The 57,321-nt window shown below is 50.2% G+C and carries 54 protein-coding genes (2 of these 54 only partly in view); 24 read left to right on the top strand and 30 right to left on the bottom strand.

The window, feature by feature from the left end; translation table 11 throughout:
• The 5 genes from nrdF to WC1_RS06375 form a co-directional block, all read right to left on the bottom strand.
• On the bottom strand, window positions 1–337 hold the 5' end (the start) of the coding sequence (gene nrdF, locus WC1_RS06355; RefSeq protein ID WP_016150870.1) for a class 1b ribonucleoside-diphosphate reductase subunit beta. The gene continues 623 nt to the left of window position 1, outside the view; 337 of the gene's 960 nt are visible here — the first part of the coding sequence; it begins with the start codon at window positions 335–337; its stop codon lies beyond the left edge, outside the window.
• A 10-nt stretch (window positions 338–347) separates the two neighbouring features.
• The gene (gene nrdE, locus WC1_RS06360; protein WP_016150869.1) at window positions 348–2,492 is read right to left on the bottom strand and encodes a class 1b ribonucleoside-diphosphate reductase subunit alpha; all 2,145 of its coding nucleotides are present in this window, start codon (window positions 2,490–2,492) and stop codon (window positions 348–350) included.
• Entirely contained in the window at window positions 2,465–2,872 is a 408-nt protein-coding gene (gene nrdI / locus WC1_RS06365) for a class Ib ribonucleoside-diphosphate reductase assembly flavoprotein NrdI (protein ID WP_016150868.1), read from the bottom strand. The genes nrdE and nrdI overlap by 28 nt, the downstream gene beginning before the upstream one ends.
• Window positions 2,869–3,114: a glutaredoxin-like protein NrdH gene (gene nrdH / locus WC1_RS06370; RefSeq protein WP_003846033.1), complete on the bottom strand. Its 246-nt coding sequence runs from the start codon at window positions 3,112–3,114 to the stop codon at window positions 2,869–2,871. Before nrdH ends, nrdI begins: the two co-directional genes overlap by 4 nt.
• A 279-nt stretch (window positions 3,115–3,393) precedes the next feature.
• Entirely contained in the window at window positions 3,394–3,825 is a 432-nt protein-coding gene (locus tag WC1_RS06375; RefSeq protein ID WP_003037267.1) for a carboxymuconolactone decarboxylase family protein, read from the bottom strand.
• A 90-nt stretch (window positions 3,826–3,915) separates the two neighbouring features.
• Between WC1_RS06375 and WC1_RS06380 the strand changes: the two genes are divergently transcribed.
• Together WC1_RS06380 and WC1_RS06385 are read left to right on the top strand one after the other, a co-directional pair.
• On the top strand, window positions 3,916–5,250 hold the full coding sequence (locus WC1_RS06380) for a MocR-like pyridoxine biosynthesis transcription factor PdxR (RefSeq protein ID WP_003846028.1): 1,335 nt from the start codon (window positions 3,916–3,918) through the stop codon (window positions 5,248–5,250).
• Window positions 5,251–5,498: 248 nt separating this feature from the next.
• On the top strand, window positions 5,499–5,849 hold the full coding sequence (locus WC1_RS06385; RefSeq protein WP_003037262.1) for a DUF2002 family protein: 351 nt from the start codon (window positions 5,499–5,501) through the stop codon (window positions 5,847–5,849).
• Window positions 5,850–5,885: 36 nt separating this feature from the next.
• Here WC1_RS06385 and alaE read toward each other — a convergent pair whose 3' ends face one another.
• Complete coding sequence (gene alaE, locus WC1_RS06390; protein WP_003037259.1) at window positions 5,886–6,335, bottom strand: L-alanine exporter AlaE; 450 nt, start codon at window positions 6,333–6,335, stop codon at window positions 5,886–5,888.
• A 557-nt stretch (window positions 6,336–6,892) separates the two neighbouring features.
• Between alaE and stpA the strand changes: the two genes are divergently transcribed.
• Window positions 6,893–7,294, top strand: a complete 402-nt coding sequence (stpA, locus tag WC1_RS06395) for a DNA-binding protein StpA (protein WP_003839690.1) — start codon at window positions 6,893–6,895, stop codon at window positions 7,292–7,294.
• Between the two features lie 36 nt (window positions 7,295–7,330).
• Here the strand turns inward: stpA and WC1_RS06400 are convergent, their stop codons facing one another.
• From WC1_RS06400 to WC1_RS06410, 3 genes are all read right to left on the bottom strand, one after another.
• Window positions 7,331–7,510, bottom strand: a complete 180-nt coding sequence (locus tag WC1_RS06400; protein ID WP_003037253.1) for a hypothetical protein — start codon at window positions 7,508–7,510, stop codon at window positions 7,331–7,333.
• 90 nt (window positions 7,511–7,600) lie between these two features.
• The gene (locus WC1_RS06405) at window positions 7,601–8,128 is read right to left on the bottom strand and encodes a rhodanese family protein (protein WP_016150867.1); all 528 of its coding nucleotides are present in this window, start codon (window positions 8,126–8,128) and stop codon (window positions 7,601–7,603) included.
• A gap of 9 nt (window positions 8,129–8,137) precedes the next feature.
• Complete coding sequence (locus tag WC1_RS06410; protein WP_003037247.1) at window positions 8,138–8,437, bottom strand: ArsR/SmtB family transcription factor; 300 nt, start codon at window positions 8,435–8,437, stop codon at window positions 8,138–8,140.
• 184 nt (window positions 8,438–8,621) lie between these two features.
• Between WC1_RS06410 and WC1_RS23995 the strand changes: the two genes are divergently transcribed.
• On the top strand, window positions 8,622–8,780 hold the full coding sequence (locus WC1_RS23995) for a YqaE/Pmp3 family membrane protein (protein ID WP_003037242.1): 159 nt from the start codon (window positions 8,622–8,624) through the stop codon (window positions 8,778–8,780).
• Window positions 8,781–8,875: 95 nt separating this feature from the next.
• On the top strand, window positions 8,876–9,325 hold the full coding sequence (gene lysM, locus WC1_RS06420) for a peptidoglycan-binding protein LysM (protein WP_003037241.1): 450 nt from the start codon (window positions 8,876–8,878) through the stop codon (window positions 9,323–9,325).
• Between the two features lie 12 nt (window positions 9,326–9,337).
• On the opposite strand, the gene csiR is transcribed toward lysM, so the two are convergent.
• The 9 genes from csiR to WC1_RS06465 form a co-directional block, all read right to left on the bottom strand.
• Window positions 9,338–10,024, bottom strand: coding sequence for a DNA-binding transcriptional regulator CsiR (gene csiR / locus WC1_RS06425; RefSeq protein WP_016150866.1), 687 nt, complete (start codon window positions 10,022–10,024; stop codon window positions 9,338–9,340).
• A gap of 45 nt (window positions 10,025–10,069) precedes the next feature.
• Window positions 10,070–11,470, bottom strand: coding sequence for a GABA permease (gene gabP / locus WC1_RS06430; RefSeq protein WP_003839698.1), 1,401 nt, complete (start codon window positions 11,468–11,470; stop codon window positions 10,070–10,072).
• A gap of 142 nt (window positions 11,471–11,612) precedes the next feature.
• Complete coding sequence (gene gabT / locus WC1_RS06435; RefSeq protein ID WP_003839700.1) at window positions 11,613–12,896, bottom strand: 4-aminobutyrate--2-oxoglutarate transaminase; 1,284 nt, start codon at window positions 12,894–12,896, stop codon at window positions 11,613–11,615.
• Window positions 12,897–12,921: 25 nt separating this feature from the next.
• Window positions 12,922–14,370, bottom strand: a complete 1,449-nt coding sequence (gabD, locus tag WC1_RS06440) for an NADP-dependent succinate-semialdehyde dehydrogenase (protein ID WP_016150865.1) — start codon at window positions 14,368–14,370, stop codon at window positions 12,922–12,924.
• A gap of 23 nt (window positions 14,371–14,393) precedes the next feature.
• On the bottom strand, window positions 14,394–15,662 hold the full coding sequence (gene lhgO, locus WC1_RS06445; RefSeq protein ID WP_016150864.1) for an L-2-hydroxyglutarate oxidase: 1,269 nt from the start codon (window positions 15,660–15,662) through the stop codon (window positions 14,394–14,396).
• A gap of 19 nt (window positions 15,663–15,681) precedes the next feature.
• Entirely contained in the window at window positions 15,682–16,659 is a 978-nt protein-coding gene (glaH, locus tag WC1_RS06450; protein WP_016150863.1) for a glutarate dioxygenase GlaH, read from the bottom strand.
• 239 nt (window positions 16,660–16,898) lie between these two features.
• Entirely contained in the window at window positions 16,899–17,612 is a 714-nt protein-coding gene (locus WC1_RS06455) for an MgtC/SapB family protein (protein ID WP_003037218.1), read from the bottom strand.
• Window positions 17,613–17,643: 31 nt separating this feature from the next.
• A complete protein-coding gene (locus WC1_RS06460; protein ID WP_003037215.1) occupies window positions 17,644–18,879 on the bottom strand; it encodes an MFS transporter in 1,236 nt (411 codons plus the stop codon).
• Window positions 18,880–18,890: 11 nt separating this feature from the next.
• Window positions 18,891–19,715 (bottom strand): MBL fold metallo-hydrolase, encoded by an 825-nt coding sequence (locus tag WC1_RS06465; RefSeq protein ID WP_003037212.1) that lies wholly within the window; start codon window positions 19,713–19,715, stop codon window positions 18,891–18,893.
• Window positions 19,716–20,049: 334 nt separating this feature from the next.
• Here WC1_RS06465 and WC1_RS06470 point away from each other — a divergent pair, with 334 nt between their 5' ends.
• Window positions 20,050–22,224: an extracellular solute-binding protein gene (locus tag WC1_RS06470; protein ID WP_032948025.1), complete on the top strand. Its 2,175-nt coding sequence runs from the start codon at window positions 20,050–20,052 to the stop codon at window positions 22,222–22,224.
• 52 nt (window positions 22,225–22,276) lie between these two features.
• Here WC1_RS06470 and WC1_RS06475 read toward each other — a convergent pair whose 3' ends face one another.
• Window positions 22,277–22,882, bottom strand: a complete 606-nt coding sequence (locus WC1_RS06475; RefSeq protein WP_016150861.1) for a short chain dehydrogenase — start codon at window positions 22,880–22,882, stop codon at window positions 22,277–22,279.
• Between the two features lie 98 nt (window positions 22,883–22,980).
• Here WC1_RS06475 and WC1_RS06480 point away from each other — a divergent pair, with 98 nt between their 5' ends.
• Window positions 22,981–23,871 carry a LysR family transcriptional regulator gene (locus WC1_RS06480; protein ID WP_003037204.1) on the top strand — a complete coding sequence of 297 codons (891 nt, stop codon included), beginning with the start codon at window positions 22,981–22,983 and terminating at the stop codon, window positions 23,869–23,871.
• 70 nt (window positions 23,872–23,941) lie between these two features.
• On the opposite strand, the gene WC1_RS06485 is transcribed toward WC1_RS06480, so the two are convergent.
• The 3 genes from WC1_RS06485 to WC1_RS06495 are packed head-to-tail and all read right to left on the bottom strand — an operon-like array spanning window position 23,942 to window position 26,893.
• Window positions 23,942–25,456 carry a tripartite tricarboxylate transporter permease gene (locus WC1_RS06485; RefSeq protein ID WP_003846009.1) on the bottom strand — a complete coding sequence of 505 codons (1,515 nt, stop codon included), beginning with the start codon at window positions 25,454–25,456 and terminating at the stop codon, window positions 23,942–23,944.
• A gap of 10 nt (window positions 25,457–25,466) precedes the next feature.
• Complete coding sequence (locus WC1_RS06490; protein WP_008321484.1) at window positions 25,467–25,901, bottom strand: tripartite tricarboxylate transporter TctB family protein; 435 nt, start codon at window positions 25,899–25,901, stop codon at window positions 25,467–25,469.
• A 14-nt stretch (window positions 25,902–25,915) separates the two neighbouring features.
• Window positions 25,916–26,893, bottom strand: a complete 978-nt coding sequence (locus WC1_RS06495; RefSeq protein WP_016150860.1) for a Bug family tripartite tricarboxylate transporter substrate binding protein — start codon at window positions 26,891–26,893, stop codon at window positions 25,916–25,918.
• 153 nt (window positions 26,894–27,046) lie between these two features.
• On the opposite strand from WC1_RS06495, the gene tctD reads away from it, so the two are divergent.
• Window positions 27,047–27,721 carry a transcriptional regulator TctD gene (gene tctD / locus WC1_RS06500; protein ID WP_016150859.1) on the top strand — a complete coding sequence of 225 codons (675 nt, stop codon included), beginning with the start codon at window positions 27,047–27,049 and terminating at the stop codon, window positions 27,719–27,721.
• A complete protein-coding gene (locus WC1_RS06505; RefSeq protein WP_016150858.1) occupies window positions 27,708–29,159 on the top strand; it encodes a sensor histidine kinase in 1,452 nt (483 codons plus the stop codon). The genes tctD and WC1_RS06505 overlap by 14 nt, the downstream gene beginning before the upstream one ends.
• On the opposite strand, the gene WC1_RS06510 is transcribed toward WC1_RS06505, so the two are convergent.
• The 4 genes from WC1_RS06510 to WC1_RS06525 are packed head-to-tail and all read right to left on the bottom strand — an operon-like array spanning window position 29,152 to window position 34,112.
• On the bottom strand, window positions 29,152–30,225 hold the full coding sequence (locus WC1_RS06510; RefSeq protein WP_016150857.1) for a fimbrial protein: 1,074 nt from the start codon (window positions 30,223–30,225) through the stop codon (window positions 29,152–29,154). The two genes, WC1_RS06505 and WC1_RS06510, sit on opposite strands and share 8 nt — an antisense overlap.
• Before the next feature lie 10 nt (window positions 30,226–30,235).
• Window positions 30,236–32,794: a fimbria/pilus outer membrane usher protein gene (locus WC1_RS06515; protein ID WP_016150856.1), complete on the bottom strand. Its 2,559-nt coding sequence runs from the start codon at window positions 32,792–32,794 to the stop codon at window positions 30,236–30,238.
• 13 nt (window positions 32,795–32,807) lie between these two features.
• Complete coding sequence (locus tag WC1_RS06520; protein WP_016150855.1) at window positions 32,808–33,479, bottom strand: fimbrial biogenesis chaperone; 672 nt, start codon at window positions 33,477–33,479, stop codon at window positions 32,808–32,810.
• Window positions 33,480–33,533: 54 nt separating this feature from the next.
• Window positions 33,534–34,112, bottom strand: a complete 579-nt coding sequence (locus WC1_RS06525; RefSeq protein ID WP_003037185.1) for a fimbrial protein — start codon at window positions 34,110–34,112, stop codon at window positions 33,534–33,536.
• Between the two features lie 1,041 nt (window positions 34,113–35,153).
• Here WC1_RS06525 and WC1_RS06530 point away from each other — a divergent pair.
• From WC1_RS06530 to WC1_RS06580, 11 genes are read left to right on the top strand one after another with little or no spacing between them, the layout of a single operon-like run.
• The gene (locus WC1_RS06530) at window positions 35,154–36,569 is read left to right on the top strand and encodes an undecaprenyl-phosphate glucose phosphotransferase (RefSeq protein ID WP_016150853.1); all 1,416 of its coding nucleotides are present in this window, start codon (window positions 35,154–35,156) and stop codon (window positions 36,567–36,569) included.
• Complete coding sequence (locus WC1_RS06535; RefSeq protein ID WP_016150852.1) at window positions 36,559–37,845, top strand: outer membrane beta-barrel protein; 1,287 nt, start codon at window positions 36,559–36,561, stop codon at window positions 37,843–37,845. Before WC1_RS06530 ends, WC1_RS06535 begins: the two co-directional genes overlap by 11 nt.
• A 1-nt stretch (window position 37,846) precedes the next feature.
• Complete coding sequence (locus WC1_RS06540) at window positions 37,847–38,404, top strand: polysaccharide biosynthesis/export family protein (protein WP_003037180.1); 558 nt, start codon at window positions 37,847–37,849, stop codon at window positions 38,402–38,404.
• 2 nt (window positions 38,405–38,406) lie between these two features.
• Entirely contained in the window at window positions 38,407–40,536 is a 2,130-nt protein-coding gene (locus WC1_RS06545) for a GumC family protein (protein ID WP_016150851.1), read from the top strand.
• Window positions 40,533–41,744 carry a lipopolysaccharide biosynthesis protein gene (locus tag WC1_RS06550; RefSeq protein ID WP_016150850.1) on the top strand — a complete coding sequence of 404 codons (1,212 nt, stop codon included), beginning with the start codon at window positions 40,533–40,535 and terminating at the stop codon, window positions 41,742–41,744. The genes WC1_RS06545 and WC1_RS06550 overlap by 4 nt, the downstream gene beginning before the upstream one ends.
• On the top strand, window positions 41,741–43,111 hold the full coding sequence (locus WC1_RS06555) for a hypothetical protein (protein ID WP_016150849.1): 1,371 nt from the start codon (window positions 41,741–41,743) through the stop codon (window positions 43,109–43,111). Before WC1_RS06550 ends, WC1_RS06555 begins: the two co-directional genes overlap by 4 nt.
• A 4-nt stretch (window positions 43,112–43,115) precedes the next feature.
• Window positions 43,116–44,105 (top strand): glycosyltransferase family 2 protein, encoded by a 990-nt coding sequence (locus WC1_RS06560; RefSeq protein ID WP_016150848.1) that lies wholly within the window; start codon window positions 43,116–43,118, stop codon window positions 44,103–44,105.
• A 14-nt stretch (window positions 44,106–44,119) separates the two neighbouring features.
• Entirely contained in the window at window positions 44,120–45,331 is a 1,212-nt protein-coding gene (locus WC1_RS06565; protein WP_016150847.1) for a glycosyltransferase family 4 protein, read from the top strand.
• Window position 45,332: 1 nt separating this feature from the next.
• The gene (locus WC1_RS06570) at window positions 45,333–46,445 is read left to right on the top strand and encodes a glycosyltransferase family 4 protein (protein ID WP_003037168.1); all 1,113 of its coding nucleotides are present in this window, start codon (window positions 45,333–45,335) and stop codon (window positions 46,443–46,445) included.
• A 2-nt stretch (window positions 46,446–46,447) separates the two neighbouring features.
• Window positions 46,448–46,855, top strand: coding sequence for a hypothetical protein (locus tag WC1_RS06575; protein WP_016150846.1), 408 nt, complete (start codon window positions 46,448–46,450; stop codon window positions 46,853–46,855).
• 31 nt (window positions 46,856–46,886) lie between these two features.
• Window positions 46,887–48,278 (top strand): DUF4832 domain-containing protein, encoded by a 1,392-nt coding sequence (locus WC1_RS06580; RefSeq protein ID WP_016150845.1) that lies wholly within the window; start codon window positions 46,887–46,889, stop codon window positions 48,276–48,278.
• 46 nt (window positions 48,279–48,324) lie between these two features.
• On the opposite strand, the gene galE is transcribed toward WC1_RS06580, so the two are convergent.
• The 3 genes from galE to WC1_RS06595 all read right to left on the bottom strand — a co-directional run bounded on the left by galE (window position 48,325) and on the right by WC1_RS06595 (window position 51,177).
• Window positions 48,325–49,341, bottom strand: coding sequence for a UDP-glucose 4-epimerase GalE (gene galE / locus WC1_RS06585; RefSeq protein ID WP_016150844.1), 1,017 nt, complete (start codon window positions 49,339–49,341; stop codon window positions 48,325–48,327).
• A gap of 52 nt (window positions 49,342–49,393) precedes the next feature.
• Window positions 49,394–50,332, bottom strand: coding sequence for a glucosamine inositolphosphorylceramide transferase family protein (locus WC1_RS06590; RefSeq protein WP_016150843.1), 939 nt, complete (start codon window positions 50,330–50,332; stop codon window positions 49,394–49,396).
• A gap of 209 nt (window positions 50,333–50,541) precedes the next feature.
• The gene (locus WC1_RS06595) at window positions 50,542–51,177 is read right to left on the bottom strand and encodes a carbonic anhydrase (protein WP_003839748.1); all 636 of its coding nucleotides are present in this window, start codon (window positions 51,175–51,177) and stop codon (window positions 50,542–50,544) included.
• Between the two features lie 258 nt (window positions 51,178–51,435).
• Between WC1_RS06595 and WC1_RS06600 the strand changes: the two genes are divergently transcribed.
• On the top strand, window positions 51,436–51,945 hold the full coding sequence (locus WC1_RS06600) for an anti-virulence regulator CigR family protein (protein WP_003839750.1): 510 nt from the start codon (window positions 51,436–51,438) through the stop codon (window positions 51,943–51,945).
• Between the two features lie 78 nt (window positions 51,946–52,023).
• Here the strand turns inward: WC1_RS06600 and WC1_RS06605 are convergent, their stop codons facing one another.
• The gene (locus tag WC1_RS06605; protein WP_016150842.1) at window positions 52,024–53,772 is read right to left on the bottom strand and encodes a sigma-54 interaction domain-containing protein; all 1,749 of its coding nucleotides are present in this window, start codon (window positions 53,770–53,772) and stop codon (window positions 52,024–52,026) included.
• A 381-nt stretch (window positions 53,773–54,153) separates the two neighbouring features.
• On the opposite strand from WC1_RS06605, the gene dpaL reads away from it, so the two are divergent.
• The 3 genes from dpaL to WC1_RS06620 form a co-directional block, all read left to right on the top strand.
• Window positions 54,154–55,368 (top strand): diaminopropionate ammonia-lyase, encoded by a 1,215-nt coding sequence (gene dpaL, locus WC1_RS06610; protein ID WP_008321489.1) that lies wholly within the window; start codon window positions 54,154–54,156, stop codon window positions 55,366–55,368.
• Window positions 55,369–55,400: 32 nt separating this feature from the next.
• The gene (locus WC1_RS06615; protein WP_003839756.1) at window positions 55,401–56,585 is read left to right on the top strand and encodes a YgeY family selenium metabolism-linked hydrolase; all 1,185 of its coding nucleotides are present in this window, start codon (window positions 55,401–55,403) and stop codon (window positions 56,583–56,585) included.
• A 67-nt stretch (window positions 56,586–56,652) separates the two neighbouring features.
• Window positions 56,653–57,321, top strand: partial view of an N-acyl-D-amino-acid deacylase family protein gene (locus WC1_RS06620; RefSeq protein WP_008321492.1) — the 5' portion only. 924 nt of this gene lie beyond the right edge of the window; only the first 669 of its 1,593 coding nucleotides appear in the window; it begins with the start codon at window positions 56,653–56,655; its stop codon lies off the right edge, out of view.

Genomic DNA, 57,321 nt, shown 5'->3' with positions numbered 1-57,321 from the left:
AAAGGGTGGAGAAAATAGAGCTATAGGAACGGGCGTGCACCGCCTCCATAAAGCTGATATTCGACAGCACCGCCTCTTCATGCGGCGTTAACGAATCAGTCATTAACGCTGGTGCTCCGGCAACATTCTGAATGGTGTCGAGCAGCGTCAGCCCGGTAAAAACGCGGATTGTTAGCTGCTGTTCGGCTGCGTTCAACGTTTGCCAGGCCGGAATGTCATTGGAGAGCGGGACCTTTTCCGGGAGCCAGAAGTTACTGGTCAGACGGTTCCATACCTCAAGATCTTTATCATCCTCAATCTTGTTCCAGTTGATGGCGCTCACGCGGGATAATGTCATTTTCTCCTCCTTACAGCGCGCATGACACGCAGCCTTCGATTTCGGTGCCTTCCAGCGCCAGCTGGCGTAGTCGGATGTAGTACAGGGATTTGATGCCCTTACGCCAGGCGTAAATCTGCGCTTTGTTGATATCGCGCGTGGTGGCGGTATCGGGGAAAAAGAGCGTCAGTGAAAGCCCTTGGTCGACATGCCGCGTTGCTTCAGCGTAAGTATCAATGATTTTTTGTGGACCGATCTCGTAGGCATCCTGATACAAGGCCAGATTCTCATTGGTCATAAACGGGGCAGGGTAGTAAACGCGCCCGGTTTTGCCCTCTTTACGAATCTCTACTTTCGACACGATCGGGTGAATGCTTGACGTGGCATGGTTGATGTAGGAGATAGAACCGGTGGGCGGAACCGCCTGTAAATTCTGGTTATAAATACCGTAGCGCATCACATCTTCACGCAGTTGCGCCCACATCTCGCGCGTCGGTAGCGTAATGCCGCTGGCGGCAAACAGTGTGCGGACCTTGTCGGTTTTTGGCTGCCAGTCGCCCTGCAGATACTGGTTAAAATACTCGCCGCTGGCGTAGCGTGACTGTTTGAATCCGGCAAAGGTTTGACCCCGCTCGCGGGCGATCTTCATTGACGTATTCAGCGCATGCCATGTGATGGTGTAGAAATAGAGATTGGTGAAATCCAGCCCTTCCGGCGAGCCGTAGGCGATCCCTTCCCGCGCCAGATACCCGTGCAGATTCATCTGCCCAAGACCAATCGCGTGCGACGCGCTGTTCCCGGCGTCGATCGAAGGCACGCTGCGGATGTGGCTCATGTCCGAAACGGCGGTTAAGCCGCGAACCGCCGTTTCCACGGTACGACCAAAATCGGGTGAATCCATGGTATGGGCAATGTTCAAGGAGCCGAGATTGCAGGAGATATCGTGCCCGATCTGCTCGTAATTGAGATTTTCATCGTAGGTGGAGGCACTGTTAACCTGCAAAATCTCCGAGCACAGGTTGCTCATATTGATCCGACCGGCAATCGGATTGGCGCGATTCACCGTATCTTCAAACATGATGTAAGGATAACCAGACTCAAACTGGATCTCGGCCAGCCGCTGGAAGAATTCGCGGGCGTTAATGTATTTTTTGCGCACGCGTTCGTCGGCCACCAGTTCGTCATACCGCTCACTCACGGCGATATCACCGAACGGTTTGCCGTAAATCCGTTCCACGTCATACGGTGAGAACAGCGCCATCCGGGCATTTTCTTTCGCTAGCCGGAAGGTGACGTCGGGGATCACCACGCCAAGCGAGAGCGTTTTGATGCGGATTTTCTCGTCGGCGTTTTCGCGCTTGGTATCGAGAAAACGTAAAATATCCGGATGGTGTGCGTGCAGATACACCGCGCCTGCGCCCTGACGTGCCCCGAGTTGATTCGCATAAGAAAACGCATCTTCCAGCATTTTCATTACCGGGATCACCCCAGAGGACTGGTTCTCAATGCGTTTAATGGGCGCACCTGACTCGCGCAGGTTGGAGAGCAAAAATGCCACGCCGCCGCCGCGTTTGGAGAGCTGAAGTGCGGAGTTGACCGCCCGACCAATAGACTCCATGTTGTCTTCAATACGCAACAGGAAGCAGGAGACCAGCTCGCCGCGTTGCTGTTTACCGCAGTTTAAAAAGGTTGGTGTGGCGGGCTGAAAGCGCCCGGAGAGCATTTCATCGGTCAGTTGCATCGCGAGTGCTTCATCGCCCTGCGCCAGCGTGAGTGCCACCATCGTTACCCGATCCTCAAAGTCTTCGAGATAGCGCTTACCGTCGAACGTTTTCAACGTATAGCTGGTGTAGAACTTCCATGCGCCGAGGAACGTCTGGAAACGGAACCCGCTGGCGTGGGCGTGGGCGAATAGCTTCAGCACGAACGCGTGATCGTAGCGGGCTAACACGCTGGCATCGTAATAGCCTTCATCCACCAACGTTTCCAGGCGCTCCTGCTGGCTGGCAAACGCCACCGAGTTGGGGCGGACGTGTGCGGCAAAGAAGGCCTCCACCGCCTGATGGTCTTTGTCGAACTGAATGCGCCCGGCTTTATCATACAGATTCAGCATGGCGTTCAGGGCGTGATAATCCAGCGTTGGCTGCATTACACGTTCTGCGTTTGTCGTTGCCAAAATTCGCTCACTCCTTTTCGAACGTTGTCGATATCGCTTTGGGTGCCCATCAGCTCAAAGCGATAGAGCCACGGCACACCGCATTTTTGTGAGATGACATCACCCGCGCGACCGTAGGCGTCACCGAAATTACGATTGCCGGAGGCGATCACTCCACGGATTAACGCCCGGTTGTGCGTATCGTTTAAAAAGCGGATCACCTGTCTTGGGACCGCGCCAGCAGTGCCGCCGCCGTAGGACGGCACGATTAATATGTAAGGTTCGTCTACCCGGATCGGCTCGCGTTCGTTAAGCGGAATGCGGATGGCAGGCAGCCCCAGACGCTGCATAAAGCGGTGCGTATTTTCGGAGCTGCTGGAGAAGTAGACGAGCTGACTCATGCGCTGACCACACGGTGTTCCGGATGCAGACGGTTGATCATGTCCGGGCGAAACCCTGACCAACTGGTTTCACCCGCGACTACGACCGGTAACTGGCGAAACCCTTGATCGCGCAGGTTATCAGCCAAATCGGGCTGTAAATCGACGTTTACCATCTCAAAGTCAAAACCACGGCTTTCCATTGCCCGTTTGGTGGCATGGCACTGAACACAGTTATTGCGAGTGTAAATAATAATACGCATGATTCGTATTTCCATTTAAAAATAAAAGATCGGCGCGATAGAGGGCGTCGGGTTGTGTGTGTCCTGATAGGAAAGATACTAGATGTAGTTTTAAAAAGATTCAACCATACAAGATATGGGAATTTTAGATTGATGATGGGCTGGGTTATGGGCATGGCAGGGGAAGTGATATGTACCATCGCAGGTTGCCGGATGGCGCGCGTCGCGTCTAATCCGGCCTACAGGAAAGCACTTCCCAGGCCGGATAAGGCGTTTATGCCGCCATCCGGAAGCGCAGAATCACATGCGCATCCCCACCGCCAGGCGGTTAAAGCAGTTCATCAGGCTAATGGCGAATGTCAGGTCGCTAATCTCTTTCGCGCTGAAATGGTCGAGCAGCGGCAGATAAACGTCATCTTCGGCGTGACTAGTGGCAATTTGAGTGACCGATTCGGCCCACGCCAGCGCCGCACGTTCCTGCTCGCTGAAGTGGTGACTCACCCGCCAGCCTGCCAGCGCATCCAGTTTGGCCTGCGCAACTCCGGATTTGCGCAGTGCTTTACTGTGCATTTCCAGACAAAAGGCGCAGCCGTTGATTTGCGAGACCCGCAGGTAAATCAGTTCCGTCAGCGTAGGTTCCAGCGCGCAGTTCTCCAGCGCTTTGCTTGCCTGAACCAGAGCGTTATAGATTTCAGGGCTGAGTTCATAATAGGGCTGGCGTAACATGGTCATGGTATTTCTCCTCGTTTGGATGACCCGCAATGTAGCACTATAATGGACTGCTACAGAGAGCCATATTTTTGCAAAAAAAGCAGACCATAAATGCCGCGCTATCAGCAAATCGCCCGTCAGTTAAAAAACGCAATTGAGAAAGGTGAACTCAAGCCCGGTACCAGATTGCCCTCCAGTCGGACCTGGGCCCAGGAGCTGGGAGTATCACGCTCGACGGTGGAAAATGCCTATGCAGAGCTGGTGGCGCAGGGCTGGCTCGCGCGGCGTGGACAGGCAGGAACGTTTGTCAGTGAGCAACTGCGACCAGAAAGGGCACCTGTTTCTCCTGCCATCTTTGCCGGAGAAAATCCCAGACCGCAAACTTTTCAGATGGGATTACCCGCACTCGATCTTTTTCCGCGCGAAGTCTGGGCGCGGGTGATGGGACGGCGTTTACGCACCCAAACGCGTTTTGATCTGGCGGTGGGCGATGTGTGTGGCGAGCGGGCGTTACGTCAGGCGATTGTGGATTACCTGCGGGTCTCACGCAGCATTGAATGCCAGCCAGAGCAGATTTTTATCACTTCAGGCTATGCGGCATCAATGACGTTAATCCTGCGCGCTCTGGCGCATCCCGGAGAGGGAATGTGGGTCGAAGATCCCGGCTTTCCGCTGATTCGGCCTGTGGTGGCTCAAGAACGCATTGAGTTGAAGCCGGTAGCGGTGGATGCCGATGGTCTGGATGTCAGCGCCGGGATCCGCGACTACCCGCAGGCGCGTTTTGTACTGCTTACTCCCGCACATCAAAGCCCACTGGGGGTAGCACTGTCTTTAGACCGTCGCCACCAGTTGCTGGAGTGGGCGACTCGTGCGCAGGCGTGGGTAATCGAAGATGATTATGACAGTGAATTTCGTTACCACGGTAAGCCGTTGCCGCCGCTAAAAAGTCTGGATGCGCCCCAGCGGGTGATTTATGCCGGAACGTTCAGCAAATCGATGTTTCCGGCTTTGCGTACGGCATGGCTGGTGGTGCCCCTGACCCAGGTTGAACACTTTCGCCAACAAGCGGCGCTAACGGCCTGTAGCGTTCCGGTTCTATGGCAGCAAACGCTGGCGGATTTTATGCGAGACGGCCACTTCTGGCGACACTTAAAACGTATGCGGCAGCATTATGCTGAACGACGACAATGGATGGAAAACGCCCTGACCGAACAAGGATTTAGCGTCATTCCTCAGGAAGGTGGGATTCAACTGGTGATGAGTGTGGACGGAGATGATATTGCGCTGGTGCGCAAAGCGAATCAGGCCGGGTTAGCTGTTCAGGCGTTAAGCCGCTGGCGAATAACGTCAGAAGGAAAGGGGGGAATATTGCTGTCATTTACCAATATCAGCTCGGCGGAAATGGCGCAACAGGCGGCGTACCAACTGCGGATGGCGCTGACATAAATCTATACCCGTCATACTTCAAGTTGTATGTGCGTTGGCTGCGTTCGTTCACCCCAGTCACTTACTTTAGTAAGCTCCTGGGGATTCGCTCCCTTGCCGCCTTCCTGCAACTCGAATTATTTAGGGTATATAAGGTTCTTACGATATGCGTCCCACCATCGCCACCCGTTTATGGACTTTTCTGAAAGCGTTGCTAATGCTGAATCAGGTAAGGTAAGCCCGCAGTAAAAGATAACGAGGAAAATAATATGTATTTACGACCTGATGAGGTGGCGCGCGTACTTGAAAAAGTGGGCTTTACCGTTGATGTAGTGACGCAGAAAACGTACGGCTATCGTCGTGGCGAAAATTATGTGTACGTTAACCGTGAAGCACGCATGGGACGTACCGCATTAATTATCCATCCCACGCTAAAAGAGCGCAGCTCTTCGCTGGCAGAACCAGCGACGGATATTAAAACCTGCGATCATTATCAGCAATTCCCACTGTATTTAGCCGGTGAGACACACGAACATTATGGTATTCCGCACGGCTTTAGCTCGCGAATTGCGCTGGAGCGTTATCTGAGTGGGTTGTTTGGCGACGTTAATTCTAACTAATAACGCGACTGGCAGTGCCAGTCGCAAAGAAGCGTGTCAGGCTTTAGCCTGATGATAGCTGCTGACCTTAAACAAGCGGCGGCAATAATCAAGAAAGTAGCCATAGACAGCGCCCATCAGCATTGACACCACGATGTTCGAACTTACTGCAGCCGTAATCTGGTGCCAGTCCGCGCCAACCGTCAGCAGAATAATCACATACACCGGCGACTGGAAGGTGACATAAGCCAGCACATCCGCCAGATTTTTTGCCCATCCTGCCTGCGTGGCTTTACGCGCCGCGCGCATGAACAAATCACGGTACATGCCGTATGGCCACGCGATCAGTATGTTGACAGGGATAGCGACTAATCTGGAATACAGCGACTGTTCGAAGCTCATTCCAGAAAGGAATATTTCGATCAACATGTTCACGACAGAACAATAAACAACCATCGCGAACGTGTCTGCTACTGCATGACGCAAGCGTGACTGCGGAGAGAACATGTTAATGCTCCTTGTAAAAAGGGGGAAAAAGGTTTTGAATACCTTAACTGCTAGTGATTTGTCTTGCTGCTTTCGCGTTTTAATAGGATATCTGCCTGGATAATAACTAGCAACTAGCTTAAAATTTTTATTTATTGTCTTTTTGTCGATAAAATGCTCTGCAATGGTTTGTTTTTTGTTCGTTTTGGTGTTTTCGTTGCTGTGTTAATTAAAATTCTTTTAGATCAAAGAGTTATTTTTGCTTGTTTTTCTGAATTTTTTGCGCTCCTTTTCTGAATGTTGACTGATGTGCAATATGTATACTCGTTGGTTCCACGCGATGCTGTGGCCTGTTTCTTAAGTGACGCACTGAGATACCTTGCAGGTATATTCAAAGCTGCAATCAGGGTAATAGAATATATTGTCTGCGCGATAGCAGAATGGATGCTATAAATATCAGAGTTGGCTATTTGTTTAATGACCTGTGAATAAATTAGACTGGAAATATAATAATCAGTTGCATACAATATTTAGCGTAATACCGTTTTTATGTTTTACGTTAAAGAGGTTTTGTTAATATGAGTTCAATGTTAAAAAACTTAAATAATATCCGCTCGCTGCGTGCAATGGCTCGTGAATTTTCCGTTGATGTACTGGAAGATATGCTTGAAAAATTCAGGGTAGTGACCAAAGAACGGCGCGATGAAGAAGAACAGCTACAGCGCCAACGCGCAGAACAGCAGGCAAAAATTAATGCCTTGCTGGCGCAGATGCAGGCAGACGGGATTAGCCCGGAGGAGCTGCTGAGCATAACACCGGCTACGACACGTTCAGTTAAAAAACGCCAACCGCGCCCGGCGAAATATCGTTTTATCGATCTCAATGGTGAAACGAAAACATGGACTGGGCAAGGTCGCACACCGAAGCCAATTGCCCAGGCGCTGGCTACCGGTAAATCTCTTGATGACTTTCTGATCTAATTACGAAGGCGGTGAGGAGATCCTCACCGCTTATTTTCAGCAAACGCCGAAATCACCCTCTTCGGTATATCGCGTGACATCAGCTGCTTTCAGCGTGAATTTATCACCGTTTTCATTACTGGCTTGTACCGCCACAATTTGATCGTCATTGACTTCAACAACTTTCAGTTTTGGACCGCCCATACGCGGTTGAACCAGATCGCCAGGTTTAAACATATTGTTGCGCTCCTTTATTTATCATTTATCGCAGAACTCACCATAGATCACGTCAACCGGCGGGTACAGTGCTGTTTCAATGATTACCGCTTAATGAGTACGTCGGTTCCAGGGCATTTTGTCCAGCAGACGCGCCATGCCGCAAAAGCCGGTCACGCCAGCGAGAATCAGCCCGGCCCCGACAAAACCGCTCAGCAGGAAGAAAATACTGCTGACGGTGTAACCCAGAATAACACCGAGTAAGGCAAGGCTACCTGCGGCTATCTGCACCTGACGCATCAGCGGTAACGGTTGTGAACTGTCTTTCGTCACCGGCAACCCTGCGGCTTTCCAGCCGTCAATTCCACCTTCCAGCAGCCAGACCTGCGCGGGCGCAGCAATGGCGCTCAGTTTTGTTGCCGCATTTTGTGTACGTTTGCCTGACTGGCAGTGAAAAATCACCTGCTCGGCGCGTAAATTCGCAGGCAGCGATCCCTGTTCAAGCGCGGGCAACGGTGCCAGATGAGCCTCAGGAATATGCTCGTGCAGATACTCGTCAGCGTCGCGGATATCAATCAGTTTTGCACCTTGCGCGACCAGTGTCTGCGCCTCGCGCGGGGAAATCGTCCCAATAGTCATGATGGCTCCTTATGGGCAATACAGTGTTTTTAATGTGGCGATCAGCGAATTCACGGCCGCATTTTTAATGGAGTAGAGGATGCGCTGGGCATCGCGCTGGCTTTCTATCAGACCTTCTTCACGCATACGCGCCAGATGCTGGGAAGTGGCGGAAGGGCTAAGGCCGGTAACACGGGCTAACTCGCCTGCGCTGGTACCGGGTGAACCGCAGAGCATGCACAAAATCAGCAACCGTTTCGGGTTACTCATCGCTTTTAGCAGGGCGGCAGCTTGTTCTGCGCTGGCCTGGAGTTGTTCAAGTTCAGTCATATGTATTTAAGCACAATCTAAATTAAGCACATTCTAAAATAAACAACCAACGTACGCCAGCGTAAAGAGCGTAAAGGAGGGTAAAACAGCCGCGGAATGCTGGCGGAGTTGGGTAGAATGGCTACTCTTAGAGATAAAATCTCTTTTTAAACAATGATTAATTTTTTGCTTGTAGGGAGTGTGTATGGGTTTCTGGAGAATCGTTTTTACTATTATTCTGCCCCCGCTTGGCGTGCTGCTGGGGAAGGGGTTCGGCTGGGCATTTATCCTCAATATCGTTCTGACGCTGCTGGGCTACATCCCTGGTTTGATCCATGCCTTCTGGATACAGACGCGTAATTAATTCCTTTCAACTACGGCGCTTTGGCGCCGTTTTCTTTGGCCCCCTTTCTCCTCTGCTACACTTTTGGGTGTTAATTGTTAATTACCGAGGTGGATATGGGACTCTTCAATTTTGTAAAAGATGCGGGTGAAAAACTGTGGGATGCGGTCACTGGAAACCATGACACAGCCGATCTGGCAAAAAAAGTGCAGGAACACCTGAACAAAACTGGCATCCCTGATGCGGATAAAGTGGACGTGCAAATTAACGAAGGCAAAGCCACTGTTTCTGGTGATGGATTAAGTCAGGAGGCGAAAGAAAAAATTCTGATCGCGATTGGTAATATCTCCGGTATTGCCAGCGTAGATGATCAGGTTAAAACCTCTGCGCCCGCGAGCGAAAGCCAGTTTTATACCGTGAAATCAGGGGATACCCTGAGCGCTATTGCTAAACAGGTTTACGGTAATGCCAACCTGTATAACCAGATATTTGAAGCGAATAAACCAATGCTGAAAAGTCCGGATAAAATCTATCCTGGGCAGGTGTTACGTATTCCGGAGCAGTAATATTATTCAGGCTTATTCCGTCAGCAATTTACCGGACATCGCCTGTTGAATAATCGGAATCGGCGTCAGCAGGTGCTGGCGCATTAATTCGCTGGCGCGCGCGGCATCGCGTGCCAGAATTGCTTCGGTCAACGTTTGGTGCTGATCGTGTTTGTCTTCCAGCATCTCCACCGACAGCACCGTTTTTCGCAGCCAGATAAACCGGTAGCGAGCCGCCAAATCGAACAGTCGTTCGCGCATTTGCAGCAGATATTGTGAACCACAGCCAGCGACAATCGCCGAGTGAAACGCCTGATGGCGCTGATCCCACTCGTCGAGCATCTGTTCGCTGGCATCAATGGCTTCAAGCTTACTAAGCATATGCGCGCGCGCCAGAATTTCAGCTTCCCAGGCGTCGTCGCCGCGTTCAATGGCCAGCGCGACCAGCATGGCTTCCATATTGGCGCGGGCATCGAAAATATCGAGCAACTCCTGCTCTGACATCGGGGCAACACGATACCCTTTCTGATTTACTACCGTCACTAACCGCTCGGCAACTAACTGCGAAAGCGCTTCGCGTAGCGGTCCAACGCCAAGATCATAGCGTGAGGTCAGCAGGCTCATACGCAGTTTTTCATCAGGCTGATACACACCGCGGATGATGTCGTTCTTCAGCCAGCGGTATCCATCAATGGCCGTCGGTTGGGGAATGGCGGTCATGGTCATACTCCTGAAAGGATTTCCCGGCCTGCGCCGGGAACAGGTTTAATGCGTATTTTGCAATGGTGCTTTTTGCCACGATAGCAGTTTTTTCCAGCGTGACATAATGGGCACGGTGCAAATAATTCCTATGGCTAACAATCCGGTAGAGATAACTTCCAGCTGTTGTGCCGGGCGAAACAGCATGACCACCAGCACAAAGATAATAAATGCGATGACCAGCCAGGTAAGCCACGGATAGAGCCACATTTTCAGTTTAATTTCGCCGCCTCGTGCCAGCAGGATTTTACGCATCCGCAGTTGAGAAACGGCAATGACCAGATAGACCAGCAGTGCGATGGCACCGGAACTGTCGATCAGGAATTTAAACACCTTGGCCGGGGCGTAATAGTTGACGATGACGGTGAGGAATGCGGCACCGGTAGACAGCAACACCGCCACATAAGGCGTTTTACTGCGGTTCGTTTTACCCATAAAGGCGGGGGCATCGCCACGGCGGCTCAGGGAGTAGAGCATACGCGAGGACGTATACAGCGCGGAGTTGAGACAGCTAGTCACCGACAGCAAAATGACGCAATCCATGATCAGTTTCGCGTGCGGGATATGCAGTAGCTCCAGTACCGAGCGGTAAGAACCGACTTCTTTCAGTCCCGGCATGTTCCACGGGATCAGCGCCACCACCACAAAAATAGAGCACAGATAGAAGATGGAGATACGCCAGATAACCGAGTTGGTGGCGCGAACGATATGTTTATCCGGGGTATCGGATTCGGCGGCGGCGATGGTAACTATCTCTGCGCCCATAAAGGAGAACATGGTGATTAACATTGCGCTGATCACGGCGCCAAAACCGTTGGGCATAAAGCCGCCCTGATCCCACAGGCGCGAAACCCCGCTGACATCGGCATAAGGATAGAAACCGCTAATCGCCGCTGCGCCGAGGGTTATAAACGCCAGAATGGCAATCACTTTGCACAGCGCCAGCCAGAACTCGAACTCACCGTAATTTTTGACGCTCAGTAAATTACTGCCGGTTAATGCCAGCGTGATAACCAGAGAAAACAGCCAGATAGGAATGCCAGGCACCCAGGAGTGAAGAATGATGGCGGCGATATTCGCCTCCAGCGGTATAACCAACACCCAGAACCACCAGTACAACCAGCCGATGGTGTAACCTGCCCAAGGGCCGATGGCCTTATCGGCGTATGTGGAAAAAGAACCGGTATCCGGTGTGGCGACGGCCATTTCGGCCAACATGCGCATAATCATCACCACCAGCAATCCGGCGAACAGATAGGCTAATAATACTGCGGGGCCGGCTTCTGCAATCGCCACGCTTGAACCGACAAACAGACTTGCGCCGATTACCCCGGCAATAGACAGCATGGTGACGTGGCGTGATTTCAGCCCGCCCCCTAAATCATGTGATTGTGACACTTGCCCCATCTTTAAACCTCTCGAAAGTATTTCACTTGGGAGAGCACCCCGGCATTCCCGCGCCGGGGCACGCGTATTATTGTTATTGACCCTGTTTGCCGGATGGCGGCTCCGCCTTATCCGGCTTAAAACTCCCCGTTTTGATACGGGTTTAACCCTGCTTTGCCTCGGCAAAACACTGGGCGATAATGTCCAGCCCCTGGCGGATTTGCGCATCTTCAATAGTCAGCGGGACAAGAATGCGCAGCACGTTGTAGTAAGGTCCGCAGGAGAGCAGGATTAGCCCTTTATCGCGGGCACGAGCGACGATTTCAGCTGTCAGTTTGGCATCGGGCTTCGTGCGATCGCCGTCTTCGAACAGTTCGATAGCAATCATCGCGCCCAGCCCGCGTACGTCGCCAATCTCGCGGTGGGTTTCCGCGATAGCCAACAGGCCTTCACGCAGGGTTTGCCCCAGCTCGTTGGCTTTTTGCAGCAGATTTTCCTGCTCGAAAATGTTTAGTACCGCCAGCGCAGCGGCACAGGCAATTGGGTTACCTGCATAGGTACCGCCCAGACCGCCCGGTGGAATAGCGTCCATGACATCGGCGCGTCCGGTCACGCCTGCCAGCGGGAAGCCTCCGGCGATGGATTTGGCGAAGGTGGTGAGATCGGGCGCAACGCCCATCTGCTCCATGGCAAACAGCGTACCGGTGCGGCCCGCACCGCTCTGTACTTCATCAGCAATCAGCATGATCCCGTGTTCGTCACAAATAGCGCGCAGACGTTGCATAAAAGCAGGAGAAGCGGCGTAAAAACCACCTTCGCCCTGGACGGGTTCAATTACGATGGCGGCGACGTCTTCTGGCGCGGCATCGTTTTTGAAAATGCGGTGAATGCTGGCGATAGCATCGTCGTCACTGATGCCGTGCAGTGGGCAAGGATAAAGCGCGCGATACACGTGGCCCGGCATCAGCCCCATTCCGGCAGAGTATGGGTTCACTTTCCCGGTCAGTGACAAGGTGTAGTGGGTACGGCCGTGGTAAGCACCGCTGAAGGCGATTGTGCCGGTGCGTTTGGTGGCGGCGCGGGCGATTTTCACCGCATTTTCTACCGCTTCAGAACCGGTGGTCACCAGCAGGGTTTTCTTGGCGAAATCACCCGGCACTTTCTTATTCATGATTTCGCACAGCTCCAGGTATGGCTCATAGGCCAGCACCTGGAAACAGGTATGGGACAGCTTTTTCAACTGCGCTTCTACCGCAGAGACGATCTGCGGGTGCAGGTGACCGGTGTTCAACACTGCAATACCGCCAGCAAAGTCAAGGAATTCACGGCCTTCAACGTCCCAGACCCGACAGTTTTCTGCACGCTCGGCAAAAATAGGGTGGATCTGGCCTACGCCACGGGGAACGGCGTTGCTGCGACGTTGCATAAGTTCTTTGTTGGTGCTCATCAGGTGTTCTCCAGTATTTATTTTATTAAAGGCCGATGCACATATATTTGATTTCTAAGTAGTCTTCGATGCCGTATTTTGATCCTTCACGGCCAAGACCGGAGGCTTTGATTCCCCCAAACGGGGCGACTTCGTTGGAGATAATGCCGGTGTTAATCCCGACGATGCCGTACTCCAGCGCTTCGCCAACGCGGAAGACGCGGCTCAAATCACGGGCGTAGAAATAGGCGGCCAGACCAAACTCGGTGTCGTTGGCCTGAGCGATGACGTCGGCTTCGTCTTTAAAACGAAACAGCGGAGCCAGCGGTCCGAACGTCTCTTCTTTGGCGACCTTCGCGTTGTCAGGCACATCTACCAGAATGGTGGGCTGGAAGAAGTTACCGCCGAGCGCATGAGGTTTACCGCCCGCGATAATGCGTGCGCCTTTATCCAGAGCATCGGCAATGTGTTCCTGCACTTTGGCAACCGCTTTATCGTCGATCAGCGGTCCGGTAGTGACCTCTGGTTGCAGACCATCGCCGAGATGCAGTTTGCTTACCGCCTGCTGAAGTTTTTCGGCAAAACGCTCATACACGCCGTCCTGAACGTACAGGCGGTTGGCGCAGACGCAGGTTTGCCCGGCGTTACGGAATTTCGAGGCCAGCGCGCCTTCCACGGCTTTATCAAGATCGGCATCGTCAAAGACGATAAACGGCGCATTGCCGCCCAGTTCCAGCGATACCTTTTTGATGTCTTTGGCGCACTGCTGCATTAACTGACGGCCAATTTCGGTTGAGCCGGTAAATGACAGTTTGCGCACCAGCGGGTTGCCGGTCAGTTCGTTACCGACCGCGCTCGCAGAACCGGTCACCACGCTGAAAACGCCAGCCGGGATCCCGGCGCGATTAGCCAGTTCTGCCAGCGCCAGTGCGGAGTAGGGGGTCTGGCTGGCGGGTTTAAGCACCATCGTACAGCCTGCTGCCAGCGCCGGACCGGCTTTACGGGTGATCATCGCTGAGGGAAAGTTCCACGGCGTAATCGCGGCGGTAACGCCGATCGGCTGCTTGATGACGATCAGACGCTTATCGGCCTGATGACCAGGAATTGTATCGCCATAGATGCGTTTACCCTCTTCGGCAAACCACTCAATAAATGAGGCGGCATAGGTGATTTCGCCTTTGGCCTCCGCCAGCGGTTTACCCTGTTCCAGGGTCATCAGGCGGGCGAGATCGTCCTGATGCTCAATCATCAGGTTGAACCAGCGGCGCAGGATATTGGCTCGCTCTTTGGCAGTCAGCGCACGCCAGGCCGGCAGAGCGCGGTTAGCAGCGTTAATCGCTTCGCGGGTTTCATCTGCCCCCATTTTAGGTACGCTACCCAATTGCTGACCGTTGGCGGGATTGGTCACCGCGATGGTCTCGCCGCTGTTAGCGTCACGCCAGTTGCCGTCGATCAGTGCCTGCTGGCGAAATAAGGTTGGATCGTTAAGTTGCATGATTGCTTCCTGTCTTAATCGGTTTAACGGGTAAATGCGGCGTGTAATGTCTCCACGCTACGTGCCGCACGCAGCGTGCGTCCGGGATTACTCTGGTTCTCCAGCAGCGCATGAACTTTGCTGACAATATGTGCACCGATAGGGATTGCCGATGTTGCCGCCGGAGAAGGCGCGTTACAGGTGTGAATTGAGTGTGGCGTGGTGACAAACAGAAAATCGTCGATAAGCTTGCCATCAGGTGATACCGCCTGTGCCCGCACCCCTGCAGGCCATGGTTGCAGATCCTTAAGCGTCAGGCTCGGACAGTACTTTTGTACCAGACGCAGATAACCGCTTTTGCACAGCGAATTCTTCATTTCGCCAAGCCCTGAGCGCAGGTTGTTTTGCAGCACGCGGCGAATACCAGAAGAGCCGAGGATCTCCAGCGTATCGCTGAGCGAGAAGTCACGCTTACGGTAGCCTTCACGTTTAAATGCCAGCACCGCGTTTGGGCCGACCGTGACGCTGCCGTCAATCATCCGGGTCAGATGAACACCGAGAAACGGCATTGCCGGGTCGGGGATGGGGTAGATCAGATGGTTAACTATCTGATTATGTTCTGGCGCCAGGCGGAAATATTCGCCACGGAACGGACAGATGATAAAGCCAGGTTCAACGCCGAGCATTTTCACCAGTCGGTCCGCCATCAGGCCAGAACAACTAATCAGCGTCGCGCCTTCATATTCCTGGCCCTGACGGGTATGGACAATCACGCCCGTAGCGTGCTCTTTCAGCGCGCTGACCTCGGCGTTGTAAATAATCTCACCGCCTTTGGCCTGGAAAATATTCGCCATCGCGGCGGTGACTTCACGGTAGCTGACGATCCCGCTCGACGGAACAAAAATGCCACCCAGACCGGTGATATTCGGTTCACGCTCTCGAAGCTCCTGCGCATTCAGCCAGTCGCGCTCCAAACCGTTAGCTGCGGTGCGATCCCATAGCGCGCGCATGCGCTCCATTTCCAGAGGGGAGGTGGCAACCAGCATTTTTCCGCAGACGTCGTAGCGGATGCCGTTTTGGTCGCAAAAGACTTTTGTGGCGCGATTTCCGGCCAGGCAAAACTGCGCCTTCAGGCTGCCGGGAGTGTAATAGACCCCGGCATGAATGACGCCGCTGTTGTGGCCCGTCTGGTGACAGGCCGGGCCGGACTCTTTTTCCAACAGCGCAATTCTGGCGTCCGGATAGACATCAATCAGTTGCATGGCGGTCGACATACCGATAATGCCGCCGCCAATAATCACAAAATCATACATCCGCTTTTTTCCTTCGCGCTTACTGATGAGTCTGGTAGTGGTTTGTCGCGTAAGCGAAATAACCACGTTGGCGCATCAGTTCGCGGCGCAGGTCAGGATGCGAGGTGAAACGATCGCGACCGTGCAGCCAGAACAGGTTGTTGATCAGCAGGAATTTACCCACTGAAACCGGTACGGAAATAATACTTTTGCTGGTTTCCAGCGCGTCGGACAGGTCACTCAGCCAGACGCCTTCTTCATAGTCTTTTGGCTGGACGAACTGGTCGATGTAGCGCATCACCGGACGACCCTGCTGGTCAACGTCAAATACCGGATGGAACACTTCCTGGCTCACGTTTTTGCTTGGCGGCGCGGCAAAGCGCATAGGGCGACGCGCTAGCGGATGGGTAAAGTACTGATCCAGATGTTCCCAGTCGTCGAGGTGCAGCAGCAGCGAGTTACCGCCGGTCATGTTCTGCTCGTCAATCTTCATCATCAGCACGTAATCGGTGATTTCTTCGAGATAGGTTCCGTCGTTGTGCAATTCCATCACTCGGTGAGGCTGGCGCAGATAGCTGTCTGAGTTATCGACGTTTTTCACCACAAAACGTGCGTAATATTGACCGCTCATCGCATCAAAATTCGAGCGTCCGATTAGATGCGCTACCGCCGTCGCCAGCTTGACCATCTCTTCTGCCTGCGCCACATCATCCACGCCAACGGCATTGATCAGCAGTGCGCCTTCGGCACGATCGAGCAACGTTTTCAGCAGCAGAGGCTGCAACTGATTGCCGCACAGGTCGTCGAGGATCTTGCTCACTTTGAAGCGCAAGAAGGATTTGTATTCCAGCGCCTGCACCGGCCACTGCGCGACGGCCTGCAGAAATTGCTCAGTGGTTTCAGCGGAAAAAGTCAGCTCCAGCAGGCGTGGGGATTGGGCTGACGGTTTCAGCGTGAAACCGCTGTAGTGCTGGGCTGGATCTTCAGCGTTTGGTTTTACGGCAGTCAGTGCGTTCATCAAATCGTTCCTCTCAGTAGATTGTCAGGGAGATATGGCGCAGCTCGTTTCGTAGCCATAAATTAAAAATATCTACATTTTTGAAAAACGCGCACATAATGAGTTTGTTTGTTTGTTATTTGTGATCAAAAGCAACAAATATTTAACATTTCAAACAGTAGGGATTTAAAGCGAAGACGGGGATAGAGCGGTTATATCAGGTGGTAACCACCTGATTTTAAAGAGAGAAATAAAAAATCTTAATGTTCAAGAGCAATAGCGCAGACGTGTTCAACATGAGTGAGATCGTGGTACAAGTCGGGCAAGGTCATCTTCTTACGAATTACGATTTTGAGATTAACCTCGATTTTACCCTTCTTAATATCCCTGATCGTTATGTTTTCAATAATGTTTTTCTGTTGATGGATGCGGGTTATCAGATTTTCGAGCGCATCGCGTTCATCAAGAATAACCCTGACTTTTACTTTTCCGGGGAACTGGTTTTTAGTTTGTAAGAAAATAATGAACGGGCTTAATTTAATTGCCAATAAAAATAAAGCCGTGGCAAAAAAAGCATGAAAATAAAAACCGGCCCCACAGGTGATTCCCACCCCAGCAGATGCCCAGACAATTGCCGCAGTAGTGAGACCAGAAATAGCATCGTCGTGTCGGTGCAGAATGACTCCCGCACCGAGAAAACCAACGCCACTAATAATCTGAGCCGCCAGACGCATAGGATCGCTACGGATGTTCATCGAAATTTCAGCATAGTATTCTGCAGATTGTATTGATACGACAGTTAACACACAGCTGGCTACGGATAAAATAACGCAAGTTTTGAAGCCAACCGGTTTCCCTTTCGATTCTCTTTCCAGGCCTATAATGCCACCCAGAATAAATGCAATGCTGATTTTGATGATCGTAGTTAAAGGCAACAATCCTTGCTCATTGATGATGGCGGCCAGATTATTCATGCAATTACCTTAATGAAAGAGTCTTTAACGATCAGGAGTTTGCTTTTTTCAATGGGAGGTCTGCTTTGCGTTTTGAAATATCGTCCCGGAAGAATATCAGGAAGAATACGCTGACCACTGCGGCAACGCCTGCGGAAACTAGCCAGAATGTTTCCCATTGCGGTAACGCCTGTGGGCCTTGTTCCGTCACGGTGCTGTTGAAGATTTGACCGCATACGGTAGAGGCAAACAGCAAACCGACGCCGTTGGAGACGATAAATCGCAAGCTTTGGGCTTGTGCTTTAATCTCTGGCGCGGCTTTACGGTCAACATAAATGTCGCCCACGGTAAAGAAAAAGTCCCAGCAGAATCCCTGCAACATCAGACCGATCAGCACAAACATCATGTTGGCATCCAGTGATGCATGAGCAAACAACAGTGTGCGGATGATCCAGCAAACGGCGCCCAACATGAGAGTAATTTTGAAGCCGGCTTTCAGTAAGAAAAACGAGAGCAGGAACATAAAAATGACTTCACAGGCGATGCCGACCTGCATCATTGACGCGGCGTTATCGAATCCAAGCGCTTTTAAAAAGACCGGGATATAGGCGGAATAAGCTGTTTTGGGGATCATCAGGACAAAAATACTGAGCATCAAAACCGAGAAACTGCGGTCCTTGAAGAGTGCCAGAGCGTCCAGACATAACAGATCGCGGAGTGTAAATACGCTTCCTTTTGCTTTCGGTGGGGTGTTTGGCAACGTAAAGCAGTAAAGGCCGAGCACGACACCGGAGGCTGACGCAATATACCAGGTGATGGTATTTCCAGAATAGCCCATTTCACCAATAATAAAACCGATGACCATAAAGCCAAATGTGCCGAACACACGAATAAAGGGGAAGTATTTCACCCCGTTAATGTGGCTGAAACTGATGCTGTTAGCCAGCGCAGTTGTTGGATAAAACAGCAGACCGACCAGGAAGATCATGGTCAACGTCATGCCCGTGTTTTGCGCCTCAATAAATTGTGGAACAAACAACAGTACGCCAGCATTAATTAAATGCAGGATCGCCATGACTTTTTGTGACGAAAAGAAACGGTCGGCTACCATGCCAATAAAGAGTGGCGAAAGAATGGTCGCCAGACCAAGCAAAGCATAAGATGAGCCAATAATGGTCGCCATACCATAGGTACTTAATACCAGTCCCATGGTCATATTCCAGGCGCCCTGCATGAAATATTGTATGAACATCATAACCAGCAGGCGTGGTGTTTTATTAAGGTCCATATTGCATATCCTTATTGGTTGATGCTCAGGTTAAGCCCATCCCAGGCGACAAGAATGTTCTCTTTGTCGCACGCCGCCACGAGATCGTCGTGCAGTAGACCGCCGCTGTGTGAGACATGCGAGACGATGAGTTGGCTATTTTTCTCAAGGCAGCCCAGTTCTGCAAGCCTGTCTCTGGCGGCGAAAACGGTTTCCAGACTCATGTGGTTATTTGTACGGTTATCACCATTAAAACCGTAGGTACATTCCAGCACCGTTAAATCGATCTTTTTCCCTTTCAACCATTGCCAGGTGAGTTCAGGGAACCAGCCCGAATCATGTCCATAGAAAATTGACTGACCATCTTTTTCGATAAACCAGGTATAACAAAGCTCCCATTTGGCATGGTTCGCCAGCAGTGGAGTGATTCGGTATCCGCGGGTTTCAACGGTTACGAAGGGAACCAGGCAATGAAAAGCAAATCTTTCTGCGCTGTAGCCTGGTAACACTTGTGCCGCGCCGTTAATCGCACGGTCATTACCAAAAATGTGCAACGGATGAGTAATCTCAAATCCGTACCCTTCCATTCGGCTAAAAAGATCGCCGACGTTGAAATGATCGGGATGTGTATGCGTGAACAGCAGCGATTTGATCTCTGTTGCGTCCAGGCCATCTCGCAGCAGTTGCTGGCTGAATTCAGGCGCGACATCAATCAACAGTTCATCGTCGATGATCGCTGAGGAGTGCGTGCGTATGTCTTTGCCTTTACGAATACGGGCTTGCTGACAGTGCTCACAACGGCAAAAAGGATTGGGTATCCCTTCGGATGCTGCGGTTCCCAGAAAATGAATATTCATGTTTCCCTCTTGATCAAAACAGAGTGTTGTTTTTTGAACGAAAATGTAATGAAACGTAATTGGAACGTGTCAATTATTATCCTGCAACTTCAAGGCAACAACGATCTTTTGTTGCATAAGTGATCCTCTTCAAGAATTTAATAATTTATTTTTATATTTCATGGTGTTGAAATTTTTAGTTCATTTCTTCGTGCTATGTGGGGTTGAGAGGTGGTTATAAGAATGTGTTGATAAAATGCACTTTTTAATATTGTAACGTTCAAATTATCTTGCTGGAGATAGTTTCCTGATGAGCACCGTGCTAGCATCAAAACATCAGGGGAAGGGTGTAAAAATGCCAACTATCAAAGACATAGCAAGAATTGCCGGTGTATCGCATGGGACTGTCTCGAATGTGCTCAATGGCAGAGGAAATGTAAGCGTTGAGAAGATTGAAGCGGTTCAACGTGCGGCCCGAGAAGTTGGCTATCAGTTGAATGCGCAGGCGCAATCATTGAGAGCCAGCAAAAGTCAGGGAGTGGCCTTGATTCTGCCGGACATCAATGCGGAACGTTACTATCAACTTTATCGGGGATTACACCAGGCCTGGCAACCTTCACTCAGCGAACCGGTTGATCTTTACCTGACTAATGATTTGCCCAATCTGGAACTGGATATTTTGCAAACACTGGCGGCAAAGTCTTACCAGGCTGTTGTCACCGTGAGTTGCCTGGACAACAGCCAGCCCTATTACGATATGCTCAGGCTCTCCCCGGAGAATGTGCTTTTTGCGTATCGCCAGCCAGCCGGTGCAGTTTGTTATTTTAGCCTTGACTATGTGACCGCAGGGGAAGAAACCGCAAGAAGGGCACTGGCGCAGTTGCCGGGTCATATTGGTGTTTTCTGCGAGCCGCTGGAATTTGCCCACAGCGCACGCTTTACTCAAGCGATACAGAAGGTATGCCGGGAGTTAAGTCCGCACACAAAGCTTACGGTTATACCTGCGCATGCCAGTGAAGTTAACACCGTCGCGTTTGACTTTTTCCGGGGGGCGATACCCGATCTGTTTATTGTTCAGGACAGTGAGAAGACGCGTGCGTTGACGCAAGCGTCCTGGTTTGGGAGTTCTCAGTCCTGCCCGCCGATAGTACAACTGAGTGATAATCTTCCTGCATCTTTTGATGGAATCACCAGCTATCAGATGGATTATGCCCGCCTGGGGACAACTATTGCTTCATGTATTCGCCAACCCAAAAGTAAAGAGAAGCACCGTATTCTGACGAATTGCGGTTTTTCCTGGAATGGGCAATACGCTCCGCCTCATGAGACGGAGGCGACGCTGAATATGTTAATTTTGCCCAGCCCTTCGACCGATGCGCTGAAGAAACTGTTACCTCACTTTTATCGCCAGACCGGTATTAAGGTTAATCTTGCGGTTTATCCGTATGATGAGGTTTTTGAAATTCTCTCTCATCTTCACCTGCACCCTTATTACGATTTACTGCGAATCGATATGGCATGTTTTCCCTGGTTTGCAGAAAAAGCATTATTGCCGCTGGAGTCTGTCTCCCCCGAACTCCCGTTATTGCTGGATAACTTCTCTGAGCAAATTCAGCAGCACTTCAGCCAGGTGAATGGGACTGCATGGGCAATTCCCTTTGATGCCAGTATGCAGCTTCTGTTTTATCGACGAGATCTGTTTGAAGATGCGACGATTAAACGGATGTTTTATGAATCAACAGGCAAAGAGTTAACGCTACCAGAGAATTTCGCACAATTTGATGAGATTGCCGCTTTCTTTAGTCAATTGCATCAGCCAGAAAACAGACAGCGCCCAATGGGAACGGCGGTGACGTTGGGCAGCTCAGGACTTATCGCCACTGAGTACTTGCTACGTTACTACGCGTTAGGTGGACGATTGGTGCGTGAGGGCGAGCCGGTACAACTTGATGCTTCGCTTGCTGCCGCTGCACTTGAAGAATATCTGCACCAGCTTTCTATCGCCGTGAATCTCCCTGGTGAGTGGTGGAGTGATGCGGTTAAACAGTTTGAGCGTGGAAATCTCGCCATGCTGATTATGTATCTCAATTTGTTTAACGATGTTGCGCATACGACCATCGCCCCCACGATCGGCTATGCTCCCGTTCCGGGGCAGCTTCCACAATTGGGCGGTGGCTCTATTGGAATGTCTCGCTACAGTAAGAAGAAAAAACAGGTTGAGCAGTTTTTTCATTGGCTTTATTCCGATGAAATTTCGCGCCATCTGGTTCTATTGGGGGGCAACAGCGCCTGGTCTGGAATATGTCACGATCAAAATGTTCTCAATCTCTACCCGTGGTTTAATTTACTGAATGAAAAAGGCATGACGGGAATACGGGAGTCTCAGGGAAGTAAAGGTGAGTCTTTTAACCTGCGACAGGCAGAGATTATTATCGGGCAAGGCGTGACGAATGCGATTAACGGCATTATGGACGTAACGCAGGCCGTGGAATACATCAATGCGCGGATCAGAAACGAAACGGGTGCCTGAAATATGCGACTCCTCGCCTCTTACTGATGACGTAAGAGGCGAGAAAAAGCGGTTAACAGTAACCCACTTTATAAATGCGCCCGCTCTGGATGCCTTCGACGCTGCGGCGATAGGCGTTGGCGACCGTGACGGCGGGGACGCTTTCAAAGCCGGGGAAGAACCCGTCATAGGCTGCAGCGGATTCACTCAGTACGGTCGGACTTATCAGGTTAATACGCTGACCACGCTCTAGCTCACAGGCAGCGGCGCGCACAAATCCTTCCAGACCGGCATTGATCGTTGCCGCATTTGCGCCTTGTGCGATGGGCTCGTGGGCGATAATGCCGCTAATTAACGTTATCGAACCGCTATCATTGAGGAAATGCTGCCCGGTTAAGGCCAGACGTATCTGGCCTAACAGTTTATCCTGAAGCCCCTGATTAAAGTCCTGGTCGGTCATTGTCGACAGCGGTCCAAAGAACAGATTGCCGGTGGCGGAAACGATCGCATCTACCCGACCGACTTTTTCGAACAATGCCTCGACACTCTCCTGCGAGGTGATATCGACCTGGTAATCCCCCTGCGTGCGACCTACGCGGATCACCTCATGTTTACGGCTCAACGTTTCTGTGACTGCGCGACCCACTGTACCACTGGCACCAATAATGACGATTTTCATAACCACCTCCGCAATAGTGTGAGCCGCTATTCTTTAATGAAAATGAAATCGGATAAACTGGCTAAAAGTTAGATGATTACTAACCAGGGGTTTGCAATATGGATAAGTTACGCGGCATGGAAACGTTTGTCGCCGTGGTGGAGAGCGGGAGCTTTACTTCTGCGGCGACGAGGCTCGAGATGTCTGCGGTGATGGTGGGAAAATATATTGCCCAACTGGAAGCGCAGCTCGGCACGCGTTTGCTGGAGCGCAATACGCGTCGCCAGAGTCTGACCGATGCCGGACGCGTCTATTTTGAAGAAGCCCGTCGCGTGCTGGAGCAGGTATCGATAGCTGAACGTTCGGTAGAGCGTCTGCGGCTGGCACCAGCAGGGACGCTGCGCATAAGCGCGCCCACGTCTTTTGGCGCTTGCGTGATCTCGCCATTGGCCGCTGCGTTTTTACAGACCTGGCCAGAGGTGCGCATTGAACTGGATCTAACCAACCGGATGGTTGATCTGGTTAATGAAGGTGTTGATCTGGCGATCCGCATTGGCGATATCCATCAGACTGACGTGGTGGCGAAATACCTGTGTCCCTACCGTATGGCAATTTGTGCTTCGCCAGAATATCTTGCCCGCCATGGCACCCCCCGGACGCCCGCGGATCTGGTGGATCATCTGTGTCTGTCCCATACCGTGTGGACGGCCCGCAACGAGTGGATACTGCCTGGCGTGACGGGGGAAGTCAGATGGAAACGCGATGCGATCCTGCGCTGTAACGATGGTCATGGACTGCGTATGGCGGCGGTAGCGGGGGCTGGGCTGTTATTGCAACCGGAGGTGCTGTTGGCAGAAGAGCTGGCTACTGGCAAGTTGGTTCGTATTCTGGAAGGATTTACGCCACAGCCGCGGCCGATTCATTTGCTGTGGCGACAGGATTTGCGTCCGTTGCCCAAGCTGACACGGTTTGTTGAGCACGTTCTTAGTGCAGTTCAGGAATTAAGATGAAAATGCCGGATGGTGCTGCGCTTATCCGGCCTACAGTGGCGATTAATCGTAGGCCGGACAAGGCGCGTTATTAACTGATATCCACCTGCGGTTTGCTGTTGCGTTTACGGATCATGCGCAGCACTGGCGGGACCACGATAACCAGTACCGCCATCACCAGCAGCACTTTCGCCACGCCGCTGGCCCACAGAATATCCATACTCCCGTTACTGATAGACAACGCCCGGCGCAGGTTCTGCTCCAGCATTTCCCCGAGAACGAAGCCCAGAATCAATGGCGACATTGGGAAGTGCATTTTACGCAAAATGTAGCCCAGCACGCCGAGGGCGACCATCAACACCAAATCGAAGGTAGTGCTGTGGACAGCGTACACACCTACCGCGGAGACTGCCGCAATAGCGGGTACCAAAAACCACAGCGGAATGGTCAGCATGCGGGTAAACAGACCGATCAGTGGAATGTTCATCACCAGCAGCATTACGTTAGCGATCAGCAGCGCTGCAATCAGCCCCCAGACGATATCCGGCTGTTCAGTGAACATCGCCGGCCCCGGGGTGATGTTGTACAGCGTCAGCGCGCCCATCATCACCGCCGTGGTACCGGAGCCCGGCACGCCGAGCGTCAGCATTGGGATGAAAGAGCCGCAGGCCGAGGCGTTGTTGGCGGCTTCTGGTGCTGCTACGCCACGAATATCCCCCTTGCCAAAGCTGTCGCTGTTGCCGCTGAGCTTTTTCTCGGTCATGTAGGTGATGGCACTGGCAATGGTGGCGCCAGCGCCAGGCAGAACGCCGACGAAAAAGCCAATCACTGATGAACGCAGGGTGGCTCCTACGCACTGTGCGCCTTCTTTGGCGTTGAACAACATGCGGCCCGTTTTACGCACCAGCGTCTGGCCACTGCTGGTATGTTCCAGCATTAACAGTATTTCAGAGACAGAGAACAGCCCAATCACCACTACGATAAACTGCACACCGTCGGAGAGATGGACACTGTCAAAAGTAAAGCGATAAACCCCGGTGTTGGCGTCTACGCCGACGGTCGCAAGTCCGAGACCGATAAGCGCTGCCAGAAATGATTTCAGCGGATTTTGCGCCATCATGCTGCCGAGACAGGCAATGGCGAAAACCATTAAGGCAAAGTATTCTGCCGGACCGAAGGCCAGCGACCATTGGGCTAACGCCGGGGCAAACAGAATGATGCCGCCGATGGCGATAAGTGAACCAAAGAAAGAGCTGACCGCCGAGATAGAGAGCGCCACGCCGCCGCGTCCTTGCTGCGCCATCGGGTAACCATCCAGCGCGGTCATAATCGCCGCCGCATCGCCGGGAACATTCAGCAGGATGGAGGAGATGCGCCCGCCATATTCACAGCCAATGTAGACCGTAGCCAGCAGGATCAGCGCGGATTCTGCGGGCAGATGCAAAGCAAAGGCCAGCGGCAGCAGGATCGCCACGCCGTTGATTGGCCCAAGGCCAGGCAGCAAACCCACAATGGTGCCTACAAAACAGCCTATCAAGGCGATGACCAGGTTTTCCGGCGTCATTGCCACCGCGAAACCCTGAGAAAGATAAATCCAGGTATCCATCGTTTCTCCGTTAACCCAGCCAGGCGCCGAGTGGTAAGGTGACGTCAAGCAGTCGGTCAAAGGCATACCACAGCAGAATGCCGAGCACCGCGCCGGAAATACCCGCAGCCGGGATGGTTGCGCCGAACAGCATGCCAATCACCACGGTGAGAATGGCGGTGGCGATGGGAAAACCGAGCCACTCAAAACCCCAGGCGTACATCAACAGAACAATTACCATCGTCAGCAGCTTTTGCAGCACGTGGCGACGGGGCCAACTGATGGTATCCGGATGGCGCAACAGCAGCGCCACGGCGCATACCAACATCAGACTGATAATGCCCAGCGGGAAGGGACGCGGCCCTACGGGTTCATAGCTGTATTCGCTGCTGATTTGCCAGGCCACGAACAGCCCGGCTATGCAGAGCAACAGCCAGATACCTGCAAAAATACGATCGCTCATCATCTTTGCCTCTGCGTTTACTTCGCCAGACCGAAGGCTTTCGCCTGCTCACGATAATCCGTAACCTGTTTTTTCACGTAGTCGTCGAGCTGTTTGCCGCTCATGTTGAACTCAAACAGACCGCGCAGATCGCGTTGTTTTTTAAACTCATCGGTCTGCTGGAGTTTGTTAAAGGCATCAACCCACCACTGATACTCGGCGTCGCTGACTTTTGGCCCAACGTAGAAGCCACGAATGATAGGCCACACGAGGTCATAACCCTGCTCTTTGGCGGTTGGCACGTTGGCTAACTGGCCCGGTAGGCGTTGATCGGAGAACACCGCGAGCACGCGGATTTTGTCGCCGCTGAGGTAGGGCACCATTTCACTAAGATCGCCGGAAACTACCTGCACGTGATTTCCCATCAATGCGGTAACCGGTTCGCCACCGCCTTCAAAAGCCACATAACGCATCTTGTGCGGATCGACATTGGCTTTTTGCGCCAGCAGCGCCGACTTCATCCAGTCCTGGCTACCGATAGAAGCACCTGCGCCAATGACCACGCTGTTAGGGTCTTTCTCCATTGCCGTAAGCAGATCTTTCAGCGTCTTCCATGGCGCATCCTGACGTATGGCAATCATGCCGTAGTCGGTGCCGACACTTGCCAGCCAGCGGACATCATCCACACCGTAGCGACCAAACTTGCCCTGTGACAGGTTCAGCAGGGAGCCGCCGGAGAAGGCCACCACGGTTCCCGCTTCAGCCGGGCGTTGAGCGACGATCGCGTTATAGGCCACGGCACCAACGCCGCCCGGCATATAGGTCACGCGCATCGGTTTTTCGATAGCACCGGTTTCCATCATGCTCACCTGAATCAACTTACAGGTGAGATCGAAACCACCGCCGGGTTTAGCAGGGGCGATACATTCAGTGCGCGATGGCGCTTGTTCGGCCAGTACAGAGGTACTCATCAGTAAAATGCTTGCAGTAAGGGTACGAAGTAACTGTTTTTTCATTGTTTATCCTCACGCCGGAAAACCGGATTTTCGGGTACGGAAGAAGATTTTTGTGATTATGTGAGCCGATGTGTAGCAGTTCGGTTGCGTGATTGTTAAAACATTAACCTTTCAATTCCCTTTCAATGCGGCAGAAACTTTACAGGATGTGATATGCGTCTCTTATTAGCGGAAGATAACCGTGAGTTAGCTCACTGGCTGGAGAAAGCGCTGGTGCAAAACGGTTTTGCCGTTGACTGCGTTTTTGATGGCCTGGCGGCCGACCATCTTTTACATGGCGAAACATACGCGTTGGCGGTGCTGGATATCAATATGCCGGGGCTGGATGGTCTGGAAGTCGTTAAGCGGCTGCGCAAACGCGGGCAGACGCTTCCTGTCCTGCTGCTGACGGCGCGTAGCGCGGTGGCCGATAGGGTGAAAGGGTTGAACGTCGGGGCCGATGATTATCTGGCAAAACCGTTTGAGATCGAGGAGTTGGATGCTCGGTTGCGAGCCTTGCTGCGTCGCAGTGCGGGACAGGTGCAAGGCATACAGCAACTGGGGGAGCTGGCGTTTCACGATGAAGGCTATTTTCTGTTGCAGGGGCAGCCGTTGGCACTCACGCCGCGCGAACAGGCGCTGTTGACGGTGCTGATGTACCGTCGGTTGCGACCGGTTTCACGCCAGCAGTTGTTTGAGCAGGTCTTCAGCCTGAGTGATGAGGTCAGTCCTGAAAGCATTGAGCTGTATATCCATCGTTTGCGCAAAAAGCTACAGGGAAGTGATGTGCGCATCGCCACGTTGCGTGGTCTGGGCTATGTGCTGGAGCGTAGCGATGAAGTGGGTTAAACCCCAATCGTTATACCTGCAACTGCTGATGTTTTTGGGCCTGCCGCTAATGTTGCTGTGGGGCCTGTCAGCATTTAACAGCTATGTCAGTGCGCTACAGGCGGCGACCCAGGCGTATGACCGCACGCTGCTTTCATCCGCCAGGACCGTCTCCGAGCGGCTGGTGGTGCGCAATAAACAGTTAGAAGTGAATGTGCCATGGGTGGTGCTGGACAGCTTTGAATTGAATATGAACGACCGACTGTATTACAAAGTGGTTGATCCGGCGGGGAAGGTTATCTCTGGTTATGACGATTTACCGGCGATGCCGCCTGCTACCTCGCGCACGCGGCTTTATCCGGCGCTGGCATGGTTTTATCACACTGAATATCGCGGTGAGGCAATCCGTGTGGCGCGTCTGCTGCAGCCTGTCAACGAAGGTGGCATTGTTGGCATGGCGGAGATTTATGTTGCCGAAACGCTGCAATCGCGGCGTTATCTGGCGCGACAGCTGTTGTTTTCCTCGTGGGTCTCGCAAGGGCTGCTGGTACTACTGACTCTGGTGCTGGTTGGCTGGCTGCTGCGCCGGGTGCTACGCCCGATGCGCCAGCTGTCATCGCTGATGGTGCGTCGTGAGCCGGGGCTACTGACGCCGCTGCCGGAGCTGCTGCCGTGGTCGGAAACCCGTCTACTGATTGTGGCGTTTAACCGCTATCTGGACCGACTTCGCGGCCTGATTTCTCGCCAGGAGCGCTTCAGCGCGGATGCTTCCCATCAGCTTAAAACGCCGTTGGCAGTGCTGAAAACTCAGGTGGCGGTGGCTCTCGCCAGTCAGCAGCCGCAGCAGTGGTACGAGAGTCTGCAAGCCATGAGTACCACGCTGGATAACACCATTCAACTGACAGAGAGGCTGTTGCAGTTGTCTGCGGTGAAGCGCAAAGAGCAAGGGGAAAGGCATTTCTCGCCGGTTAATCTGTATGAGGTGGTGCAAACCAGCTGTTTTACCCGACTGGCGCAAGCGCGTAGTAAAGGGATCGATCTGGGCTATGAAGGGGATCAGGACGCGGTATGGGTTGAGGGAGATGAAGTGCTGCTCGGCGAACTGTGTGGGAATCTGCTGGATAACGCACTGAAATACACGCCGACGCAGGGGATGGTGACCGCCCGGCTGCAAAGAGAAGGAGAGGCCGTGGTGCTGGTAGTCGAAGATAGCGGGCCTGGCATTGATGAACAAATGGTGCATCAGGCGCTGCTCCCGTTTCATCGTCTTGATAACGTAGGCAATATCCCAGGCGCCGGGATCGGTCTGGCGCTGGTCAACGAAATTGCTCGCCTGCATCGTACGCACCCACAGCTATCCCGGAGTGAAGCATTAGGCGGGTTAAGCGTACGGATGCGGTTTTTATGTCTGGAGCGAGAAGGGCAGGACGTTCGGTGTCGTCCTGCGCCCGTTATTTAAAGGTCACTGTCGCATTGACCGGGATACTAAATGCGCCTGGTTGAGGAGGGTTCTTCAGCCAGAACAGGGTCGCCATGAACTCTTTGCGCCGACTGTCGCTCTGGTTGTTAAACGCGCCGCTGGTAAAATCGATGCGGTTGCCGCTGATAATATCCCCGGCGCCGGGCCGTGCAGCATCCTGAAGCGTAACGCCGATATCCGGCGTACCCTGACCGGTAAAAACCGTGCCGCTGTTGTGCGTGGTGCCGGTAAAGGTTATCGCGTAATTGATGCCGCGACATTCATGCTTCCCGGCAGCTTCTGCAGCGATAACGGCAAACTGTTTGCTGTGGCTGTTATCCTTGCCAGCTTTGGCTTCGGTAATGCTGATCCTGCCAAACTCGACGGTATCCGTTCCTTTGTCTGAGGCAATAGAGACGATCGGTTCGCAGTTGATATAACTGATGTTATTCAGGCCAGTCAACGCGGGACCAAAATTTTTTGCCGGTCGACTGGTGGAACAGTTTGTACCGCAAGCGTTAATTCCGCCGATACCATCGACGACGAAAACTTTGTTGATGGTACGACCGGCCAGCGCGGGTAAAGGATCAGGTAGTTTTCCGGTAGCAACCAGACTGAGATTAAAGGTAAAAGAGAAAGTTTGCGAAAGTGCCGGGCAGGAACGGGTATTTCCGTTGTTACAGTGGTTATTTGAACCTGTGCGGGGCAGCGTTGCCTGATATTGCGTGGTGACGGCCTGCGCGCTCTGATCGTAAGAACGACCATCGATGCTCACCACCAGTTTCATATTGGTTCCCTGCAAAAAATGCGCAAACTCATGGTCGGGATCGATGTAGATTCTGGCCGCTTCGCCCTGGGGCATATGGTCCGTATCGCTGCAGGTGACGCTAACGGTCTGTGAATTGGACACCCAGACGGTGTCTCCGGCGGCGGTGCTGTGGCTAATTTTAATCGGATCAACGTGTACAGAGACGCTGTTTGCTGTACAGGTAACCGCATAGCTTGTACTACTGAAGATCGGCAAACAAAACAGCACCACGAGTTTAACTATTTTTAACGGATTCATTGATTGCACCTTACGAACCGACGCACTGGGCAGTAATTTGTGTATATCCGATTTTCTTCACCGGCTGGTGATGGTTATCCGGCATTTGAATAAAGCAGTGTTCATTGGTATGTGAGCCCCAGCGCACTTCCAGGCGCGAATTATCTTCCACGCCGCTGGCATACAGAGCGCCATGCAAACCGACCAGGCCGTGATTGCGGCCTTTGGCATCCCGAACGATCGCACCAACCGGTGGGGCTATGTTGCCGGGTATGACTGCATTCACCAGATAGTTGCGCCCGCTGAAGGTTTCAAACACGACTTTGCCGATGGCTTTCTCTGTCGGGACAATTTTTTTCTGTGCCTGGGGAATATCCAGACCGGCGCCAATATCGGCGGTATTCAGACTCACCACGTTGTAATGCCAGGCATCTGCCGCAGTCAGGACCGCATAGCCGTTACCGTCTATCGCCACGCCGTTTTGTTGCTGGATATGGACGCCGTCGGCATTTTGAGCCTCGACCAACACCATGGTGTCACCCGGAGAGTGCATAAGCGTAACGCCGCCTGCGTGCAGCATCGCCCCGCCTCTGATGCCCATATTCATATTCTGGTAGTTGCGCCCGGCGCTATAGCCTCCCTGAACGTTCATCTTGTCGCCTTGCCAGGCGGCGTTAACGCCGGCAGCGGAATCCTGTCGATCGGTGGTACTGCCTTGAACGCCCCAGCTCAGACGATCGTCAAATGCGGTGTTGCTGTAGCTGGTGGAGTAGCTGTCGCCATTCTGCTGGCTATGCATCACGTTGGCAGAGACAAAGCCGTGGCTGTCCATGAAATCAAATGGGATGGATAACGTCAGGTTGATACTGCGGTCCTGGTAGTCGTACTGGTTGCGGGTGTCCTGCACGTATACGCTCCAGTTGATTTTCCCCAGCGTATCGTTGTAACCCAGCTGTATCGTGCGGTCGTGACTCCCGTTGTGCCAGTAGTTTTGCTGGCTGGCGCTGACGTAAAGCGAGGCGTTATCCCACAAACGCTGATTAACAGAAACCTCAAAACGTTGGCGGCGATTATTGTAGTTACTGGTGTAGTAATGCTTTTTGTTGTGCTGCTCGCCAGGGTAACGCAGCTGCTGATTGGGGTCGTCATAGGCGATGTCGTAATAACCCGAGGACCAGCTGTTATGCTCGTTAATGGTGTCGCTAAAGCTGTAATAGCCGGATGTATTGTAGCGGTAGCCAACCAGACGAAAATCCGTGCCGTACTGGTTCAGCGATTTAGAATACAGGAAACGGTAACTTTGCCCCGTGGACGCTTCTCCGCTGGCAAGCTGTGCTCGGGCGGTGGTGATATCAAAGGAGATCGCGCCGAACTGATGCAGATCCTGAGCGACCCCAGTGGCAATCGCGTTGTAACTTTCCGCCGTCAGTAAACCGCCGTACAGCGTGGTTCCAGAGCTGAGGCCATAGCTCAACGTTCCCTGGACAAAACGGGGCCGCCAGCCGCCACTGTAACCGTCACGGTATTCCCCGGCCGTAAACTGAAAACGGCTGTTACCTGCGCGCAGCATGTTCGGTACCGCCGAATAAGGCACGCTGAAATTGCGACGGCTGCCATCGGCTTCAATAACGCTAACATCCAGATCGCCACTCTGGTTGCTGGGGTTAATATCGTCGATGTCAAACGCGCCCGGCGCGACGTTTTTACTGTAGATCAAGTAGCCATTTTGCCGGATTTCGATTGTGGCATTGCTGTTGGCGACGCCGCGAACGACCGGGGCAAAATCGCGTTGGCTATCAGGCAACATATTTTCATCGCTGGTGAGCTGCGCCCCGGTAAACTGGATGCTGTCGAACACATTGTCATCCGTGTAGGTTTGCCCGATGCGCAAGCGGCTACGTAGCGCAACAATATTGCGCTCCACCCACGTAGAAACCGCCTGCCACTGGCGGCCTGAACCGCTGGCGTAGCTGAACGTGGACTGGTTACGGAAATGCCATCCCGCCAGGTTGATGCCGTTGGCAAAACTGGCAAAAACGGAGTCATGATCCTGACCCTGTTCGGCCAGGCGGGTGGTATTGACGTTGTAGCCGACAAAAGCGGCATTAACCCCATCGTCATAGGCAGACTCCGGGACTGCATCGTGTGCGGTCGAGAGCAGAAAAGCTTCCGGCACTGAAATATCAATACGCTGGTAGTTTGCATCTGCCGTCAGGCGGCTGTTTGCTATCAGCGCTGTGAGCTCAACGCAGGTATCGCTGCGGTCATCCGGGATTTTAATCCCGTATCTGCGCAGATCGTCAGCGCTTAGGCAGGGTTGTGGCTTGCCTTCTGGCTGACGTCTTTTGAAGGCAACATTGCGCGTCTCAACGAAGCTATGATCAATATAAATATCGTATTCAAACGTCCCTTCGCTAAGCCCATCATTACGGGCGATTTGCACCACGGAGGTAATATTTTGCGCACCGTGCACAAAACGGGTATTAAATTGTGGCGCACTGTTGGCGTAAGCAGGCATACACAGGACCAACGTTGACAGCGTAAAGACCTTTTCCTTAAACCGTTGCGGTTGCTTATTTTTTATCATCATTGCAACCCCTGACTTAATAACACGATATCGGGACGTTATTGACCGCGTTAGTGCCGCCGTAATCATCTACCCAGTTAAAATCGATGTGGCTAACTTTTTGCTGCGACAGCGTAAACGTGCGTTCGCCATGAGGATTCACCATATCGGCATCAACGTTTTGGCCGTTAATATGCAATTGCGTCAGAGAAATATGTAACGGTGTCGGATTAACGGCACGCAGAGTATTTCCGTGACATTGCCACTGTAATTTCTCGACCGCTTCAGGTAGCGTCATATTCAACCCCGTAGGGCGATAAAAGAGTTTGATGCGAATTCGTTGCGCCAGTTGTAAGGTATTTCCCTCGTTTTCAATGGTGGGGATTTCCTGCACGTTAATCCACAATACCGATTCAACATCATGGGGAAGCCCGTTGCCCTGGTAAATAGCCCGTAGCACGGCGGATTTATGGCCGTCGAGTTTCAGGATCGGCGGGGTAATTATCATTGGCAGATTGGCCGGCGTCTCATCTGGATTACCCTTATCCAGCCATGTCTGTACCATATATGGCTTGTCTGTATTATTGTTGACGTCAAACATCGCTGCTTTATCGTTCTCATTATAAATAACGCGTGTTTGACCCAAATTAATCGCGCTGTGTGCGGTGCTAACCACGCATAGCAACAGATAAAAGAAGACTTTATTCATCAGGTGCACTTTCCAGATTCAGGGAACAGTGCCATCCATAGCAATCAACGTCCGTTATTTATAAATGACGGTGTAATTCATATCCGCAGTAATTGTGCCTGCCGCAGGCAGCGTTGCGCCTATTTGCTGATATTTGGCGACCAAATCAATATGTGCATCGCCGTTTTGGTCCGGTGTCAATGACACTTCATTCTGACCCGCGGAGAAATCGAGGGCGCTACCGGCATGATCCACTTCGATGCCGACATCGGTGGCAGCAACTGTTGTACGAAACGCTTCCAGAAGTTTTGTGTTACTGCCAGGGGTTTTATCAGTAAATACCACCACATAGCCGCTTCCTCCTGTAGCCCCACTGCAGTTGGTGAATTGCAACGTAAACTGAGTATCGCCGGTGGTAGAGCCTGCGCCGCCAAATAACTGGTTGGTGACTTGCGGTAATACGACGTTTGTATTTGTTGGATTGGCGGTGTTCACTACGCAGGTGCTGGCAACAATTTCACCGGTAAAATGGACCGTCGCGGTGGCTTTAGAACCTGCTCCCGCGGTGGTGGCGTAATTAGTACTTCCTGCCGCGCCAACATTAGCCGCAAACAAAGCAACCAGCGCGGTGCAGGTGAGTGTAATTTTCTTCATCATAACTCCGTTAAATTTATTATTTACCCAGAAGAGTACTTGTCAGAGGCGCAGATTCAGCCGGAGTACATCAATGTCAAAAAATGATGCAGGACTTCATTTGAAAGAAACGATTAACGTTTGTAAATTGCTCAACAAGTCATCCGTTGCGGATATTATTTATTTGCGAAAAATAAGTAAACATAATTTTTTATGTGTGGTGAAAGGGTGTTTCAGTAATCTTTTCAGGTTTTTTAACACGGTATATACATGATTATAAATAACGTATGGAATTATCGTTGTGGTACATTTAACAAAATATCAATGTTGTCATTTATTCTTTTTGGGTGTTTTGAATGAGCGGGTTGATCTGTGTTGAAATTACTGTTGTTAGATGTATAAGTTCGCAGAATGTTGATATTGGCGAGATGTGATATTCATTTTGGGGTTGAACAGTTACAGTGTGTTTTTTATACCTGTAAAGTCATGTTGGTCATCTTCAGTCATCGGAGTTGCTACAATTATTTAAACTAAATTTTTTGTGCTGAATTTGATTGTTCTTCATTTTTTTTACATCAGAATGACGATAATTCTAAGATCCAATCAGTAAGCATTATGCTCACAATAAGCTTGCTAATCATTTTCTTGTTAATATATTCCCGTGTTATTTTTCTAAAGGATATTATATACGCTTATATATGCTACGGATTTCTCGTTGTGGGAAGGCGGCAAGTGAGAGGCTCCCGATGAGCCTACCCCAGTAAGTGACCCGGGTATTCATCATACAATTGAACTTGCTATTAGTTCATGAATTGTTATCTGTCAATGCGATTTTTGTTGCAGGTAATTATATTTTCTAATGTGGAAAATAAATCGAGCTTGATTTTAATAGTCAATAAAATCATATTGATGCTGATATCTTGTGAGGTGCTTGTCACAACTTACCATCTTTCTTTTTACATTTGCTGACAATCTACCCTTGTGTTTTTTAAGCTTGTGATATAATTAACATCATGAAATAAGAAAAAAACAATTAAAGATCAATCGATAATAGGTTGAGATATGCTTAAAAATTCGCTAAAGATTAGCAGTCAAGGATATCCAGTCTTTTTAAAACTGGTCGATTTCATTGTTATCAATGTGGTGTTAATTTTTAGCGCCCATCTGCTGGGTTTGGTGCCCTTTAACACCATTGCGATTTTGAGTCTTCTCTTCTCGATCTTTTTCTTACTGTTTGCTGAATACATTAAAATGTACCAGCAAAAGATTAAGACGATCGGTTTGCGTAATCAAAAACGCTTGGTTTTTTGTACGCTGCTGGCGATTTTTTTTAACGAACTGGTCAGTATGACGGTGGCTGAGCCTGAATCACTCGGCTACTTAGACAGACTGCCTTCACCGTTTTATTCAGCCATTATTTACTGGTACTTCATTCCATTACCTTTTCTATACTATATCCGCTTTTTTCTTTTCAAATACACCGCCAGGAAGAATATTCGCGTTGCTGTGATTGGGCTTACTGAGAACGGTCTGGCGGCGGAAAACGCATTGACCACTGAATATGCCAATATCAAATTAGACCTGGCATTTTATGATGAGCGCAGTCCATCCCGTTGCGGCGATGTGGTGGAGAAAATAAAAAGTCCCTTTCGCGGCTCGGTGAGCAATTTAGTTGAGGAAGCCCGGCAGGGAAATATAGACGAAATCTACATCGCTTTACCGATGGTTGCTTTACACCGAATTCGTCATTTTTTAGCGATGATGTCTGACACCACCGTAGATACCTATATTGTCCCTGACTTTTATACCTATAGTAACAACATGTCCAAGTTACGCTCCATCCACAACCTGCAAACTATCGGTATCTTCAGTTCACCGTTTGAAGGGGCGGGGTCGTTTATTAAGCGGGCGGAAGATCTGGTTCTTGGCAGCATCATTATGGTGATGATTTCCTCCCTGATGCTGGCTATTGCCATTGGTATCAAACTCACGTCCCGCGGGCCGGTGTTTTTCAAACAGGACCGCTATGGTCTTAGCGGGCAAAAAATTAAGGTCTGGAAGTTTCGTTCTATGCGCGTCATGGAGAATTCCGATACGGTTATTCAGGCCACGAAAAACGATCCGCGGGTAACCAAATTCGGGAGCTTTTTACGCCGCACTTCGCTGGATGAACTTCCGCAATTTATTAACGTTTTGCAGGGAAGTATGTCGATTGTCGGTCCCAGACCTCATGCGGTTACGCATAATGAGCAGTACCGCAAACAGGTTGAAAATTACATGATCCGCCATAAAGTTAAGCCAGGGATCACTGGGCTTGCGCAGATCAACGGGTTCCGTGGGGAAATTGATGCGCTTTATAAGATGGAAAAACGGGTTCAGTACGATATTGAGTACATTCAAAACTGGTCGTTATGGCTGGATTTAAAAATTATTATTAAAACTATTTTCAAAGGATTTGTCGGTAAGAATGCATACTAAATTGATAGTGATTACCGGAATCGTGATATCGCAGTCCGCATGGGCTGATTTAACACCGAAATCACACATTGGCTTTGCGGGGATAGACTTCCAGGGCAAGGTTGCTGTGGACTACGGTTATAATGATAACGTCTCTTATCAGCCACATAGCAACGATGCTATCGGTTCCTCATTTCAGAGTGCAGCGCCAGTGCTGAGTATGAGTGGAGAGCGTGGTCAGGATAAGTATTTGCTGATGTACTCCGGGGATTACCGTAACTACTCAAGCGATTCTGCTGATAACTACAACGATCATTTTTTCCGTTTTAACGGTGCCTGGCGTTATGGGCTCAAGCATGGTTTAACCCTTAATCTGGAGGATTCGCTTGGGCATGAATCCCGTGGTCGTGACATCACCGAGGGTTTTCTACCGAGTCAATTTGAGCAATATGGGATTAAATCCCCGCTGACGACAAATTTTATCAATAGTGAATTGCGCTACAGCTACGGTGCGCCTGATGGTCGCGGCAAAGCGGAACTGGCGTTGTTATACAAAAAACTGACTTTCGGTAACACTTCTGATGTTCGGGACAGCAGTGAAGACTTCTACAATTATATTCAGGAACAGGAATGGCATGAAAATAGCCTGATAGCGGAAGTTTTTGACCAATACTCATCCAGAACGCGCTTTCGCTATAGTTTTATTACTAACCAGCGTCGCTATGATAACAACTCAGAAAAAGACACGAATGAGTACTATTTGCTGTATGGCCTGAAGTCGCAGTTGACGGGGAAAACCAATGTCGACATGAATATTTCATGGCTGTATAAAACATTTGAAAACAACGCAAACTCGCATGATTTTAATGGTCTAAACTGGGACATAAAAGCGGAGTGGAAGCCATTACAACAATCTGTTTTCACGGCTCACTCTGCGCAAAGCATTAAAGACCCATCGGAAGTTGGTGGATATATTTTAGTGACCCAGTATGGTCTTTCTTACCAGCATTTCTGGTTAGGCACTCGTTTTTCTACTTTATTGGACTACTCATTCACTTCGGAAGACTATAAAAAACAGAACAAGGATCGACATGATAAAGATGGTGTGTTTAGCGTAACCATGAGCTATGACTATACGCCGTCGGTTAATTTTGAGATTAAATATCAGATAGATACATTAAATTCGAATAGGGATACTGACTCGTTTTATATCGGTCCCAACGACAATCAGGAAGTCATTAGAACGTTGGGTTATGATAATTCTATGATTATGCTTAAAGCTAAGGTTCAGATCTAAAATGAAAATAATAGAACTGTGCGCGGTTTTGCTTTTCAGTATCCTGTTGGTCGGATGCACAACGTCCAGCCCGCGATTAATGGACGATCCTGCTACTGTTCAGCAGGATTACCGACTTGGGGCGGGGGATACGGTCAATATCGCTGTTCATGGCCAACCCGATATGACGATGCGGTTTATTTTGGATAAGAGTGGGGAAATTAATTTCCCGTTTGTTGGTGCTCTTAAATTACAAGATAAAACCGTTGATCAAGTGACAAAAGAATTAACTCAACGCCTGACCGGAGATTATTTTACCACTCCGATGGTGACGGTGAGCATTGCCGAGTTCCGCAAATACTATGTTTCAGGCGAGGTGAAAAGTCCAAATGGCTTCGCCTATGAGCCAGGGCTTACCGTCGAGAAGTCTATTGCGCAGGCGGGTGGGTTTACAGACCGTGCGGACCGTCAAGATATCAACATTCGTCTGTCGGGTAGCAATCAGCTGCTTGAGAATGTCGATTTAACGCACTCTGTTCATCCAGGGGATGTCGTGATTATTGGCATGGGGTTCTTCTAACGATGAAACTATCTATAGTGGAAAACGGCAAAAAACGAGAAAGCAGTGTCGAATTCTCCCGCTTTGCCAAAGAGCTGAAAAAGAACGCTTGGAAAATCGCGCTGGCCGGTATCGTTGCTGGGGTCGTCGCGTATCCATTAATCAGCATGATGTCCTCAAAGTATGTTTCAACGGCGACGGTGCTGATTAAGGCGCAAGCTGATAACGTTTCTCCGTTTCCACAGGTTGATGGTTTCGATTCAACGCGTAGTGGTTACTACGAAACACAATATGCGTTGATGCATTCACGTATTGTGCTGGAGAAAGCCATACGTGATATGAAGCTGGATGAAAACCCGGAGTTTACCGGGGAAAAAGCCGGTGCTCGGGGGGCTGATAGCAATGAAAGTCGGCAACTGAGAATGGAACAAGCGCTGAAAACGCTGGCGAAAAATCTGAATGTCATTGGTATTCGTACGACGAACCTGGCGTCTATTACCTATGAATCAACGTCCCCACAGGTTGCGGCTGACATTGCGAATGGCGTCGCGCAGGCTTTCATCAACTACACGGTGGAGCAGAAGCGTCTGAAAGTGGAGCAAGCTCGTGAACTGAATTTTGAAAAAATGGAAGAGATTCAGAAGTCGATAGCTAAGCAAAAAGACGAGATGGACAACTATCTGAAAAATGCCGGGCTGCTGACCTTCCGTGGAATCGATGGTTTTGAAACCGAGCAGCTAAGTATCGTAACCAATCGCCTGGCCGATGCAACTCAGCGTCGGGTTGCCGCTGAATCCGTCTATAACGAGGTGAACGGGGGAGGTAAGTCCATTGAGAGCGTTATCTCGCTGCCTTCGGTCTCTAATCATGCTCAGATCCAGGATTTGCGCATTGCGTTGATTCAGGCGCAACGAACGTTGTCCGAACAGCGTAAAGTCTACGGGCCAAAAAATCCCGCCATTTTAAAAGCAGAGGCCGATGTTCAGTCGATCCAAAACCAGACTGGACGAGTGTTGGGTGAGCTGAAAGTCGGTTTACGCCAGCAATATCTGGCGGCGCTGGCGGACGAAAAAAACTATCAACAGCAGGTGACTGAGCAGAAAGAGATCTTCCAGAAAATGGCGTCAAAAAGGGATGCCTGGAACAGTCAAAAGCTGTCGTTAGATAAAATGGAAGACCTGTATAAATCGCTTTATCAACGTACTCAAGAGCTGTCGCTGTCCGGTGTGAATGCTGATGCGGTGTTATACGACCCTGCGGTACCCGCGTTAAAACCGGCGAAACCGAATAAATCTTTGCTGTTGCTGATGGTGGTCATGCTGGTGGTGGTGTTCAGCATCATGTATTTCATTGTTAAAGCGGCAATGGATAACTCAATCGGTACCCTCAGTCGCATGAAAAAACGGCTCAATGTTGCTCCGCTGGGTGAAATCCGTCGTTTTAGCGGAACCTCAGGGCGCGCGCAGGTGCGGGACATGATCATGAAGAACCCGCTGAATGCCGATATTGTGCACGGTATCCGTACCCGGATTATGCTGGATAATCGACCTTTACAGACGCTTGCCGTGGCGTCGACGGAGCACGGTGATGGGCGTTCTTTGTTGGCGAATCTGTTAGCTAACTCTTTTAGTTTCGACCAGAAAACACTGCTTATTGATGCGGATTTCTTTAACACTGACGGGCTCTCTTCTGAACTGGCGTCGGTAACATCCGCAGGTTTGGCGGAACTGTTGCGCGGGGAGGTTCAGCTTGAAAAGGCGCGGGTTACGCTCAGTGATCATCTCGATTTTATTCCGCACGGCAAGACAACCATCTCTTCTTTACTGATACTGTCGTCGGGGCACGTTGAGCCCTTAATGCGTGAACTGAAATCGCACTATCAGCGCATTATTATTGATGTCGCTGCTGTGAATCAGAGTCAGGATGTTCAACTGATTAAACGCGCCGTTGATGGGGTGATTTTCATTGTGAAAGCCGGGACGGGGTCCGCCGGGCAAATCGCCAACGCGCTGGATAAGCTGGAAGAAAATAACGGCGTGGTAATTGGCGCGGTACTTAATGCGGTTGAAGAAAAAGATCTTGAGACGCAAGAAGGTCTGCGTTCACTGAACTTCAGTACCGATCAACTGATGACCACGCCAGGCCGCGTATGAGTCTACTGAAGAGCGCTTCCACGATAGCCGGTTCATCAGTCATCTCGCAGCTGATTGGTGCACTGTCTATTTGGTTGATTTCACACAAGTACGATATGGCTGAGGTGGGGCTTTATGCGCTAAACTACAGTATCGCCGTGGTGGGCGCTCAGGTATGTACCTTTGCATCACAGCTGTTAATTCCTAAACAGCAGGATGACGAACTGGTACAGAATGTTGTGTTTTGCCTGATCCAAAGCACGATCATTGCCTTACCTTACGCCGTGCTCACCGCGTGGCTGTTTCACCAGAACATCCTGTTTCTCTATTTGCTGACGTTGGCAACGGCGTGGGTTTTGATCTCGGAAAACCTGTCGCTACGCACGGCTAACTTTCGTTTTCTGATTTTCCAGCGTATTTCTGTTTCAGTGGTGGTATTACTTTCGGTTCTGGTTACGCATTATGTACAGCTGTTTTATTGGTCGTGGGCCTGCGCGACGATGGTGCTGACCATAAGCTGTATTTTGCATTCGTTTGATATTCGTTCGGTGGCAGCCAGACATCTGCGACCCGCCAGTAATTGGCATTTTTTCAAACAGAATATTCATCACATTACCAAAGTGGGCAGTGCGGAAGTGCTGGCGATGGCCAGCAGCAATTTGCCGATTATGCTGATTAACTTTTGGTTCTCGGCGCTGACGGCGGGTTATTTTTCCGTGGTTAGCCGCTTTTGCCTGGCACCGGTGGTGATCATCGGCAACGCGGTACGCAATACTATTTTTTCCAAGTGGTCTATCGACTTCAGAAATAATACCTTTAACTATCAGGAATATACCAAGGTACGTATGCTATTGCTGGTACTAGGGGTTATCTGTACCCTTGGGGTTTTTATTTTCTATCCGATTGTGATGCGCCTCGGTTTTAGCGAAGACTGGATTAACTCCATTGAGACGTCGCGCTACATGTTGCCCTATTTATTCCCTGCGCTGGCGATAAGCCCTCTGACGGTGATAGAACTTATTTTTGGTTCCCATCGCTATTTTCTGCGTATCCAACTGGAACAGCTGGCGATTGTACTATTCGCTTTTGTCGTGACGCCCTATTTTTATAAAGATTATGCAACGTCGGTCATCTTGTTTTCTTCACTGACATTTATTCGCTACGCCTTCATTTATCTGAAAATGAATAAGCGAGCCAATCTCCTGAAAGACAAGCCGGTGATAATATGACACTGAATACCGGATACTATTTACAGGTTTATACTTTTGTCACGCTGATCCTGTGTGGCTTGGTGCAATACTTTACCGGTATGCAGTCAGTGCTGTGGATACCTTTTTTCCTCACCTTATTGATGGTGGGATTATTGGTGATGCAGACGCGTGATGGCTCGCTGCAACTGGATGCGCAGGAGACGATTGTTCTGGCGTTGTATTTCTCGTTCCTGGTACTGGCTGGGACATCGACGTTGATTCAGGGCGGGATCACCGTCGCGATTGTGGCATTTAAAAACGAAATTGCATTGTCGCTGGTGATGATCTGTTTGCTGCTAGGGTTTTGCCGGGAGTCGCAGATTTATCGTGTAACACGCTATCTGTACTGGATTTTTTACGCGCAGATCCCGGTAATGATTTATCAGGTTTTACTGGTCGTTCCTCAGCGCGTTGCGGTGCGCGGCGAAGATGAGAAATGGGACTCCGTGGTTGGCACGTTTGGCGGTGACCCCATGGGGGGCGGGAATACTGCCGCAATGGGGCTGTTTTGCCTGTTAATTATGTTGTTAAAAGTCTCCGAATATAAGCATGGGCTCACCACGTTCAAATCCATGGCGCTGCATATTGTTCTCGGTATCGGGTTATGCATAATTGGTGAAGTGAAGTTTGTCATCCTGCTATCGCCAATATTCCTGGCGTGGGTGTGGCTCTCACCGAGCTACGTCAAAGACGTTAGTAAGGTTAATCTGAAGACGTTATTGGTTATTGTGGCGGGAATGTTGTTGCTCATTAGCCTGTCGATTGTGATCCTCGCGTACTATTATTCTACGGCGTTCGGTGGCGATCCATCGAAAAGCTCGTTAAGTATTTTTATCGACTCCTTAAGCTATATCTTTGATCCAAACTACATTATGTCTACCGGTGAATTAGGGCGCTTTACGACGTTCCTGTTCTGGTTGAAAAATAACGATCTGTGGGGGCTTTCAGGAACGTTATTTGGCTACGGACTCAACGCCACTAACAGTGGTAGTACGGTGTCGCCGGGATTTTTGAATATTATCTACAACTTAATTCTCGACTCGACTTCCCTGAGTATGCTGCTGTGGGAAGTGGGGGCGATTGGTACATTACTCTTTGTTAGCTTATTCATTTATATCCTGAAAGTTTGTCAGCCAAAGCCATTACTGAGACTTGAACAACTGGACCAGCAGGATCTCCAGTTGCTGAGTTTTGCACCGGCGTTTAACGCTTTTGCTATCAGTTGCTTAATTAGCTTACCTTACAGCCAGATACTGATGATTACACCGATGTTACAATTCCTGTTCTATTTATCACTAGGGGCAAGTTTAGTGATTCGTCGAACCGTCCTTCGCTGCGTAGGGTAATTGTATGGACCAAAAACCGTTTATTTCAGTGAGCATTAAAACACTCAATGAATCTGAATGTATTGAGAAGACGATTGACAGCATCCGTAAGCAGCTTATTGACTATCCACATAAAATTATTGTGGCAGATAGTCTCTCAACGGATAACACCCAACAGCTTGCGATCGATAAAGGGGTGACCGTAGTGTCCTTAACTGACCCTGGCGATCGCTGCTGTGGCGTCGGGCACCAGTTAGGTTATCTGTATAGTGAAGGGGAATATCTGTTGTTGATGGACGGCGACATGGAGCTGGAAGAAGGATTTGTGGATCAGGCCGTCGCCTTTTTGCAGGCTGAACCAGAATATGCAGGCGTTGCGGGAACCGTTGAAATGGATGATGCCGTTAACTATGAATTTAAGTCTCGTAAGCAACGCATTAATAAAATATATCCGCTCGGGGATAGTGACCATTTAGGCGGTGGTGGATTATATCGTCGCTCTGCGATTGAGAAAATTGGTTATCTGACTAACCGTAATTTGCACGCGTATGAAGAGGCTGAGCTGGGTCTGCGTTTAATCGAAGCGGGCTATAAACTGCGGCGTCTGGATATTCCTTACTTCAGCCATACGTCACATACGCTACCGACGTTTAAGATGCTGGCGCGACGCTGGACCAGCGGTTATTACCAGGCTCCGGGTGAGCTTTTGCGTTGTAGTTGGGGGAAACCCTGGTTTTCCCAGTCATTCAACATCGTGAAGAATGAGGCGGTATTTGCGCTCTACCTTATTCTCTTATTTGTGGCGCTGCTCACTTTTAATATCGACGTGTTTGCCGTTGCGCTTCTACCATTACTGGCATTTACCTTGTTGAAGATTGTGCAAAACCGCTCGTTAACAGATGGGCTGCAAAGCGTTATTAACTTAATCGTACGCTCAGCGGGGCTGATCAAAGGTATTTTTTATCCCGTACGCGATCCGTTGACTCCACCTAACAGTAAAATCATTCATGAATAACCGGGGCAGGCGCCATGAAAGTATTATTAGTTAACAAGTTTTTTTTCATTAAAGGCGGCGCGGAAACGGTTTATTTTCAAGAGCGCGATATGCTGAAACAGGCCGGAGTGCAGGTTATTGATTTCTCTATGCATCATGATAATAATTTCCCCTCGGACTATGCGGATTATTTCGTCAGCAATGTGGACTACCACAAAGAGAGCAATCTGCTGGGCGGTATCAAAACGGCGGTTAACTTTATTCATAATTCGCAGGCCTGCAAAAAAATGCTGGCGCTATTAGAAAAAGAGCGTCCGGATATTGTCCACTTTCACAACATCTACCATCAGTTAACACCGGCGTTGATTAAAGTTGCGCGTAATTTTGGCTGCAAAACGGTGCTGACTGCGCATGACTATAAGATTGTGTGCCCCTCGTATTCCATGCTGCGTGACGGCAAAGTGTGCGATTCCTGTATTACCGGGACGGTTTTCAATGCCTTCAGGTATCGTTGCCAGGAAGGTTCAGCCTCAAAAAGCTTTCTGCTCTCCCTGGAGGCAACCTGGCAGTACATTGCACAAAACTATCAGGCGCTGGATGTGATTATTTCACCGAGTGTTTTTTTACGAGGTATCCTGCTGCGTACGCTGCCAAATTCGCGCATTGATGTCATCGTCAATGGCGTTGATGACAGTCGTCCCCAGGCCGAAGTGAGCGATGAGGGCTATATGCTGTACTTTGGCCGTCTGAGCCGTGAAAAGGGCGTGGCAACGTTGTTGGCAGCGCATAAAAAAATGCAGAACAGTGCGCCGCTGAAAGTTGTGGGGCACGGTCCGTTGCATGATGAATTAGCCGCCAAATACCCTGATGTTGAATTTTTAGGTTATGTGCAACAAGGAGAAGCCCTCGACAAGCTTATTAAGCATGCGCGAGCGGTGATCCTTCCTTCTGAATGCTATGAAAACTGTTCTATGGCGATATTGGAAGCGATGTCCTTAGGCAAGCCGGTTATTGGGTCGCGCATTGGCGGCATCCCGGAACAAATTCGTGACGGTATCGAAGGGATTTTATTCGAACCAGGCAATGCGCAGGAGTTGGCAAATGCGATGGACGTCCTGGCAGGCTCGCAAGAGAAGGCGCGGAATATGGGCTTACATGGCCGTGCGCGGTTGAGTGAAAAATATGCGCTGAGTAAACATATGGATACCTTACAGGCGCTGTATAAAGAACTGCTGAGCAGGCCATAGAATGAGTAAAAAAATAACGGTTTTTGGAACGCGTGGTATTCCCGATGTATTGGGCGGTGTGGAGACACACTGTCAGAATCTTTATCCTGCCATTAAACAGCAGTTCGATGTGGATATTTGCGTGATTGCTCGCTCACCATATGTAAATTACAAACGTTCGGTCTATAAAAAAGTCGAAACCTACGCGCTGTGGGCCCCCAAAAAGCGCTCGCTGGAAGCTATTGTCCATTCCGTTTTAGCGGCGTTTAGGACACGTATCGACCATTCGGATATTGTGCATGTCCATGCTATCGGCCCTGGCCTTGTGATCCCACTCTTACGCGTGATGGGTAAGAAGGTGGTTTTCACCCACCACGGACCTGATTACGATCGTCAGAAATGGGGTTTCGTTGCAAAAAAAATATTGCTGCTGGGCGAACGTTGGGCGGTGAGATATGCCAACGAGGTGATTGTGATTTCTGAAGTTATTAATCAACTGATCCAGAAAAAACATGGTCGCTATGATGCGCATTTAATTCACAATGGCGTAAACGAGCCGCGGTTGTTATCAGAGCTCACCATCGACAATACGCTCTCCCGCTTTGGGCTGCAGCCGAAAAATTATCTCGTTGTGGTTGGACGGTTTGTGGAAGAAAAAGGGATGCATGATGCCATTGCCGCCTATCAACACAGCGGTTTGACCATGCCGTTAGTGTTAATTGGTGATGCGGATCATCCAACCGAATACAGCATTCGCCTCAAAAAGCTTGCCGCCGACACGCCAGGCGTAGTGATGACCGGTTTCTTACGTGGTGATGAGCTGCAGGCGGTGTTTTCGCAGGCCAGGCTATTTGTGATGCCTTCATACCATGAAGGATTGCCCATTGCGCTGCTGGAGGCAATGTCATTTTCTCTTCCGGCCGTCGTCAGTGATATTCCTGCTAACCTTGAAGTTCAACTGCCTGCCGAGACCTATTTTAAGGTGGGAGATGTAACCGGTCTGGCCGAAAAATTAGGCCAAGGGGTAACAGCAAATAGCGTGGACTATCGTGTATATTTGCAAAACTACAATTGGCATGAAATCGCCAAAAAGACGGTTAACGTCTATCACTCAATTGATAAAGATATAGGTTAATTTTGACCAGTCCTCAAAATCGTCCCCCCGTTATCGAACGATTTTATACTCATCTTGATGAGACGATTGCGCAGGGGTTGACCCCTGAACAAAAAGAAGGGGTGGAAAATGCGATCCTGGCCTCGACGCTGGCTTCGCGGCATCAGATCGATATTCGCAGAAGCTTTCCCTTTTTCAGTAAGCGTTATTATCTGGTTTTTTTGTTTGGCAGAGATTTACGCCGCCAGCATCGCCAGGAATCAACCCTGTCGAGAATGCTGCTCACATTTTTGCTGCTGATTGCCGTGCTATTCGTCACCTGCTGCATATTGCTGACGCTGTATATGATCAAATCCGCGTTAGGTATTGATGTGTTCCAAAATTTTCACGTAGGTATCTGGGACTGGTGGTTAAGCCTTAAAGACCGCTAGCGTTTACAAATTGGTGGAGGATGTCATTGCGATGAAGCGTAAATGGGTTTGTGCGTTGTTGTGCATGTTTTTCCCGCTGACGGTCATGGCCGCATTGACGACCGTTACCCCCAAAGCATTGACGGGCCCGCTAACCAATCCGGGGATTGGCGTGGCAAGTTTTCATCAGGGATACGGTGAAACGCTGGGGTTGGCGGACTATCCCAATACCGGATTTGAATACGAGCGTTTTTACTGGCGGGACTTGGAGCCAGTCGAAGGCCAGTATAATTTTGCGTTGGTGGATGATGCCTTCAAATACGCGGCGGCACATCGTCCAGCGATGAATGTCGGGCTACGATTTATGGTACTGGCAGAGCCGGAAAGCGGCTCGCAAATTCCTGACTGGCTGATTAAAAAAGGCGTGAAAGGTACCTGGACGCCGGATAAAAAGACATTTGCCCCGGATTTAGACGATCCTCTGTTTATTCAATACAGCCAGCGTCTGTTGAACGCATTTGGTAAGCGCTACGATGGTAATGAGAATCTCGCGTTTGTTGATATTGGCATGGTGGGATCATGGGGAGAATGGCATAACAGCAACTTCCCGAACCTGAAGCCATTACTGGAGCGATACACCACGGCGCAACTGGATCGCTACGTCGCGATGCACTTTTCTGCTTTTCCGGTGACGCCAAAAACCATGCTGATAAGCGGCGGACAAAGTCTGGCGAATGCGGTGGAGCGTGGGGCAGGATGGCGTGCGGACTGTTGGGGGGACCTGCGCGTATTTTCGGACTCCTGGAACCATATGACTGATGATTACCCGCAGCGATTGCTGGCTGCGCAGCAGAGTTATTCAGGGTTCAACGACGCCTGGAAACGTGCGCCGGTCAGTCTGGAAATCTGTTCATATATGCAAGACTGGAAGAATACTTTTCATTATACGCGTGCCGAAGTGCAGGGTATTTTTGACTGGGCGGTCAAACAGCACGCCAGTACCATTAACCTGAAATCGAGAGCGATACCCAGCGACTATCGACCGATTGTCGACGATGCGCTGACCAAATTAGGCTATCGATTTCGCCTGGCGTCCATGAGCCATGAGTCTGTGTGGGACAGCGGACAAACGCTGACATTGGACAGTACCTGGTACAATGAGGGTATCGCTCCGATTTATCTGCCTTATATGCTGGCATTCCGTGTTGTGGATAATGCTAATAAGGTGGTGGCACAGGGGAATTCCGCGGAGGATATTCGCCGCTGGCTCCCCGGTAAGTATCAGGTCAGTTATGCGTTATCTATGCCAGGTCGACTGGCAAAAGGGCAGTACGCGATTGAGGTTGCGATGTTGGATAAGTCGGGTGCGGCGAGAATTAACTTTGCCAACGAAGGGAAGCAGAACAGCGGCTGGTACCGGGTATCAACAATAACAGTACAATAGTCAGACACAGCAGCGAGCCTGATGGTCAGGCTCGCTGCTGTGAACATTAAATTTGATACCCATTCGGGTTGTTTTTTTGCCAGTTCCAGGTGTCACGCATCATTTCATCAAGACTGTAGATGGCCTTCCAACCTAACTCCTTATATGCCAGCGATGGGTCAGACCAACATTCGGCAATGTCTCCAGGTCTTCTGGCGACAACCTTATAATTAATTTTAGTCTGCGCTGCTTTTTCAAATGCTTCAATCAACTTAATCACGGAATAACCGACACCGGTACCGAGATTAATCACCTTGTAAGCCGCGCCTTTGTTCAGGCAATCCAGCGCGGCTAAATGACCGGTCGCCAGATCCATGACGTGAATATAATCACGCACGCCGGTACCGTCGGGAGTGGGATAATCATTACCGTACACCGACACGGTTTTAAGCTTACCAATCGCGACCTGGGAGATGTATGGCACCAGGTTGTTTGGGATACCGTTAGGATCTTCACCAATGCGACCCGATGGATGGGCGCCGACCGGGTTGAAATAGCGCAGGCAGGTAATGCGGAAATCGGGTTGTGCACGAGAGAAGTCAGCCAGAATTTGTTCGACCATCAACTTAGACGTGCCGTACGGATTGGTGGTGCCGCCCGTACGCGATTGCTCGCTAAGCGGTACGCTTTCCGGATTACCATATACCGTGGCGGATGAGCTAAAAATGAAACGATTAACGCCTGCGGCCAGCATTTCATCCAGTAAAACCAGCGTTCCGGTGACGTTGTTTTCATAGTAGGCGAGGGGCTCTTTTATCGACTCGGAAACCGATTTGAGCCCCGCAAAATGAATGACATCGGTGATGTTATGGTTGGCGAAAATGTTTTTCAATGCCGGCCTGTCGAGAACATCGGCGATATAGACAATAGGCTCTCTTCCAGTGAGTTCCGCGACCCTGTCCAGCGAGATTTGACTGGCGTTCGCCAGATTATCGATGACAACGACATCATCGCCTCTTTCCAGTAGCGTTAAAACAGTATGTGAACCAATATAACCTGCACCACCAGTGACCAGAATTGCCATACAGACTCCAGATAAACGGGGATTGAGTCACGCCAGTACCATAGAGAACGCGTTATTGGTGACGTTTGGTAAGGTTATAGTTGCGATACCTCACCATGCATTTATAAGATATTTTTTTAAGTATAGATAAAAAGCTGAATTGGTTTATTTTTGTATCATAAACAATATAGTTATTTGAGAAGTTCAGCGTGTGGACGCCGTCACTGTGGTTGATCGACGAATTGATTTGTTCGATTAGGTTCTCATCAAAATTAGCGTCGTTCAGTGTCACTAATTCTTTGATATAGATTGATTTTCCATAAGTTTCAGGTGTGCACTCCTGAGTAAGGAAGTACATTTTATTTTCGACCTGATAGGAGGCTCCTGCGCCTCGATGATGAGGATTGCTCACCTTCAATGAGGGGGTAATCCGCTGCCATTGTCCATAAATATGATCTGCCGAATGAATAATTATTTCATTATCCATCGTGGTGGACAAAAGATAACAGGCTTCATTAATTGATATAAATACGTTGTCGGTTAATTCGATATCAGAGATTAAAACTTTAACTTGCTTCCAGCGTGCAGGGAACTCTATTGACTGAAACAGTATTACCTCTTTTCTTTCTGAAGACTCGGGGATCATGAAGAGTTGATCGTTGATATGAATCAGATAAGGGAATGACAAATGACACTTTAAGTCGTCAAAGCCCTCAAGCTTAATATCATCAAGTTCAACCAGTTCACGGTCAAGAACGCGACATCGTAGCGTGCCTTGTGAGTTGCGAAAGCTAAGAGCTTCATAGAAAACATACAGTTTATCGTCTTTTTCAACCAGAAAAGGGTCAGCCTGAAATGTATATTTCTTTTTTAACTGCTGTGCAGTGGATTTGCTTAATATCTCCAGGGTGTTATCAGGGAATAAGTGTGTGCCATTATCCTTAATAAGCATGATATCCCACGACTCATGATAAAATAACATATTCATTATTCTTTTTATTTTTGCTTGCATTCGTACCGGCTCCTTTTATCGCCTGCACCATGTATGAACAGCTGTTTGCGACTCAGGAAATGAGACCTGTCGCAAAATTTTATAAAATGTGCGAAAACCGATGTGGGAACACCAGTGGCCACTTTAAAGCTAGTCGCAAGTCCGTTTTTTGTCCACTAACAGAAATAGGGGGAGGAGATGTCCAGAGCATCCTTGCTCCAGTGGAGGAATTACTCGAAATGCACTTGCGGGTTTTCTGCAAGGGAAACGTAGGTTTTGCTGTTTTTATCCAGGGTACGGATTTCACCGCTTTCGATGTCATACACCCAACCGTGCAGACGAAGCGCATTATTGCGCAGCCCAACCGCGACACAAGGATGCGTTTTAATGTTGTTGAGCTGCGCGATAACGTTTTCTTCTACCATGGCGTTAACTTTGTCGATTGGGTTATCCCAGGTTTTTTTCTCGACCACGGCTTTCGCGGCATCGGCATAGTGCAGCCAGTGAGCGACAGCGGGCATCGGATCCAGAGGCTGGCTATCGGCGATGGCTTTCATCGCGCCGCAGTTGGAGTGTCCGCAGATGACGATATCCGTCACTCCAAGTGCCACAACCGCGTATTCGATGGTTGCGGATACGCCACCCGGTTCCGGGCCGAAAGAGGGGACGATATTACCGGCGTTGCGGATAACGAAAAGCTGTCCGGGATCTTGCTGAGTAACGAGTTCTGGCACCAGGCGGCTATCGGAACAGGAGATGAAAAGCGCTTTAGGATTTTGGCTGGATGCCAGGCTGCGAAAGAGTTCCTTGCGTTGAGGGAAAATCTCTTTTTGGAAGTTGAGGAAGCCCTCAATGATATGTTGCATAGCAGTGTCTCTTTTCTCTGTTTAAGCAGGTTATGATGAAGATCACACTTTCCAGTTTAACACCAGCCGACAGAAGAGAAAGACTTTATAGCAGTTCTGCAACATCTTTGGCTAACTTTTCTCCACCGCGGCGAGGCGAATAGCGTGATGTGTGCTACGTGCTTTCCCTTTTTTGCCAATAAATCGGAGTTGTAGCGATAGCCAGCATTCACGCGATACCGTACATTTTTATATGTATCCACATTTTAAGGAATCATCATGTCCAGACTTCGTGCTTTAGCAACAGCTTTAGTCGCCGTTGCCGCGATGACGATGTGCGCCACCCCAGTATTGGCCAACCCCGGTAATGGCAACGGCAATGGTAATAGTGGCAACCATGGAAATAGTGGCAACCATGGAAATAGTAGCAATCATGGTAATAGCGGGAATAAGGGCAATAGCCAGAAAGGCAATTCGCAGGCAGAACAACGTAAAAATTATGGTAAGCCGGACCATGTTGATAGTGACATCAGCTATAACGTGGCCAGACAGTATGCCGTCAGATATGGTTTGACGGGCTATAAGTCACTGCCTCCGGGTATCGCCAAAAATCTGGCGCGAGGAAAGCCGCTTCCTCCGGGGATCGCTAAGAAAAGTGTTCCATCCTCTATGCTGAACCAATTGCCGTATTATCCAGGTTATGAATGGCAGGTTGTGGGCGACAATCTGGTGTTGATTGCACTGAGTACGGCGATTGTCACCGCGGTAATTAATGGTGTGTTTGATTAAGTATTTTCGGGCTTAATTTGCTCTGTTATACCGATGAGAAGCCCGCGTTGTGCGGGCTTCTCAGTTAATAAGGAAAGCTTATAGGCCGTACAGTTTTATTTTTCTATAGAGCGTGGCAATGCTGATCCCCAGTTCTGTCGCGGCTTGCTTTTTCCCCTCAACGCTTGAGCCGAATCGCAGGATGACGTTTTCGATAGCCTCCCTTTCCGCTTGTTTTCCTTTGCTGGCAAGCTGTCGGGGTTGCGCGGTCATCGTCGTTTTTCTACCGTCAGCGGCGGTAAGCAGGTAAGGGGGAAGATGGCTGGCGTTGATCCCAGCGGCTTCTCCGCGCATCACAAAAATGTATTCGATCACGTTGCGTAATTCACGAATGTTACCCGGCCAGTGCCAGGCATAAAGGCGATTAATAACGTCATCAGGCAGTTTTTGCGGTGGTCGCTGGTAACTGACCGAAAACTCATCGGCAAAATACTGTGCGAGGACCGCAATATCAGCCCGGCGTTCACGCAGGGAAGGAAGTACCAGAGGGACCACGTTCAGGCGATAGAAAAGATCTTCACGAAACTGATTATTTTCCACCATCGCGTTAATGTTTTTGTTAGTTGCGGCAATAATGCGCACATCAATATTGATGGTGTTATTAGAGCCAACGCGGGTGATCGCCTTTTCCTGCAATACCCTGAGCAGCTTGGCCTGCAGGTGCAGTGGCATATCGCCAATCTCATCCAGAAACAGGCTGCCGCCGTTGGCCAGTTCAAATTTCCCCATTCGCCCTTTGGGATCGGCCCCGCTGAATGCGCCGCGAACATAACCAAACAGTTCGCTTTCCAGCAGTTGTTCTGGGATAGCTGCGCAGTTGATTGTTACGAAAGGCGCGGCTTTACGTGGACTGCTCTGGTGAATGGCAAATGCCACGACCTCTTTCCCCGAGCCACTTTCCCCGGTGATGAGCACGCTGGCGTAACTGTTGGCGATTTTACCTATGGTACTTCTGAGCTGTTCCATTGAGGGAGAGTGACCAATTAGTCGTACCTGTATGTCGGACTCATAAGGGGATGGAGTAAGGTTACTCAGGTAGTCGTGTGCATCACGAAAGATAACCATGGTTAAGCGATCGTTATCCTGCGAGGAGAGCGAAATTTGTTTGCACAGTACATGATGTTTCTGACCTTCAAGCGTCAGCCACGCTTCTTCATCGCCATACAGGCTGTCCCCGGTTGTTTCAATGGTCAGAGGTAATCCCTGAACCTCACGGTTGAGGATGCGATCGGCTGAATGATTGGCATGCCAGATAAGACCCTTGCCATCAATCGCTACCACGCCGCGGTCCATGGCATCGATCAGACGCCGAAATGCGCCAAGCGTTTCCTGTGCGCGTAAGCGTTCCAGGCATTCAAAGACCTTACTGGAGATCATTACGGCGATTTGCTCAATAAAGGTGACAAATTTATCAATCTGGCTCAGTAACGTGTCACGCTGTGCCTGGGTTGAGCAAATAATCCCGATCACGCCAATCACGCGATTATTAAGAAAAATAGGTGCGTTCAAATCCAGCATTTCAGAACAGTAGTGGTGTTTTTCACATAACTGACACAGCGGATGTTCGCCGGGGTTTTTGATCAGTACCGTTTCTCGCACCTGCAATACGTGACGATAAATGTAGCCATTTTTGGCCACGTTCTCATTGAGCATATGCCGGTATTTCCCGGTACCCGCGATGCGCATTAAAGATTCATCAATGATTTCAACGTCCGTGCCCGTTATGCCAGAAATAGCGTCGGCGTAATTGCATATATCATCCTGAATATTGCTGAGTACTGAAATCATGGTACTTCTCCGACGGTGTGTCACATTTCTCAAGGAAAATGATAAATAGGCGAAACAATGCAAAAATGATTTGCGAAAAATCAATCTACCACGCTGTTTTTGAATGTTTTTCTTATTTTATCTTCCGCGATCACACTATTTATCAATGATGAGAATTTATCAAAACGAGGCGATAAACTGAGGCATTGATATTTTCGGTTGTCAATTTAAAATTTCATTTAATTTATTGAAATTAAAGCCTTTATTAAAATATTTATAAGAATTTACTCAATTCATAAAAAGCTGGTAAGTATTTTGCTCTATTGCCAATACCGATAACGGAAATATCTCTGTATTGCACCGATTACAGGGAATGAAATACCAGGACAATGAGGTTTTATGATGCAGGAAAACTTATCATTTTTTATCAACCAGACACCGTTTACCGAACATCCGAACGCGCCGCTGGCACCGTTTAGCCGCCAGGAACTGGTAAAAGCGTTGAATTTTCATCGGTCTATTCCGGGCTACGCGCCGACGCCGCTGTATACGCTACCGGCGCTTGCACAAAAACTGGGCGTAAAAAATATCTACCTCAAAGATGAATCTCAGCGTTTTGGCCTGAAAGCCTTCAAAGCGCTGGGTGGCTCCTATGCGATGGCGTGCCATATCGCTGAATTGGTTGGTAAGGATATCAGTGAACTGCCGTTTGACGTGATGACCAGCGAAGAGGTTCGTCACGATCTGCAAACCGTCACGTTTGCTACCACCACTGATGGCAACCACGGTCGCGGCGTGGCATGGATGGCGCGCCAACTGAAGCAAAACGCCGTGGTTTATATGCCAAAGGGCTCTTCGCAGCAACGTCTGACCTCTATCCGTAACGAAGGCGCTACCGCTGAGATCGTCGATATGAACTATGACGATGCGGTTCGTATGACCGCGGAGCAGGCCGAAAAGTATGGCTGGATTGTCGTGCAGGATACCGCCTGGGAAGGATACGAAAAGATCCCGCAGTGGATTATGCAGGGCTACGGCACGCTGATGCTGGAGGCGATAGATCAGCTGCATCAGGTTGCGCCGACTCACATTTTTGTGCAGGCAGGCGTCGGCTCGTTTGCCGGCATGGTTCAGGGAATGGTGACGGCAGCCTGGGGTGAGAATCGCCCGAAAGTGATCGTCGCCGAAGCGTTAATTGCCGATTGCCTCTACCGCTCAGCCCGTTCGAAAGAGGGGGATGCCATTGCGGTGGGCGGTGATTTACAAACCGTGATGGCCGGTCTCGCCTGCGGTGAGGCGAACAGTATCGGCTGGAAACTGCTGCGCGACTATGCCAACGCATTTGCTTCCTGCCCGGATGAAGTTGCAGCGTTAGGCATGCGCATGTTGGGCAACCCGCTGGCAGGCGATCCACAGATTATTTCGGGTGAGTCAGGTGCGGTTACTACCGGTCTGCTGGCGCTGTTGATGACCTCACCTGAACTGGCGCAAACGCGTGAGCAACTGGGGCTGGATGCGCACTCTCGCGTGCTGTTAGTCAGCACCGAAGGGGATACCGACCCGCAACAATATCTGGATATTGTCTGGGGCGGACAGTACCCGGGCATCAACAAATAATTCCCTGATTAAGAGATATAACGGAGAAACCCATGTTATCTGCAAACCGCATTGAAGAAGTCATTAAAAACTGTCAGGCGCTGATCCAACAAAAAAGTTATTCCGGTCAGGAAGGTGAAGTGGTTAATGCCATAAAAACAATGATGCAGCATTACCAATTCGATGACATCCACGTTGATAAGTACGGCAACATTGTTGGCGGTATTGTCGGCAACCAGCCAGGGAAAACGTTGGTTCTCGATGGACATATCGATACCGTGCCGGTGAACGAAGAGAAGTGGTCCCGCAACCCATACGGCGGCGATATTGAAGATGGCAAAATTTATGGTCGCGGCACAACTGACATGAAAGGTGCCGTGGCGGCGATGATCTCCGCCGTGGGCTTTTTCGGTCAGGACAATCAGCGAAATTTTGCCGGGAAAATCTACGTTGCGTGCATCGTGCATGAAGAGTGTTTTGAAGGTATTGCCGCTCGCCTGGTCAGCGAGCGCTATAAGCCAGACTACGTGATCATCGGTGAAGCTTCCGAGTTAAACCTGAAAATTGGTCAGCGTGGCCGCGCTGAAATTGTGGTCGAAACCTTTGGTAAACCCGCGCACTCCGCTAACCCGCAGGCGGGGATTAACGCGGTGTACAAAATGGCGCAATTGATCGACAAAATTCGCACGATTACGCCGCCAACGCATCCGGTTCTGGGGCCAGGCATTCTGGAACTGACCGACATTAAATCTTCGCCGTACCCGGGGGCCTCGGTGGTACCGGATTACTGTCGCGCAACCTACGATCGCCGTTTGCTGGTGGGTGAAACCAAAGAAAGCGTGATTGCTCCGCTGGAAAATGCGCTTGCGGAACTTATTGCTCAGGATCCGCAGTTTAAGGCCCGAGTGTCCTACGCGGTGGGTCAGGAGTCTTGCTATACCGGCGCCACGATTGAGGGAGAGCGGTTCTTCCCAGGCTGGGTGTACGACGAGTCCGACGAATTCGTGCAGGCAGCGTTGGCGGGCGTTCGTGAGGCTGGCTTTAATCCAACCATTACGCAGTACTCATTTTGTACCAACGGTAGCCACTATGCGGGCGAAGCGGGAATCAAAACCATCGGCTTCGGTCCTTCACGAGAAAACCTGGCACACACCATTGATGAGTATATCGAGATCGAGCAATTAACCGGCTCGGCCAGCGGCTATTACAGCATTATCCAGACACTCTATCGCCAATAAAAATAAAGATAACCACCTCTTACCTTACAGGCGGTGTAGCTCAGCAGCACCGCCATGGAGAATAACGATGAAAACCATTTTCAAAAACGGAAATGTAATTGATGGGACGGGCAGTGAAGGCAGAATTGCCGATGTGATGGTTGATGAAGGACGTATTGTCGCAATCGGCCAAATTGAGGTTGGCGTTAATGAGCAGGTTATTGATGCAACAGGAAAAATAATTTGTCCTGGCTTTATTGATACCCATACGCACTCTGACCTGTCAGCCATTATTAACCCCGCTCTGTCGGCAAAAATTCGTCAGGGTATCACCACCGAACTGTTGGGCCAGGATGGCGTCGCCTTAGCGCCGCTACCGGAAGAATATATTCCAGCCTGGCGTAAAAATATCGCCGGACTGGACGGTGACACCGATAAAATTGACTGGAAATATAAAAATACAGACGGTTATCTCAATCTGTTGGCATCGCGTCATCCGGCGACAAACCTCGCGTATTTAGTTCCTCATGGCAACGTGCGCATGGAAGCGATGGGCCTGGATGGGCGTCCTTCGACCCGCGAAGACGTGGCGAAGATGTGTGAGGTCCTTGAGCGGGAGTTAAAAGCTGGGGCATTTGGACTTTCCACTGGTCTTATCTATATGCCTTGCGCCTTTGGTGATACTGCCGAAATGATTGAACTGTGTAAGGTCACGGCGAAATATGACGGGATTTTTGTGGTGCATCAGCGCAGTGAA

Origin of the sequence: Citrobacter sp. KTE30 (genome assembly GCF_000398825.1) — a bacterium.
Classification (GTDB): Bacteria; Pseudomonadota; Gammaproteobacteria; order Enterobacterales; family Enterobacteriaceae; genus Citrobacter; species Citrobacter freundii.
Note: the sequence above shows the minus strand (reverse complement) of the source record. Positions and strands in the feature narration are given on the sequence as shown.

Excerpts from the sequence above, each read along its gene's own strand:
- nrdI (WP_016150868.1), bottom strand. The coding sequence starts at position 2,872 with ATGAGTCAGCTCGTCTACTTCTCCAGCAGCTCCGAAAATACGCACCGC.
- nrdH (WP_003846033.1), bottom strand. The coding sequence starts at position 3,114 with ATGCGTATTATTATTTACACTCGCAATAACTGTGTTCAGTGCCATGCC.
- WC1_RS06375 (WP_003037267.1), bottom strand. The coding sequence starts at position 3,825 with ATGACCATGTTACGCCAGCCCTATTATGAACTCAGCCCTGAAATCTAT.
- WC1_RS06380 (WP_003846028.1), top strand. The coding sequence starts at position 3,916 with ATGCCGCGCTATCAGCAAATCGCCCGTCAGTTAAAAAACGCAATTGAG.
- WC1_RS06385 (WP_003037262.1), top strand. The coding sequence starts at position 5,499 with ATGTATTTACGACCTGATGAGGTGGCGCGCGTACTTGAAAAAGTGGGC.
- alaE (WP_003037259.1), bottom strand. The coding sequence starts at position 6,335 with ATGTTCTCTCCGCAGTCACGCTTGCGTCATGCAGTAGCAGACACGTTC.
- stpA (WP_003839690.1), top strand. The coding sequence starts at position 6,893 with ATGAGTTCAATGTTAAAAAACTTAAATAATATCCGCTCGCTGCGTGCA.
- WC1_RS06400 (WP_003037253.1), bottom strand. The coding sequence starts at position 7,510 with ATGTTTAAACCTGGCGATCTGGTTCAACCGCGTATGGGCGGTCCAAAA.
- WC1_RS06405 (WP_016150867.1), bottom strand. The coding sequence starts at position 8,128 with ATGACTATTGGGACGATTTCCCCGCGCGAGGCGCAGACACTGGTCGCG.
- WC1_RS06410 (WP_003037247.1), bottom strand. The coding sequence starts at position 8,437 with ATGACTGAACTTGAACAACTCCAGGCCAGCGCAGAACAAGCTGCCGCC.
- WC1_RS23995 (WP_003037242.1), top strand. The coding sequence starts at position 8,622 with ATGGGTTTCTGGAGAATCGTTTTTACTATTATTCTGCCCCCGCTTGGC.
- lysM (WP_003037241.1), top strand. The coding sequence starts at position 8,876 with ATGGGACTCTTCAATTTTGTAAAAGATGCGGGTGAAAAACTGTGGGAT.
- csiR (WP_016150866.1), bottom strand. The coding sequence starts at position 10,024 with ATGACCGCCATTCCCCAACCGACGGCCATTGATGGATACCGCTGGCTG.
- gabP (WP_003839698.1), bottom strand. The coding sequence starts at position 11,470 with ATGGGGCAAGTGTCACAATCACATGATTTAGGGGGCGGGCTGAAATCA.
- gabT (WP_003839700.1), bottom strand. The coding sequence starts at position 12,896 with ATGAGCACCAACAAAGAACTTATGCAACGTCGCAGCAACGCCGTTCCC.
- gabD (WP_016150865.1), bottom strand. The coding sequence starts at position 14,370 with ATGCAACTTAACGATCCAACCTTATTTCGCCAGCAGGCACTGATCGAC.
- lhgO (WP_016150864.1), bottom strand. The coding sequence starts at position 15,662 with ATGTATGATTTTGTGATTATTGGCGGCGGCATTATCGGTATGTCGACC.
- glaH (WP_016150863.1), bottom strand. The coding sequence starts at position 16,659 with ATGAACGCACTGACTGCCGTAAAACCAAACGCTGAAGATCCAGCCCAG.
- WC1_RS06455 (WP_003037218.1), bottom strand. The coding sequence starts at position 17,612 with ATGAATAATCTGGCCGCCATCATCAATGAGCAAGGATTGTTGCCTTTA.
- WC1_RS06460 (WP_003037215.1), bottom strand. The coding sequence starts at position 18,879 with ATGGACCTTAATAAAACACCACGCCTGCTGGTTATGATGTTCATACAA.
- WC1_RS06465 (WP_003037212.1), bottom strand. The coding sequence starts at position 19,715 with ATGAATATTCATTTTCTGGGAACCGCAGCATCCGAAGGGATACCCAAT.
- WC1_RS06470 (WP_032948025.1), top strand. The coding sequence starts at position 20,050 with ATGCCAACTATCAAAGACATAGCAAGAATTGCCGGTGTATCGCATGGG.
- WC1_RS06475 (WP_016150861.1), bottom strand. The coding sequence starts at position 22,882 with ATGAAAATCGTCATTATTGGTGCCAGTGGTACAGTGGGTCGCGCAGTC.
- WC1_RS06480 (WP_003037204.1), top strand. The coding sequence starts at position 22,981 with ATGGATAAGTTACGCGGCATGGAAACGTTTGTCGCCGTGGTGGAGAGC.
- WC1_RS06485 (WP_003846009.1), bottom strand. The coding sequence starts at position 25,456 with ATGGATACCTGGATTTATCTTTCTCAGGGTTTCGCGGTGGCAATGACG.
- WC1_RS06490 (WP_008321484.1), bottom strand. The coding sequence starts at position 25,901 with ATGATGAGCGATCGTATTTTTGCAGGTATCTGGCTGTTGCTCTGCATA.
- WC1_RS06495 (WP_016150860.1), bottom strand. The coding sequence starts at position 26,893 with ATGAAAAAACAGTTACTTCGTACCCTTACTGCAAGCATTTTACTGATG.
- tctD (WP_016150859.1), top strand. The coding sequence starts at position 27,047 with ATGCGTCTCTTATTAGCGGAAGATAACCGTGAGTTAGCTCACTGGCTG.
- WC1_RS06505 (WP_016150858.1), top strand. The coding sequence starts at position 27,708 with ATGAAGTGGGTTAAACCCCAATCGTTATACCTGCAACTGCTGATGTTT.
- WC1_RS06510 (WP_016150857.1), bottom strand. The coding sequence starts at position 30,225 with ATGAATCCGTTAAAAATAGTTAAACTCGTGGTGCTGTTTTGTTTGCCG.
- WC1_RS06515 (WP_016150856.1), bottom strand. The coding sequence starts at position 32,794 with ATGATGATAAAAAATAAGCAACCGCAACGGTTTAAGGAAAAGGTCTTT.
- WC1_RS06520 (WP_016150855.1), bottom strand. The coding sequence starts at position 33,479 with ATGAATAAAGTCTTCTTTTATCTGTTGCTATGCGTGGTTAGCACCGCA.
- WC1_RS06525 (WP_003037185.1), bottom strand. The coding sequence starts at position 34,112 with ATGAAGAAAATTACACTCACCTGCACCGCGCTGGTTGCTTTGTTTGCG.
- WC1_RS06530 (WP_016150853.1), top strand. The coding sequence starts at position 35,154 with ATGCTTAAAAATTCGCTAAAGATTAGCAGTCAAGGATATCCAGTCTTT.
- WC1_RS06535 (WP_016150852.1), top strand. The coding sequence starts at position 36,559 with ATGCATACTAAATTGATAGTGATTACCGGAATCGTGATATCGCAGTCC.
- WC1_RS06540 (WP_003037180.1), top strand. The coding sequence starts at position 37,847 with ATGAAAATAATAGAACTGTGCGCGGTTTTGCTTTTCAGTATCCTGTTG.
- WC1_RS06545 (WP_016150851.1), top strand. The coding sequence starts at position 38,407 with ATGAAACTATCTATAGTGGAAAACGGCAAAAAACGAGAAAGCAGTGTC.
- WC1_RS06550 (WP_016150850.1), top strand. The coding sequence starts at position 40,533 with ATGAGTCTACTGAAGAGCGCTTCCACGATAGCCGGTTCATCAGTCATC.
- WC1_RS06555 (WP_016150849.1), top strand. The coding sequence starts at position 41,741 with ATGACACTGAATACCGGATACTATTTACAGGTTTATACTTTTGTCACG.
- WC1_RS06560 (WP_016150848.1), top strand. The coding sequence starts at position 43,116 with ATGGACCAAAAACCGTTTATTTCAGTGAGCATTAAAACACTCAATGAA.
- WC1_RS06565 (WP_016150847.1), top strand. The coding sequence starts at position 44,120 with ATGAAAGTATTATTAGTTAACAAGTTTTTTTTCATTAAAGGCGGCGCG.
- WC1_RS06570 (WP_003037168.1), top strand. The coding sequence starts at position 45,333 with ATGAGTAAAAAAATAACGGTTTTTGGAACGCGTGGTATTCCCGATGTA.
- WC1_RS06580 (WP_016150845.1), top strand. The coding sequence starts at position 46,887 with ATGAAGCGTAAATGGGTTTGTGCGTTGTTGTGCATGTTTTTCCCGCTG.
- galE (WP_016150844.1), bottom strand. The coding sequence starts at position 49,341 with ATGGCAATTCTGGTCACTGGTGGTGCAGGTTATATTGGTTCACATACT.
- WC1_RS06590 (WP_016150843.1), bottom strand. The coding sequence starts at position 50,332 with ATGCAAGCAAAAATAAAAAGAATAATGAATATGTTATTTTATCATGAG.
- WC1_RS06595 (WP_003839748.1), bottom strand. The coding sequence starts at position 51,177 with ATGCAACATATCATTGAGGGCTTCCTCAACTTCCAAAAAGAGATTTTC.
- WC1_RS06600 (WP_003839750.1), top strand. The coding sequence starts at position 51,436 with ATGTCCAGACTTCGTGCTTTAGCAACAGCTTTAGTCGCCGTTGCCGCG.
- WC1_RS06605 (WP_016150842.1), bottom strand. The coding sequence starts at position 53,772 with ATGATTTCAGTACTCAGCAATATTCAGGATGATATATGCAATTACGCC.
- dpaL (WP_008321489.1), top strand. The coding sequence starts at position 54,154 with ATGCAGGAAAACTTATCATTTTTTATCAACCAGACACCGTTTACCGAA.
- WC1_RS06615 (WP_003839756.1), top strand. The coding sequence starts at position 55,401 with ATGTTATCTGCAAACCGCATTGAAGAAGTCATTAAAAACTGTCAGGCG.